General features: G+C 65.9%; 57 protein-coding genes, 1 tRNA gene, 1 other RNA gene and 3 pseudogenes (1 of these 62 only partly in view). 41 read left to right on the top strand and 21 right to left on the bottom strand.

The genetic code is table 11. The features are described from left to right. Nucleotides 1-64, bottom strand: partial view of an acyl-CoA dehydrogenase family protein gene (locus tag L1892_RS15805; protein WP_235724564.1) — the 5' end (the start) only. 1322 nt of this gene lie to the left of the window's left edge; the window shows 64 of its 1386 coding nt (coding positions 1-64); its start codon is at nt 62-64; its stop codon lies off the left edge, out of view. A 272-nt stretch (nt 65-336) separates the two neighbouring features. On the opposite strand from L1892_RS15805, the gene L1892_RS15800 reads away from it, so the two are divergent. Together L1892_RS15800 and L1892_RS15795 are read left to right on the top strand one after the other, a co-directional pair. Then, a complete protein-coding gene (locus L1892_RS15800; RefSeq protein WP_235724563.1) occupies nt 337-705 on the top strand; it encodes a DUF2752 domain-containing protein in 369 nt (122 codons plus the stop codon). A 73-nt stretch (nt 706-778) separates the two neighbouring features. Beyond that, nucleotides 779-1438 (top strand): MBL fold metallo-hydrolase, encoded by a 660-nt coding sequence (locus L1892_RS15795; protein WP_235724562.1) that lies wholly within the window; start codon nt 779-781, stop codon nt 1436-1438. Nucleotides 1439-1463: 25 nt separating this feature from the next. On the opposite strand, the gene L1892_RS15790 is transcribed toward L1892_RS15795, so the two are convergent. After that, nucleotides 1464-1859, bottom strand: a complete 396-nt coding sequence (locus tag L1892_RS15790) for a VOC family protein (protein WP_235724561.1) — start codon at nt 1857-1859, stop codon at nt 1464-1466. 103 nt (nt 1860-1962) lie between these two features. Beyond that, nucleotides 1963-2784 (bottom strand): histidinol-phosphatase, encoded by an 822-nt coding sequence (gene hisN / locus L1892_RS15785; protein WP_235724560.1) that lies wholly within the window; start codon nt 2782-2784, stop codon nt 1963-1965. A gap of 107 nt (nt 2785-2891) precedes the next feature. Here hisN and L1892_RS15780 point away from each other — a divergent pair, with 107 nt between their 5' ends. The 10 genes from L1892_RS15780 to ssrA all read left to right on the top strand — a co-directional run bounded on the left by L1892_RS15780 (nt 2892) and on the right by ssrA (nt 11507). Beyond that, nucleotides 2892-3290 carry a hypothetical protein gene (locus L1892_RS15780; RefSeq protein WP_235724559.1) on the top strand — a complete coding sequence of 133 codons (399 nt, stop codon included), beginning with the start codon at nt 2892-2894 and terminating at the stop codon, nt 3288-3290. A 67-nt stretch (nt 3291-3357) separates the two neighbouring features. Further along, nucleotides 3358-4473, top strand: coding sequence for a peptide chain release factor 2 (gene prfB / locus L1892_RS15775; RefSeq protein WP_235724623.1), 1116 nt, complete (start codon nt 3358-3360; stop codon nt 4471-4473). 1 nt (nt 4474) lies between these two features. After that, the gene (locus L1892_RS15770; protein ID WP_235724558.1) at nt 4475-5431 is read left to right on the top strand and encodes a mechanosensitive ion channel family protein; all 957 of its coding nucleotides are present in this window, start codon (nt 4475-4477) and stop codon (nt 5429-5431) included. Beyond that, entirely contained in the window at nt 5424-5936 is a 513-nt protein-coding gene (locus L1892_RS15765; protein ID WP_235724557.1) for an Rv3103c transmembrane domain-containing protein, read from the top strand. Before L1892_RS15770 ends, L1892_RS15765 begins: the two co-directional genes overlap by 8 nt. A gap of 67 nt (nt 5937-6003) precedes the next feature. Beyond that, on the top strand, nt 6004-6690 hold the full coding sequence (gene ftsE / locus L1892_RS15760) for a cell division ATP-binding protein FtsE (protein ID WP_235724556.1): 687 nt from the start codon (nt 6004-6006) through the stop codon (nt 6688-6690). Nucleotides 6691-6779: 89 nt separating this feature from the next. Further along, nucleotides 6780-7688: a permease-like cell division protein FtsX gene (gene ftsX, locus L1892_RS15755; RefSeq protein ID WP_235724555.1), complete on the top strand. Its 909-nt coding sequence runs from the start codon at nt 6780-6782 to the stop codon at nt 7686-7688. Between the two features lie 52 nt (nt 7689-7740). After that, nucleotides 7741-8214 (top strand): SsrA-binding protein SmpB, encoded by a 474-nt coding sequence (gene smpB, locus L1892_RS15750; protein WP_235724554.1) that lies wholly within the window; start codon nt 7741-7743, stop codon nt 8212-8214. Between the two features lie 78 nt (nt 8215-8292). After that, the gene (locus L1892_RS15745) at nt 8293-9513 is read left to right on the top strand and encodes a glycoside hydrolase family 27 protein (protein ID WP_235724622.1); all 1221 of its coding nucleotides are present in this window, start codon (nt 8293-8295) and stop codon (nt 9511-9513) included. A gap of 136 nt (nt 9514-9649) precedes the next feature. After that, entirely contained in the window at nt 9650-11059 is a 1410-nt protein-coding gene (gad, locus tag L1892_RS15740; RefSeq protein ID WP_235724553.1) for a glutamate decarboxylase, read from the top strand. Between the two features lie 75 nt (nt 11060-11134). Then, nucleotides 11135-11507: a transfer-messenger RNA gene (gene ssrA, locus L1892_RS15735) on the top strand. 110 nt (nt 11508-11617) lie between these two features. Here the strand turns inward: ssrA and L1892_RS15730 are convergent. Then, nucleotides 11618-12241, bottom strand: a complete 624-nt coding sequence (locus tag L1892_RS15730) for an alpha/beta hydrolase (RefSeq protein ID WP_235724552.1) — start codon at nt 12239-12241, stop codon at nt 11618-11620. A 193-nt stretch (nt 12242-12434) separates the two neighbouring features. On the opposite strand from L1892_RS15730, the gene pgm reads away from it, so the two are divergent. From pgm to L1892_RS15715, 3 genes are all read left to right on the top strand, one after another. Then, nucleotides 12435-14075 carry a phosphoglucomutase (alpha-D-glucose-1,6-bisphosphate-dependent) gene (gene pgm / locus L1892_RS15725; protein ID WP_235724551.1) on the top strand — a complete coding sequence of 547 codons (1641 nt, stop codon included), beginning with the start codon at nt 12435-12437 and terminating at the stop codon, nt 14073-14075. A 78-nt stretch (nt 14076-14153) separates the two neighbouring features. After that, nucleotides 14154-14903 carry a DsbA family protein gene (locus L1892_RS15720; protein ID WP_235724621.1) on the top strand — a complete coding sequence of 250 codons (750 nt, stop codon included), beginning with the start codon at nt 14154-14156 and terminating at the stop codon, nt 14901-14903. Between the two features lie 105 nt (nt 14904-15008). Next, a tRNA-Ala gene (locus L1892_RS15715) sits at nt 15009-15081 on the top strand. A gap of 113 nt (nt 15082-15194) precedes the next feature. Here the strand turns inward: L1892_RS15715 and L1892_RS15710 are convergent. Next, complete coding sequence (locus L1892_RS15710; protein ID WP_235724550.1) at nt 15195-15416, bottom strand: amphi-Trp domain-containing protein; 222 nt, start codon at nt 15414-15416, stop codon at nt 15195-15197. A 117-nt stretch (nt 15417-15533) separates the two neighbouring features. Here L1892_RS15710 and L1892_RS15705 point away from each other — a divergent pair, with 117 nt between their 5' ends. Beyond that, entirely contained in the window at nt 15534-17201 is a 1668-nt protein-coding gene (locus tag L1892_RS15705; protein ID WP_235724549.1) for an ABC-F family ATP-binding cassette domain-containing protein, read from the top strand. A 72-nt stretch (nt 17202-17273) separates the two neighbouring features. Here the strand turns inward: L1892_RS15705 and L1892_RS15700 are convergent, their stop codons facing one another. Beyond that, on the bottom strand, nt 17274-17882 hold the full coding sequence (locus tag L1892_RS15700) for a TetR/AcrR family transcriptional regulator (protein WP_235724548.1): 609 nt from the start codon (nt 17880-17882) through the stop codon (nt 17274-17276). Nucleotides 17883-18023: 141 nt separating this feature from the next. On the opposite strand from L1892_RS15700, the gene L1892_RS15695 reads away from it, so the two are divergent. Next, nucleotides 18024-19886 carry a multicopper oxidase family protein gene (locus L1892_RS15695; RefSeq protein WP_235724547.1) on the top strand — a complete coding sequence of 621 codons (1863 nt, stop codon included), beginning with the start codon at nt 18024-18026 and terminating at the stop codon, nt 19884-19886. A 9-nt stretch (nt 19887-19895) separates the two neighbouring features. Here L1892_RS15695 and L1892_RS15690 read toward each other — a convergent pair whose 3' ends face one another. After that, nucleotides 19896-20273 carry a VOC family protein gene (locus L1892_RS15690; protein WP_235724546.1) on the bottom strand — a complete coding sequence of 126 codons (378 nt, stop codon included), beginning with the start codon at nt 20271-20273 and terminating at the stop codon, nt 19896-19898. A 177-nt stretch (nt 20274-20450) separates the two neighbouring features. Here L1892_RS15690 and L1892_RS15685 point away from each other — a divergent pair, with 177 nt between their 5' ends. Next, nucleotides 20451-21407, top strand: coding sequence for a glycine betaine ABC transporter substrate-binding protein (locus tag L1892_RS15685; protein WP_235724545.1), 957 nt, complete (start codon nt 20451-20453; stop codon nt 21405-21407). Between the two features lie 12 nt (nt 21408-21419). Here L1892_RS15685 and ykgO read toward each other — a convergent pair whose 3' ends face one another. Both ykgO and L1892_RS15675 read right to left on the bottom strand, forming a co-directional pair. Continuing rightward, complete coding sequence (ykgO, locus tag L1892_RS15680; RefSeq protein ID WP_235724544.1) at nt 21420-21542, bottom strand: type B 50S ribosomal protein L36; 123 nt, start codon at nt 21540-21542, stop codon at nt 21420-21422. A 130-nt stretch (nt 21543-21672) separates the two neighbouring features. Beyond that, complete coding sequence (locus tag L1892_RS15675; protein ID WP_235724543.1) at nt 21673-22011, bottom strand: histone-like nucleoid-structuring protein Lsr2; 339 nt, start codon at nt 22009-22011, stop codon at nt 21673-21675. Nucleotides 22012-23029: 1018 nt separating this feature from the next. On the opposite strand from L1892_RS15675, the gene trhO reads away from it, so the two are divergent. The 6 genes from trhO to L1892_RS15645 all read left to right on the top strand — a co-directional run bounded on the left by trhO (nt 23030) and on the right by L1892_RS15645 (nt 28615). Then, nucleotides 23030-23914: an oxygen-dependent tRNA uridine(34) hydroxylase TrhO gene (gene trhO / locus L1892_RS15670; protein ID WP_235724542.1), complete on the top strand. Its 885-nt coding sequence runs from the start codon at nt 23030-23032 to the stop codon at nt 23912-23914. Beyond that, nucleotides 23911-24969 (top strand): CobW family GTP-binding protein, encoded by a 1059-nt coding sequence (locus tag L1892_RS15665; RefSeq protein WP_235724541.1) that lies wholly within the window; start codon nt 23911-23913, stop codon nt 24967-24969. Before trhO ends, L1892_RS15665 begins: the two co-directional genes overlap by 4 nt. 164 nt (nt 24970-25133) lie before the next feature. Further along, nucleotides 25134-26249 (top strand): N-acetylmuramoyl-L-alanine amidase family protein, encoded by a 1116-nt coding sequence (locus L1892_RS15660; protein WP_372475115.1) that lies wholly within the window; start codon nt 25134-25136, stop codon nt 26247-26249. 63 nt (nt 26250-26312) lie between these two features. Further along, on the top strand, nt 26313-27245 hold the full coding sequence (locus L1892_RS15655) for an SDR family oxidoreductase (protein WP_235724540.1): 933 nt from the start codon (nt 26313-26315) through the stop codon (nt 27243-27245). Then, nucleotides 27246-28034: a fructosamine kinase family protein gene (locus L1892_RS15650; protein WP_235724539.1), complete on the top strand. Its 789-nt coding sequence runs from the start codon at nt 27246-27248 to the stop codon at nt 28032-28034. After that, nucleotides 28031-28615, top strand: coding sequence for a nucleosidase (locus L1892_RS15645; RefSeq protein WP_235724538.1), 585 nt, complete (start codon nt 28031-28033; stop codon nt 28613-28615). Before L1892_RS15650 ends, L1892_RS15645 begins: the two co-directional genes overlap by 4 nt. A gap of 15 nt (nt 28616-28630) precedes the next feature. Here L1892_RS15645 and L1892_RS15640 read toward each other — a convergent pair whose 3' ends face one another. From L1892_RS15640 to L1892_RS15625, 4 genes are read right to left on the bottom strand one after another with little or no spacing between them, the layout of a single operon-like run. Beyond that, nucleotides 28631-29776 (bottom strand): DUF6542 domain-containing protein, encoded by a 1146-nt coding sequence (locus tag L1892_RS15640; protein WP_235724537.1) that lies wholly within the window; start codon nt 29774-29776, stop codon nt 28631-28633. Between the two features lie 34 nt (nt 29777-29810). Beyond that, a complete protein-coding gene (locus tag L1892_RS15635; protein ID WP_235724536.1) occupies nt 29811-31016 on the bottom strand; it encodes a DNA recombination protein RmuC in 1206 nt (401 codons plus the stop codon). A gap of 26 nt (nt 31017-31042) precedes the next feature. Beyond that, nucleotides 31043-31585, bottom strand: coding sequence for a methylated-DNA--[protein]-cysteine S-methyltransferase (locus tag L1892_RS15630; RefSeq protein ID WP_235724535.1), 543 nt, complete (start codon nt 31583-31585; stop codon nt 31043-31045). Then, a complete protein-coding gene (locus L1892_RS15625; RefSeq protein ID WP_235724534.1) occupies nt 31582-33339 on the bottom strand; it encodes an Ada metal-binding domain-containing protein in 1758 nt (585 codons plus the stop codon). Before L1892_RS15625 ends, L1892_RS15630 begins: the two co-directional genes overlap by 4 nt. Nucleotides 33340-33458: 119 nt before the next feature. On the opposite strand from L1892_RS15625, the gene L1892_RS15620 reads away from it, so the two are divergent. The 3 genes from L1892_RS15620 to ychF all read left to right on the top strand — a co-directional run bounded on the left by L1892_RS15620 (nt 33459) and on the right by ychF (nt 36392). Further along, complete coding sequence (locus L1892_RS15620) at nt 33459-33839, top strand: hypothetical protein (protein ID WP_235724533.1); 381 nt, start codon at nt 33459-33461, stop codon at nt 33837-33839. 48 nt (nt 33840-33887) lie between these two features. Continuing rightward, nucleotides 33888-35168 (top strand): AI-2E family transporter, encoded by a 1281-nt coding sequence (locus L1892_RS15615; RefSeq protein ID WP_268900363.1) that lies wholly within the window; start codon nt 33888-33890, stop codon nt 35166-35168. A gap of 144 nt (nt 35169-35312) precedes the next feature. Then, nucleotides 35313-36392, top strand: coding sequence for a redox-regulated ATPase YchF (ychF, locus tag L1892_RS15610; protein WP_235724531.1), 1080 nt, complete (start codon nt 35313-35315; stop codon nt 36390-36392). A gap of 53 nt (nt 36393-36445) precedes the next feature. Here the strand turns inward: ychF and L1892_RS15605 are convergent, their stop codons facing one another. After that, entirely contained in the window at nt 36446-38053 is a 1608-nt protein-coding gene (locus tag L1892_RS15605) for an LA2681 family HEPN domain-containing protein (protein WP_235724530.1), read from the bottom strand. A gap of 289 nt (nt 38054-38342) precedes the next feature. Here L1892_RS15605 and L1892_RS15600 point away from each other — a divergent pair, with 289 nt between their 5' ends. Then, entirely contained in the window at nt 38343-39503 is a 1161-nt protein-coding gene (locus tag L1892_RS15600) for a hypothetical protein (RefSeq protein ID WP_235724529.1), read from the top strand. Nucleotides 39504-39584: 81 nt separating this feature from the next. Here the strand turns inward: L1892_RS15600 and L1892_RS15595 are convergent, their stop codons facing one another. Continuing rightward, on the bottom strand, nt 39585-39758 hold the full coding sequence (locus tag L1892_RS15595; RefSeq protein ID WP_235724528.1) for a hypothetical protein: 174 nt from the start codon (nt 39756-39758) through the stop codon (nt 39585-39587). A 303-nt stretch (nt 39759-40061) separates the two neighbouring features. Between L1892_RS15595 and L1892_RS15590 the strand changes: the two genes are divergently transcribed. The 5 genes and pseudogenes from L1892_RS15590 to L1892_RS15570 all read left to right on the top strand — a co-directional run bounded on the left by L1892_RS15590 (nt 40062) and on the right by L1892_RS15570 (nt 41400). Further along, entirely contained in the window at nt 40062-40259 is a 198-nt protein-coding gene (locus tag L1892_RS15590) for a type II toxin-antitoxin system VapB family antitoxin (RefSeq protein ID WP_235724527.1), read from the top strand. Next, the gene (locus L1892_RS15585; RefSeq protein ID WP_235724526.1) at nt 40256-40624 is read left to right on the top strand and encodes a type II toxin-antitoxin system VapC family toxin; all 369 of its coding nucleotides are present in this window, start codon (nt 40256-40258) and stop codon (nt 40622-40624) included. Before L1892_RS15590 ends, L1892_RS15585 begins: the two co-directional genes overlap by 4 nt. A gap of 41 nt (nt 40625-40665) precedes the next feature. Next, a pseudogene (locus L1892_RS15580) lies at nt 40666-40824 on the top strand (type II toxin-antitoxin system RelE/ParE family toxin); the annotation flags it as partial. Next, the gene (locus L1892_RS15575; protein ID WP_235724524.1) at nt 40811-41113 is read left to right on the top strand and encodes a HigA family addiction module antitoxin; all 303 of its coding nucleotides are present in this window, start codon (nt 40811-40813) and stop codon (nt 41111-41113) included. The pseudogene L1892_RS15580 and the gene L1892_RS15575, both read left to right, overlap by 14 nt. Beyond that, nucleotides 41110-41400, top strand: a complete 291-nt coding sequence (locus L1892_RS15570; protein WP_235724523.1) for a putative quinol monooxygenase — start codon at nt 41110-41112, stop codon at nt 41398-41400. The genes L1892_RS15575 and L1892_RS15570 overlap by 4 nt, the downstream gene beginning before the upstream one ends. Before the next feature lie 324 nt (nt 41401-41724). On the opposite strand, the gene L1892_RS15565 is transcribed toward L1892_RS15570, so the two are convergent. Next, nucleotides 41725-42327, bottom strand: a complete 603-nt coding sequence (locus tag L1892_RS15565) for a class I SAM-dependent methyltransferase (protein ID WP_235724522.1) — start codon at nt 42325-42327, stop codon at nt 41725-41727. Between the two features lie 136 nt (nt 42328-42463). Here L1892_RS15565 and L1892_RS15560 point away from each other — a divergent pair, with 136 nt between their 5' ends. The 7 genes and pseudogenes from L1892_RS15560 (at nt 42464) to L1892_RS15530 (ending at nt 49546) form a co-directional block, all read left to right on the top strand. Next, on the top strand, nt 42464-43405 hold the full coding sequence (locus L1892_RS15560; RefSeq protein WP_235724521.1) for a glycoside hydrolase family protein: 942 nt from the start codon (nt 42464-42466) through the stop codon (nt 43403-43405). Between the two features lie 94 nt (nt 43406-43499). Then, nucleotides 43500-44246: a class I SAM-dependent methyltransferase gene (locus tag L1892_RS15555; protein WP_235724520.1), complete on the top strand. Its 747-nt coding sequence runs from the start codon at nt 43500-43502 to the stop codon at nt 44244-44246. 236 nt (nt 44247-44482) lie between these two features. Beyond that, nucleotides 44483-45031 (top strand): annotated as a pseudogene (locus L1892_RS15550) (alpha/beta hydrolase-fold protein); the annotation flags it as partial. Between the two features lie 57 nt (nt 45032-45088). Beyond that, nucleotides 45089-46354, top strand: coding sequence for an ATP-grasp domain-containing protein (locus L1892_RS15545; RefSeq protein WP_235724518.1), 1266 nt, complete (start codon nt 45089-45091; stop codon nt 46352-46354). A gap of 147 nt (nt 46355-46501) precedes the next feature. Beyond that, on the top strand, nt 46502-48445 hold the full coding sequence (locus tag L1892_RS15540; protein WP_235724619.1) for a hypothetical protein: 1944 nt from the start codon (nt 46502-46504) through the stop codon (nt 48443-48445). 199 nt (nt 48446-48644) lie between these two features. Beyond that, nucleotides 48645-49358 carry a methyltransferase gene (locus L1892_RS15535; RefSeq protein ID WP_235724517.1) on the top strand — a complete coding sequence of 238 codons (714 nt, stop codon included), beginning with the start codon at nt 48645-48647 and terminating at the stop codon, nt 49356-49358. Further along, nucleotides 49355-49546: a CDGSH iron-sulfur domain-containing protein gene (locus L1892_RS15530; RefSeq protein ID WP_235724516.1), complete on the top strand. Its 192-nt coding sequence runs from the start codon at nt 49355-49357 to the stop codon at nt 49544-49546. The genes L1892_RS15535 and L1892_RS15530 overlap by 4 nt, the downstream gene beginning before the upstream one ends. Before the next feature lie 14 nt (nt 49547-49560). On the opposite strand, the gene L1892_RS15525 is transcribed toward L1892_RS15530, so the two are convergent. Further along, on the bottom strand, nt 49561-50613 hold the full coding sequence (locus tag L1892_RS15525) for an iron-containing redox enzyme family protein (protein WP_372475110.1): 1053 nt from the start codon (nt 50611-50613) through the stop codon (nt 49561-49563). Nucleotides 50614-50787: 174 nt separating this feature from the next. Here L1892_RS15525 and L1892_RS15520 point away from each other — a divergent pair, with 174 nt between their 5' ends. Then, on the top strand, nt 50788-51780 hold the full coding sequence (locus L1892_RS15520) for a YihY/virulence factor BrkB family protein (RefSeq protein ID WP_235724514.1): 993 nt from the start codon (nt 50788-50790) through the stop codon (nt 51778-51780). Nucleotides 51781-51890: 110 nt separating this feature from the next. Here the strand turns inward: L1892_RS15520 and L1892_RS15515 are convergent, their stop codons facing one another. The 4 genes and pseudogenes from L1892_RS15515 to L1892_RS15500 all read right to left on the bottom strand — a co-directional run bounded on the left by L1892_RS15515 (nt 51891) and on the right by L1892_RS15500 (nt 55682). Further along, entirely contained in the window at nt 51891-52787 is an 897-nt protein-coding gene (locus L1892_RS15515; protein ID WP_235724513.1) for a formate/nitrite transporter family protein, read from the bottom strand. A gap of 171 nt (nt 52788-52958) precedes the next feature. Next, complete coding sequence (locus L1892_RS24895; protein WP_235724512.1) at nt 52959-54107, bottom strand: response regulator transcription factor; 1149 nt, start codon at nt 54105-54107, stop codon at nt 52959-52961. Continuing rightward, a complete protein-coding gene (locus L1892_RS15505) occupies nt 54032-54526 on the bottom strand; it encodes a hypothetical protein (protein ID WP_235724511.1) in 495 nt (164 codons plus the stop codon). Before L1892_RS15505 ends, L1892_RS24895 begins: the two co-directional genes overlap by 76 nt. A gap of 55 nt (nt 54527-54581) precedes the next feature. Next, nucleotides 54582-55682 (bottom strand): annotated as a pseudogene (locus tag L1892_RS15500) (flavin-containing monooxygenase). Between the last annotated feature and the right edge of the window lie 226 nt (nt 55683-55908).

Genomic DNA, 55908 nt, shown 5'->3' with positions numbered 1-55908 from the left:
GGTTCTTTCCGACGGCGGACGTATCGCGGGGTTCGGTATGCCGCGCTTCGGTTTGTGAGGTCATGGTTCACCAGCCTGTTCTCGGGCGGTCGGGGTCGTGCCGGGTGTGGCGTCGGCCCCTATCTTACTCGATAGTAAGTACAGACCTTACTCCTCGGTAAGTAACTTGTCACGCACTACTCTGGTCGGGTGACTGTTCGCCCCGGCTGTTCATCCCCCGGGTATCGTTTCGCGCCCCCACTGCCGCAGGGGGACGAAGCGATACCCGGGGGACGAACTGAGGCCGGCGGGGGTCGGGGGACCGCCGTCGCGGTTGCGGCGGTCGGGGTCGCGGCGATGGGGGCAGCCGTCGCGGTGTCGCCGACGACTCTGTCGAGCGGTCCGGGAGTGTGTCCCTTCGCGCATCTGACCGGTCTGCCGTGTCCGGGCTGCGGGCTGACCCGCAGCTGGGTGGCCCTCGGACACGGAGACGTCGTCGGAGCGATCGGGTTCAACTGGTTCGGGCCGCTGTCCATGGCAGTGGCGGTGATCGTCACCGCCATCGCGCTGTGGACGGCACTCACCGGCGGTGGTGCTCTGCGGCGGGTGCAGCACGTACTGACCGGCCGGATTGCGATGTCGGTGCTCGTGGTGTGGCTGGGCTATGGACTTGTGCGAATACTCGATGCCGGATTCGGTTGGGGTCTCTTCCCTCTCGTGGTGTGACTCTGCTCGTGGTGTGACACCGACCCGCCGCGGTGACGTGACGTCGGCTGCGCAGGAGAGCAGAGTGGGATGCATGCAGATCACACACTTCGGTCATTCGTGCGTCCTGGTGGAGATCGACGACACCAAGATCCTCTTCGACCCGGGCAACTTCTCCCACGGCTTCGAGGGACTCACCGACCTCGACGCCGTCTTCATCACCCACCAACACCCCGATCATTGCGACGTCAACCGGCTGCCCGACCTGATCGCGGCCAACCCGCAGGCGGTGCGCTTCGCCGATCCGCAGACGGCCACCCAGCTCAACGAGGACAACGTCGCCGGTCCGTGGACCATCGCCAACGCCGGTTCGCACACTCAGGTCGGCCCGGTAACAGCGCGGTTCACCGGCGGTCGGCACGCAGTGATCCATCCGGAGATCCCGGTGGTCGACAACGTCGCCTACGTACTCGACACCAAGTCGATGACCGGCCGCTTCATGCATCCCGGCGACTCGTTCTACATCCCGTTCGAGAAGATCGACGTCCTCGCCCTGCCGTCCGCGGCGCCGTGGATGAAACTCAGCGAATCAGTCGACTACCTGCGTGCCATGGCCCCGCGGGTCGCGGTTCCTATCCACCAGGCCATCCTGTCCGACGCCGGTTCGGGCGTGCACTACGGCCGGCTCGCGGACATGAAGGCGGCTTCCACCGACTTCGTCGTCCTCGACGAGGAGTCGGCAACCGAACTCTGATTCGGTTGCTCCGCCCCCCCGGATCTCAGCTCGGCGGTGCGAAGAACTCGAGGGCGATGTTGTCGGGGTCGCGGAACGAGATCCCCGATCCGTAGTGCGCGTGCTTGATGCCGCTGTGGGCGATCCCGAGCTCGTCGAGCCGCCGTGTCCAGGTCTCGAGATCGTCTGCCGTCACGGTGAACGCGACATGGTCGAGGCCGGGGCGGCGTTCGTCGAATGCACCATCCGGATCCGCCGATGTGTGCGTGTGCAGCCCGAAGAGCATGCCGCCGTCGAGGGCGAACACCGTGTGGTGGAAGTCGCCAGACTCCTCGTCTTCGTCGAGTACGGGGTCTGCGCCGAACAGCGCCGCGTACCACCGGGTGCTGTTCGCGAGGTCGGTCACTGTGACCGCCACATGCGCGAGTGCGGGAAAAGCCATGGCGCCACTCCTTTGTGTTGCGCTGCTCTGTGCATCTCTCCCGACGTTAGGCCGCGAGTGCGGCGCGCAGAACTCCCCGAACGGACAGGATCACCCATATGCGCTATCGGGTCGTCGGCCGCAGCGCTTCCACTACGGCGCCGTGCAACGGGCCGTTGGTGGCCACGGCGCTGCCCCCGGACGGGCCGTCGGCGCCCTCGAGTGAGGTAAAGCGTCCACCCGCCTCCCGCACGATGATGTCGAGTGCGGCGAGGTCCCACAGCGAGACCTCGGGTTCGGCCGCGACGTCGACGGCGCCCTCGGCGACCAGGCAGTAGTTGTAGAAGTCGCCGTACCCGCGAACCCGCCAGACGCGGTCGGTGAGTGCGATGAACTCACCGCGTATCCCTCGCTCGGCCCACCCGGACAGGCTCGAGAACGCCAGGCTCGCCGACGACAGTTCCGAGACCGCCGACACCGACAGCCGACGCGGGAACTCTTGCCCGTCGAACACCGTGAACGCGCCCAGCCCTTCCGCAGCCCACCAACGTCGTCGCAGCGCGGGAGCCGAGACCACCCCGACCCGGGGTCGGCCGTCGATGAGCAGCGCGATGAGGGTGGCCCACACCGGCACGCCGCGGACGAAGTTCTTGGTGCCGTCGATGGGGTCCACCACCCACTGCCGACCGCGCAGTACCGCGTCGCCGCCGAACTCCTCGCCGAGGACCGCGTCGTCGGCGCGACGCGCAGCGAGGCGTTGCCGCACCATCGTCTCGCAGGCCAGATCGGCGTCGGAAACCGGCGTCAGATCGGGTTTGTCGTCCACCCGCAAGTCAATCGCCCCGAAGCGTTGCATTGTCAACGCATCCGCCGAATCGGCCAACGACAACGCGAGCTCGAGATCGTCGGGGAGCCCGTGGCCGGTGGCAGCGCTGTCGTGTGGCATGCCGGTAGGGTAGCGCCACCCGGCTGCCGACCACCCAGCCGTGGACCACTCACTGCGGACCCGGCGAACGTCCGATTTGCCCGACGCCGCCCGGTAGGCTGACGCACATGTTGCTTGCGGTCGGTTTCACGGTGGTCATCGCGGCGGTTCTGGTGGCGCTCGTCGTGCAGTGGCAGCGTGGCCGCAGCCCGCAAGGGCTGTCGGGTGCGCGCGCGGCGCAGTTCGTGCAGGGCACCTTCACGGTCACCGGCGTGAGTGAGCGTCCGGACCAAGGGGACGCCAAAGGAGAGCGGTTCTGCACCGTGTCCGGCACGATCGTAGGTCCGCAGACCGAGCCCGCCGAGGTCTACGGGACGCTGGTGCTCGGTGACGCGGATCCGTGGCCGCAGATCGGTGCGGACCTACCAGTGGTGTACAAGCCCGGCAAGGCGACCTCGTCGTGGCGGTTCGGCGAACTGCCCCCCGCCGATCCGGCGCAGGACCCGGGTCCGATGCCGAACGCCTGAGCGGTTCGGGACAGATCGAGGGCGGGGGGCAGCCCGGCCGGGTTTCGCGACGGTAGTCTTGATGACCGTGCATCCCGACGTAACCGCAGACCTCGAATCCATCGGCACCATCTTGACCACGGTCGAGAAGGTGCTCGACCTCGACGAGCTGCGCCGTCGGATCGACGAGCTGGAGATGCAGGCCTCCGATCCAGACCTGTGGAACGACCAGGACCACGCGCAGCGGGTGACCAGCGAGCTCTCGCACGCCCAGACGGAGTATCGACGGGTCACCGAGTTGCGTCAGCGGCTCGACGACCTGCCGGTGCACTACGAGCTGGCGGAGGCCGAGGAGGGTGACGACCAGACCGCCGCGCTGGCCGATGCGGACGCCGAGCGGGCGTCACTGAAGGCCGACGTCGAGGCCATGGAGGTCAAGACAATGCTGGCCGGCGAGTACGACCAACGTGACGCGTTGGTCAACATCCGATCCGGTGCCGGTGGCGTCGACGCGGCGGACTGGGCGCAGATGCTGATGCGGATGTACATCCGCTGGGCCGAGAAGCACAACTACGGAGTGGAGGTCTACGACACCTCCTACGCCGAAGAAGCCGGCATCAAGAGCGCCACCTTCACGGTGAAGGCGCCGTACATGTATGGCACGCTCTCGGTGGAGCAGGGCACCCACCGGCTGGTGCGCATCAGCCCGTTCGACAACCAGGGCCGCCGGCAGACGTCATTCGCCGAGGTCGAGGTGCTCCCCGTGGTCGAGACGACCGACCACATCGACGTCGACGAGAACGACGTGAAGGTCGACGTGTATCGCTCCTCGGGCCCCGGTGGTCAGTCTGTCAACACCACCGACTCCGCGGTCCGGCTGACCCACATACCCACCGGCATCGTCGTAACCTGTCAGAACGAGAAGAGTCAGCTGCAGAACAAGGCGTCGGCCATGCGCGTGCTGCAGGCCAAACTTCTCGAACGTAAGCGCCAGGAGGAGCGCGCAGAACTCGATGCGCTCAAGGGCGACGGTGGCTCGAGCTGGGGGAATCAGATGCGTTCGTACGTGTTGCATCCGTATCAGATGGTGAAGGACCTGCGCACCAACGTGGAGGACAACAACCCCACCGCCATCCTCGACGGGGAGATCGACAAGTTCATCGAAGCCGGTATCCGCTGGCGTATGGCTGCTGCCGACGCCTGACATGGCGGCCGTTGTGACGCCGTTGGCATTCGCTCCCGGCGCAACCGAAGCGGTGCTCGGGCGCTTCTATGTCTGGGCAGCCACCGACGGTCTGGAGATCCTCATCTGGATTCTCGGTGGACTGCTCGTCATCCGGTGCATCCGGTGGGGTGCCGACGGCTATGCCGCCCGGCTCAAGACCCAATTTGACTCCAGTGACCTCATCGTCCAGACCGAGGACGCCAAACATCGGCGCGCACTGGTGGATGTGGTGGCGTGGACGCTCATCGTGATCGTCGCGATCATCGTGATCGTGCGCATCATGGTGATCTTCGGGGTACCCATCACCGGCCTGGCGGGACCGGGTGCCGTGCTCGGTGCGGCGCTGGGCTTCGGTGCGCAGCGCATCGTGCAGGACATCCTCGCCGGATTCTTCGTCGTCGCCGAGAAGCAGTACGGGTACGGCGACGTGGTGGTTCTCACCGTGTCGGCCAACGGTCAGGCCGAGGGCACGGTCGAGGATGTCACGCTGCGCGTCACCAAACTACGTACCTCCGAGGGTGAGGTCATCACGGTGCCCAACGGGCAGATCGTCAAGGCCACCAACCTGTCCAAGGATTGGGCGCGCGCCGTGGTCGACGTGCCCGTGCCGGCCGACGCGGACATCGCGATGGTCAACGAGGTCCTCGACCGCGTCGGAGATGCATTCTACGAGCAACCACGCTGGCACGATCTCCTGCTCGACTCGCCGTCACCGCTCGGCGTCATCGACCTCGAACTCGACTCGATCACGGTCCGGATGGTCGCCCGCACGCTACCCGGCAAACAGTTCGACGTCAGCCGGGCGTTGCGCATTGACATCGTGCGCGCGCTGGCAAGCGAGGGCATCACCGTCGCACCCGTGGGTGTCCAGGCCGGCGGCGGACCGCCCGCGACGATGGCCGACGAGGCCGGCAAGGGGCGTGATCGCAATGGCTGATCGGCCCGACGACGAATCCGAGAAAGAGCCCGCGACGCGCGACGGTGCGGGGACCGATCCGGGAGGCAAGCGAGATGGCGCCGACGAGCCCCGCCCCATCATCCCGGAACGCTTCCGGGACTGGGGACACGTCTACAAGACCCGCCTGCGAACGAGCACCGCGGTTCTGCTGATCGCGTTCCTCGGCTCGAGCATCCTGTACGGCTACACCTCGCAGCGCTACGGGGTGGTCCAGCCGCCCGCTGCACCGGCCCGCACGTCGGTGTCCACCACCGTCACCCCTGAGCCGAGCTGGTCCTCGACCCCGTCGAGTACCTCGCTCACCACCACCACCACCACGACAACCGACTCGGTGGACGGCCCCGATGGTGACACAGAGCCCGAACCGGGCTCGGGCACCGGCGATACGGGGACCCAGACGCGCAGCACCGTGCCGGGACTACCCGGTGTGGTGATCCCGAATTTCGGCCGCACGCCGGAGACCACTACAGTTCCGCAGCGCTGACCAGCCGCGACCTGGCCGCGCCGAACCTGAGCGGAGAACTCAGCGGCCGTGGCTACACTGGCTTCTCGTGATCAAGCTGGAGAACGTCACGATGAAGTACAAGGCGTCCAGTCGGCCCGCCTTGACCGACCTCACCCTCGAGGTCGACAAGGGGGAGTTCGCCTTTTTGATCGGTCCGTCGGGTTCGGGAAAGTCGACCTTCTTCCGGTTGCTCCTGAAAGAGGACAAGCCCACCTCGGGCGAGGTGTACGTGGGAGATTTCCACGTCAACACGCTCAAGGGGCGGATGGTGCCCAAGCTGCGACAATCAATCGGCTGCGTCTTCCAGGACTTCCGACTGCTGCAACAGAAGTCGGTGGCCGACAATGTCGCGTTCGCGTTGGAGGTGATCGGCAAGTCACCGTCGACGACTCGGCGCATCGTCCCAGAGGTCCTCGACTACGTCGGACTGTCCGGCAAAGCCGACCGCATGCCCAACGAGCTGTCCGGCGGTGAGATGCAGCGTGTCGCGATCGCGCGGGCCATCGTCAATCGGCCGTTGCTGCTGCTCGCCGACGAACCGACCGGAAACCTCGATCCGGAGACCAGTGAGGAGATCGTCGACGTCCTCGACCGGGTGAACCGGCGTGGCACGACGGTGATCATGGCGACCCACGACCGGCACATCGTCGACGCCATGCGCCGACGGGTGCTCGAGTTCGACAACGGCCACCTGGTCCGCAACGATCCGCAAGGGGTGTACGGCATCGGCTGACCGCCGCTGCCGCGCCCGGCCCCGTGCGCGGCAATGCCCGCACCTCGACTCTCGCACCATCGACTTCGGTAAGGACTGCGCACAGACCCATGCGAGCGAACTTCATCATCAGCGAGGTCCTGAACGGTTTCCGACGCAACGTCACCATGACCATCGCCATGATCCTCACCACGGCGATCACCCTGGGCATGTTCGGCGGTGGCCTGCTGGTCATCCAGATGGCCGACAAAAGTCAGCAGATCTTCCTGGACCGAGTCGAGATGCAGTTCTTCGTCAACGACGCCGTCTCCGACGCCGACCCGAACTGCCAGGAGTCGCCGTGTGCGGAGCTACGTACCGACATCGAGAACGAGCCGGGCGTCGGGTCGGTCACCTTCATCGACCGTGAGGAGGCGTTCGAGGCCGCCAAACAGACCTTCAAGGACAATCCCGACATCGCCAACAACATCCGCGAGGGCACCATCCCTGCGTCGCTCAAGGTACGGATGTCCGACCCGGCCCAGTTCGGCGCGGTGCTCGACAAGTACAAGGACCGCAAGGATCTCGGTGTCGACGGCGCACTCGACCAACGCGAGCTGGTGCAGCGCATCTTCAGCGTGCTCGACGGAACCCGGAACGCCGCGTTCGCGGTCGCCCTGGTCTTGGCGGTGGCGGCGATCCTGTTGATCGTGAACACCGTGCAGATCGCGGCGTTCACCCGCCGCACCGAGGTGTCGATCATGCGCCTGGTCGGTGCCACCCGCTGGTACACGCAGTTGCCGTTCCTGCTCGAGGCGGTGGTCGCCGCGCTGGTGGGTGCGTTCCTCGCGATCGGTGGGTTGTTCGCGGCCAAGGTTTTCTTCTTCGACAACGCCCTACGCGATCTGTACGGTGTGAACATCCTGGCCCGCATCGGGATCTCCGACGTGCTGTTCGTGTCGCCGTGGCTGATCCTGGCCGGAATCCTGCTGTCGGGTGTCACCTCGTATGTGACACTGCGGGTTTATGTGCGCGAATGATCGGGGCCGGCGAGATCGGCAGGAGAGATAGGGACGAGGAGGAGGTGCAGGAATGGCGAAGGAGAAGGGTCGCAACGTGATCGCGACCAACCGCAAGGCGCGTCACAACTACACCATCCTTGACACCTACGAGGCGGGTATCGCGTTGTTGGGGACCGAGGTCAAGAGTCTGCGCGGTGGCAAGGCATCGCTTGCCGATGCCTTCGCGACCGTCGACGACGGCGAGATCTGGCTGCGCGCCGTGCACATCCCCGAATACGGCAGCGGGTCGTGGACCAACCACGCTCCGCGTCGCAACCGGAAACTGCTGTTGCACCGCCGTGAGATCGACAACCTGATCGGCAAGATCCGCGACGGCAATCTCACGTTGGTGCCGCTGTCGATGTACTTCAACGACGGCAAGGTCAAGGTGGAACTGGCACTCGCCCGCGGCAAGCAGGCCCACGACAAGCGCCACGACATCGCGCGCCGGACGGCGCAGCGTGAGGTGGAGCGCGAGATCGGTCGGCGCGTCAAAGGGATGTGAAAGGTGCCCCGAGATCCGGAGCCCGAGGCCCTGTCGCCACGTCGTCGCCACATCGTCGTACTCGCGCTTGTGGTAGTGATGGCGATGCTCGGTCTCCTCGCCTGCACCCCCGATCCGGAGGGCCGCATCGGCGGTGACGGAGTCGCCATCGACGGTGTGCCGGTGACCCCGCCGATGGGGTGGAACAGTTGGAACACCTTCGGCTGCAATATCACCGAACAGATCGTCCGCGAGCAGGCCGACGCGCTGGTGGTGACCGGGCTACGTGACGCCGGGTATCGCTACGTCGTCGTCGACGACTGCTGGGCCGCGCCTGAGCGCGCCGACGACGGGTCGCTGCAGGCCGATCCGCGTCGATTTCCCTCCGGGATGGCGGCACTCGGACAGTATCTGCACGACCGCGGGCTGAAGTTCGGATTGTATGCCGGCGCCGACGACAAGACCTGCACCCAATTCCTGGGTACCTACCCGGGTGCCACCGGTAGTCGCGGCCACGAGGGCCGCGACGCCCAGACCTTCGCCGACTGGCAGGTCGACTATCTGAAATACGACTGGTGCTCGAGCAATGCCGACCATGACGACCAGGTGTCGGCGTTCACCGCGATGCGCGACGCGATCCGCGACACCGGGCGACCCATGGTGTACAGCATCAACCCCAACAGTGGCGTCGCGGAATCGGTTCCGGGAGCCGAATTCGATTGGGGTGGCGTCGCGACCATGACCCGGGTCACCAACGACATCACCCCTGTGTGGTCGACCAACGCCGACGATTCCGGCGCGCAGGGCGTGATCGACATCGTCGACGCCGTGGCGCCGCTCGCGTCCCGGGTCGGGCCGTCGGCGTTCAACGATCCCGACATGCTCGTCGTGGGCGTGGACGGCAACCCCGGCCTCACCCTGGCCCAGCAGCGTACGCAGATGTCGATGTGGGCGATGATGGCGGCGCCGCTCATCGCCGGTAACGATCTCACGCGGATGTCGACGCAGACGCTCGACCTGCTGGGCAACCGCGCGGTCATCGTGATCGATCAAGACGATCGGGTCAGCGCCGGCGCGCCGGTCGACGACGACGCGGAGATCTGGGCCCGCGCCATCGGTGACAAGGGGCTCGTCGTGTCGTTGACCAACCGGGCCGATCATCCGCGCGCCATGTCGGTCTCACTGGGAAGTCTCGGTCTGGTCGGCGACGCCACCGTCAGCGCCGTCGATGCCTGGACCGGCCGGCAATACCAGGCCGCCAACGGGGAACTCACCGTCGACGTCGCGGTCAACGACACCGTGCTGCTGCAGATCGCCTGACGCCTCGCCGGTTGTCCGAAACAGCCGGTGGGCGCGGCGTTCTCGATATGATCCGATGTGGCCGCGAGGTCAGGGCACTGTGGACCCGCGTCGACACACGCAGACTCATCGATTTCGCCACCCTCAGGAGCTGACGATGACCGACCGCAAACACACCAATGCCCGGCACACGACCAATATCGGCGCGAACCTCACCCTCAACCCGGTGTTCGTCCGCCCCGGTGAATCCACCGAGCTGCCGAAGTTCACGATTCCCGACCAGATGAGTCTGCCCGAGACGGCATACCAGATCGTGCACGACGAGGCCATGCTCGACGGCAACGCGCGGCTGAACCTCGCGACCTTCGTATCGACCTGGATGGACGACGAGGCGCGTCGACTCTACGCCGAGACCTACGACAAGAACATGATCGACAAGGACGAATATCCGCAGACCGCCGCGATCGAGGATCGGTGTTGGCGGATCATCGCCGATCTGTGGAATGTGCCAGACGTGGAGAACTCGATCGGGACGTCGACGATCGGGTCGTCGGAGGCGGCGATGCTGGGTGGCCTGGCGCTCAAGCGGCATTGGCAGACGCGCCGCAAAGCCGAGGGCAAGTCGATCGAGAAACCGAATCTGGTGCTGTCGACCGCCGTTCAGGTGTGCTGGGAGAAGTTCCTCAACTACTTCGAGGTGGAGCCGCGGTGGGTGCCGGTGAGCGAGGAGCATTTCGTCTTCGACGGCCACGAACTCGAGAAGTACGTGGATGAGTACACAATCGGCGTGGTAGCAATCGTCGGGGTGACCTACAACGGGTTGTATGAGCCGGTGAAAGAGATCTCGGCGAAACTCGACGAGATCCAGGCGTCGACGGGCCTGGACATCAAGATCCACGTCGACGGTGCATCCGGCGCCATGATCGCGCCGTTCTGCCAGCCCGATCTGGAGTGGGACTTCCGCGTGCCGCGGGTGGTGTCGATCAACACCTCCGGCCACAAATACGGTCTCGTGTATCCGGGGCTGGGCTGGATCGTGTGGCGCGATGCCGCGGCGTTGCCGGAGAGCATGGTGTTCCACTGCAGCTATCTCGGCGGCGACATGCCAACGCTCGCGCTGAACTTCTCGCGGCCCGGTGCGCAGGTGTTGTTGCAGTACTACAACTTTCTGCGGTTGGGTCGTGAGGGATATCGGCAGGTGCAGCAGGAGTCGCTCGACGTCGCGCAGTATCTGTCCGCGGCAATCGGCGACATGGGGCCGTTCGACCTCGTCAGCAAGGGTGACACCATCCCGGTGTTCGCGTGGAAGCTCAAGCCCGGTTATACCGACAAGTGGACGCTCTACGATCTGTCGGACCGATTGCGGATGAAGGGGTGGCTGGTGCCGGCCTACCCGATGGCCGATGACCTCGCCGACATGACGTTGCAGCGCATCGTGGTGCGGGCGGGTTTGAGTCGTGATCTCGGTGCCGCGCTGTTGCGGGACATCGAGAGCGAGATCGCCTTCCTCGACAACCTGGAGTCGCCGATGCCGCGGGAGGGCACGGGGTCGCACTTCCACCACTGAGGCGATACCGGGATGAAACCGTCGGCAGCCGTTGTTAGACTGAAGTGCTCGTCGAAATTCGGCGGGTGCTACCTCGGGGCTGATCGGTTTCGACTGCGTGCGTCGAGGTAGGGGAAGCGTGTCGGTGCAGGCTAGAGACCACCGTTAAGCGTCGTAGCAACCAATTAAGCGCCGATAAGAATCAGCGCGACTACGCACTCGCTGCCTGATCAGCGAGGCTAGTCTGTCGGCCCGGGTCTGCTCCCGCACCCGGATGCCGGCATCATCTCAGGGAGCTCACCGCTGTCGTCGGTCGCGGACGGCAGCGGGACATCAAACAGCGACTGGGATCGTCATCTCGGCTTGTTCGCGTGACCGGGAGATTCAAGTAGAGGCATAGCGAACTGCACACGGAGAAGCCCTACCGAAGCGACGGAGGACCCGGGTTCAATTCCCGGCAGCTCCACCGACGAGACCCCCGACCGCCTGGTCGGGGGTTTCGTGCTTTTCTTGGTTTTGTTTGTAGGCGCGTCTAGGGCCTTTCGTGACCGCCGTGCTGGTGGCGTTTGGGAGCGCGGGCTACGGGTGATGTGCGCGCAGGACGGTGCCGACGAAATCGAGGGCGGCGTTCTGCCAGAGTCCGATGTGATCGAGCATCGCGTGCTTGCCGTCGGGCACGGGGACGAAGGTGGCGTCCACCCCGCGTTCGTCGAGTTCGTGCACACCTCGCTCGGTCCGGCGCGCGAAGGTCCGAGTGTCATCGGTGCCGTGTACCGCGACCACCCGGACGCCGTCGCGGATGTGACGCCAATCGGCATGCTGCCACCACGGTGCCAGTGCGAGCAGTCCGACGACTCGGCTGTCGGCCGCGAGGTGCGCACCCACCCGTCCGCCCATCGAGTGGCCGACGAGGACCACCGGTACGCCCGGATGCTCGCGCGTCAGATCGTCGAGTGCCTTGCGGGCGTCGTGGACCGGACAGTTCTGTGCGCCGTTCCATCCGTAGAAGCGGTAGCGCACCTGGTGCACACGTACCCGGTTGCGAAAGCGCGCCCGGATCGACCACGTGAACGGGTACATCCGCAGCGCTGACGGCTGGCGTGGGCTGAACGGCCGGTAGCTGCGGTCCGTTCCGCCCGGCAACACCAGGACCACCAGCTCGGTGCGGTCCGAACCTGACGTCGCCGGATCACGTTTCAGCACGACGAGCTGCCGGCTCTGGCGGACGACCGGGTGGCCGGTGGGCGCACCTGTGCGACGGTGCGTGCCTCGACGACGTGCATGCCAGACGATCCTCCTGTGTCCGGGCTCGGGGGCGGGCCTGCTGAGTCGGTGCCCACAGTAATCATTCGTACGATGCCGACGTTCGGATCGGTTCCGATGGCAGAATTGCGGCATGGCACATCCGAGAGCAGGAACACCGGCGCTCCCCGAGGACCTGATCGACGTCGCCGCGGTCGAGCGGGCCTACTACGACCGGGTGCCCGACCCCGACGATCCGATGCAGCAGGTGGTGTTCGGCACCTCGGGTCATCGTGGGTCCAGCCTCGACGGGGCGTTCAACGAAGCCCACATCCTGGCCACCACGCAGGCGATCGTGGAGTACCGTCGGTCGGCGGGGATCACCGGGCCGTTGTTCATCGGCTTCGACACCCATGCGCTTTCGATTCCGGCGTGGCGCAGCGCACTCGAGGTACTCACCGCCAACGAGGTCACCGTTTACATCGCCGAGAACGAGAAGTTCACGCCCACCCCGGCAGTGAGTTTCGCCATCCTCCGGTTCAACCAGGCCAACCCCGGTGTGCTTGCCGATGGCATCGTCGTCACCCCGTCGCACAACCCGCCGCGCGACGGTGGGTTCAAATACAACCCACCCAGCGGTGGGCCGGCCGACACGAGTATCACCTCGGTGGTGGCGCGCCGGGCCAACGAACTGCTCGCCGACAACCTCTCCGGCGTCAACCGGATTCCGTTCGAACGCGCCCGCAGCAGTGAATTCATCCACGAATATCCTTACACCGCAACCTATGTCGATCATCTTCAGGAGGTGGTCGACATGTCGGCCATCCGCGATGCCGGTATCCACATCGGGGCCGATCCATTGGGTGGTGCGTCGGTCGGCTACTGGGCCGAGATCGGGTTCCGGTACAACCTGACGAACCTGACCGTGGTGAACCCGACGGTCGATCCGACGTTCCGGTTCATGACGCTGGACACCGACGGCAAGATCAGAATGGACTGCTCCTCGCCGAACGCGATGGCGTCGCTGATCTCGGCGCGCGAGCGCTACGACATCGCCACCGGTAACGACGCCGACTCCGACCGTCACGGCATCGTGACCCCCGATGGCGGCTTGATGAATCCGAATCATTACCTGGCGGTGGCGATCGACTACCTGTTCACGCACCGCCCGGGTTGGGGTGCACAGGCGGCGGTGGGCAAGACCCTGGTCAGCTCATCGTTGATCGATCGGGTCGTCGCCGGGATCGACCGCAAACTGCTCGAGGTCCCGGTCGGCTTCAAGTGGTTCGTCGACGGGCTGCTCGACGGCAGCATCGCGTTCGGTGGAGAGGAGAGCGCGGGCGCGTCGTTTCTCACCTTCGACGGCAAGCCGTGGTCGACCGACAAAGACGGGATCATCCTGGCGCTGTTGGCATCGGAGATGCTCGCGACGACCGGCAAGACACCGTCGCAGCGCTATCGGGAACTGGCCGACCGCTACGGCGAAAGCGCCTACGCCCGCGTCGACGCGCCGGCCTCACGGGCACAGAAGGCACTTCTCGGGAAGCTGTCGGCCGATCAGGTCAGCGCGACCGAACTTGCCGGCGAACCGATCACGGCCGTCCTCACCGAGGCGCCGGGGAACGGGGCGCCGATCGGGGGACTCAAGGTGACCACGGAGAACGCGTGGTTCGCCGCTCGCCCGTCGGGGACCGAGGACGTCTACAAGATCTACGCAGAGTCGTTCAAGGGCGCCGATCACCTCGCGACGGTGCAGGCGCAAGCCCAGGAACTGGTCGACTCGGTACTGGTTTGAGGGTCACCGCCGCGTGCTCAACGCAGTCCTCGAACCAACTCAGACAGCTCTTATCGCTGCCGCATTAGAGTCGGCATGGTGAGCGACAAGCGCAAACCGAAATCCTCGACGGCGAACTCGAAGTACCAGCCGAGCGCGACGTCGAGCCGCACCACGTACATCCTCGGTGGGGTGGCGGTGGCGATCATCGTGGCCCTCATCGTCGGCGGTTTGGTGTGGAACAACAGTCAAGACGACGGCGGCGGCGTCGACGAGGCGGTGCTCAGCGAGAACGCCGCACTGATCATCGGCGAGCCCTCGGCTCCGCAGACGATCGACGTGTTCGAGGACTTCATGTGCCCGGTCTGTCAGGAGTTCGAGGAGCAGTCGGGCACCGCCATCACCGAGGCGATCAACAACGGGTCGCTGCGGGTTCGGTACCACATGCTCACCTTCCTCGACGACAGGTCGGCATCCGGCGACTACTCGACGCGGGCCGCCGGGGCCGCCCAATGCGTCGGCACCGGAGAGGACAAAGAAGTCTTCGAGAAGTTCCACACTGCGCTGTTCACCAATCAGCCGGAAGAAGGCGGGGACAGCGACCTCAGCAACGCGGACATGGCTCGGCTGGCGGGCGCGCAGGGTGCCTCACCACAGACCCAGCAGTGTGTCGCGGACGGCGCCAGGGTGACCGAGGCGACGGAGGCCTCCGAACAGTCGCGGAACCAGCTGGCGAAGGCCACCGGCGGGCAGGTGGCCACGCCGACGGTGCTGTCCGGCGGCGAGCCGGTGAACGGCATCATGGACGGCACGGGCTGGCTGGACCAGCTGCTGAACGAGCAGGGCTGAGGTCGGTGACTCCGGTCCCAGGTAGCCGTCCAGGCGATTTGGTCGGAGTCGGAGCGATGGTGTAATTTCGCCTTTGCCCTCGAAACGGGGTGAACAACAGAAGACGGGGCTATGGCGCAGCTGGTAGCGCACCACACTGGCAGTGTGGGGGTCAGGGGTTCGAGTCCCCTTAGCTCCACAAACAGGGAGAAGCCCGCTTCATCGTCGAAGCGGGCTTCTCCCTGTCTTGGCCTATGTGCCCGACCCGCGCCGCCGACGGTGGCCAGATCGGAGTTGGTCAGCCAGTCACACCTACCAAGAGATCTCGATTTCGATCTCGGACTCGTCGCCACGCTCGATCTCGACCGTCAACCGCACCATCGGCGGGATGTCGACCCGCACGGTCTTGTTGTTCTCGACGTAGGACACCTCGTTGTGGCGCGAAATCGCATCGGCGAGGTCGCGCAGACGTTGTGCGGCTTCTTCGCGCGTCATCTCGGTCGTGGTCTCGTGTTCGAACAACTCGTCGCTCATGCATCCATCCGAATCGAGCGGGACGGCAAGGGCAAGGGGGTTCACCGACTGTTCAGTCGTTCGCAGCCGATCCCGTCGGGGTCTCGATGTTCGACGACGAGTGCGACGATGGTGCCCATGACCGCCACTCTCGTCGCCAAGGATCTCTCCGGCGGCTACGCCCACCGCGTACTGTTCGACCACCTCGATCTCACGGTCGCGCCGGGTGACGTGGTGGGGGTCGTCGGCGCCAACGGCGCCGGCAAGTCGACGCTGCTACGGGTGCTGGCCGGCGACCTGGCGCCCCTCGCGGGCTCGGTGACGAGATCACCGGCCGACGCCTTCGTCGGCTGGTTGCCGCAAGAGCATGAGCGCGTCCCGGGGGAGACCGTCGCGCAGTACGTCGCGCGCCGAACCGGGTGCGCCGCGGCCACCGCGGCGATGGACGTCGCGGCGGCTGCGCTCGCCGACGATCCGGCAGCATCATCCGGACCCGACGATCCAGCCGACGTCTACGCCGCCGCACTCGATCACTGGCTCGCGACCGGCGCCGCCGATCTCGACGACCGGTTGCCCGGCGTACTGGCCGATCTGGGCCTCGACGTCGACGCCGTCGAACCAGGCGCAGTCCTGATGGACGTCCTGTCGGGTGGCCAGGCCGCCCGGGTCGGCTTGGCCGCGCTGCTGTGCTCACGGTTCGACATCGTCCTGCTCGACGAACCGACCAACGATCTCGATCTCGACGGGCTCGCGAGGCTGGAGGACCTGGTCGGCGGCATGCGGGGTGGGGTGGTGCTGGTCAGTCACGATCGGGAATTCTTGGCGCGCAGCGTGACCCGGGTCGTCGAACTCGATCTGGCACAGCACACCAACACCGTCTACGGCGGCGGATACGAGAGCTACCTGGAAGAGCGTGAGGTCGCACGGCGGCATCGGCGCGAGGAGTACGAGGAGTACGCCGAGAAGAAGGCGGACCTGGTGGCGCGCGCGAGGACCCAACGTGAGTGGTCCTCCCAGGGCACCCGGAACGCGATACGCAAGGCGCCCGACAACGACAAGATCCGACGCCGCGCGGCGACCGAGTCGAGTGAGAAGCAGGCACAGAAGGTCCGGCAGATGGAGAGTCGGATCGCACGTCTCGAGGAGGTCGTCGAGCCGCGTAAGGAATGGGTTCTCGAATTCACGATCGGGGCCGCACCCCGATCGAGTTCAGTGGTGGCGACGCTGAACAATGCGGTCGTCAGACACGGCGATTTCACGCTCGGGCCAGTGTCGTTGCAAGTCGATGCCGGCGACCGCATCGGAATCACGGGACCCAACGGCGCGGGCAAATCGACCCTGCTGAGACTGCTGCTCGGCGTGATCGGCCCCGACGTGGGCACCGCGCAGCTCGGCACCAATGTCGCGATCGGCGAGATCGACCAGGCGCGGGGCCGATTCGCCGGCGCCGCACCGCTCGTCGATCGATTCGGCGAGCTCGTGCCGGAGTACACCTCGGCCGAGGTCCGCACGCTGCTGGCGAAGTTCGGACTGCGAGCCGACCATGTCGGGCGGAGCGTGGACGATGTGTCGCCGGGGGAGCGCACCCGGGCGGCGCTGGCGTTGCTTCAGGCCCGCGGCACCAATGTCCTGGTGCTCGACGAGCCCACCAACCACCTCGACCTCCCGGCAATCGAACAGTTGGAGTCCGCGCTCGAGTCGTACGACGGGGCGCTGCTGTTGGTCACCCACGATCGGCGCATGCTCTCCACAGTGCGTACGAATCGCGTGTGGCATGTCGCTGGAGGCGTTGTCACCGAGCGCTGAGCCGGCTGCGTCCGCCGACGGATGCGCGCTGTGCGGGACCACGAGTTGTGCGGGGAACTCGGCATTGTTGCCTCAGTGATCCGGCGAGCCGTCCGGGTCTGTCTCGGTCGGTGGCTGCCCGGCGGTGAACGACAACAGCCCGGGAAGTGTGTGCTGCACGTCCTGCGCAGAAATGCGCGGGAGCCCCTCGTGGCCGTGGATGTAACCGATTCCGGCGTACACCAGCAGCCCGGCCAACACGCGGGCTCGGCGCGGGCTCAGCTGGAGTTCGCGCAGGGTGGCATCGACCGCGGCGAAGATTTCCTCGTCGATGCTGCGAACCGTGTGCGCGACCTCGTCGTTGCTGCGCGCCCAACTCCGGATGGCGCGCTCCACCGTCAGATGGTCGTCGCCGACCAGCATCGTCGACAGCGCGGCGAGACGCTCGTCGGGCGGCAGCTCGGACAAGGCTTCGAGGTCGGCGACGCGTTGACGGTTCATTGTCTGCCAGCGCACCGCCATGGCCTCTCGCAGTGCGTCGAGGTCGTCGAAGTGCCAGTAGAAGCTGCCCTTCGTGACCTTCAGCGTCGTGCACAGACGGGCGATGGTGACCGCATGCGCACCGTCGGAGGTGACCAGTGCCAACGCAGCGTCCACCCAGTCGGTGGCGCTGAGACGTCTGGTGCGGCGGGAGCTGGTCATCGGTCGGTCGATTCTCTCAGACCGACGCGGGTGATGGTCGCGACCGAGGCAACGCCCGGGCGGACCGGACACGGGATGGCGCCAAACCATACCGATGGTATGGTTCATCGGTCTCGACGTGGCCGAGCAGGGGGGAACCGAATGGGCCAGAGGATGAATCGTCGTCGATTCCTGTGGGGGGCAGCGTCGGCCGCTGCCTCGGGGGTGTTGGTGGGGCGCGTCGGTGCCGGGCCGGCAGGTGCCGATCCGGCGCCACCGATCAAGCTGCCCACCATCTTCCATTCGCCGGAGATGGTCAAGTACGTCGACGAAATGTCGGTGCCGAGCACCATCACCTCATCGCCGACGCAGCCGATCGAGATCGTCGCGCGCACCACGAGCACCAGATTCCACCGGGATCAGCCGAGGGTGCCGACGATGGCCTACAACGACGAGCCATACCTGGGCCCCACCGTCGAGGCGCATGTCGGTGAGCAGACCACTGTGCACTATCGCAGCGAACTCGCCGAACACATCTTCGCGGCGGATCTGGACACCTCGCTGCACGGAGTGACCGAACGCTATCGAGGCCAACCCGTCACCTCGATGCACCTGCACGGCGGGGTCACTCCGCCGGAGTTCGACGGTAACCCGGAGCGCCTGATGCTGCCCCACCACGGCACCGCAGTGTTCGAGTTCCCCAACCGCCAGGAAGCCGGGCACCTCTGGTATCACGACCACGCGATGGCGATCACGCGTGCCAACGTCTACGCCGGCCTGGCCGGGATGTATTTACTGCGCGACGGCCACGACACGGGGACATCGGGCAATCCGCTGGGCCTGCCGGCCGGCGAACACGAGATCCCGTTGATTCTGCAGGAGAAGATCTTCCGCGTGGACGGGCATCAGTCATTGCGCTCGACACCGGTTGTGCCGCAGGGTATGTGGGAGGGTGGCGCGGTCGGTGACCGCGGTCTGGTGAACGGCAAGGTGTGGCCGACGATGACGGTCGATCGCGGGCTGTACCGGTTCCGACTGATCAACGCGGCGTCGTTCTCGGTCTGGAATCTGTTCTTCTCCAACCGCATGCCGTTCTGGGTGATCGGCAACGAGGGCGGTCTGCTCAATGCGCCGGTTCGGACTCGCTCATTCGCCGCGGCGCCGGCGGAGCGTTTTGATCTGCTCGTCGATTTCAGCTCGCTGGCGCCAGGGGAGACGGTGGAACTGTGCAACGACCTGGCACCACCGTTTCAGGCGGCCATGCTCGGTGAGGTCGTGATGTCCCGGTTCTGCCGGTTCGTAGCAGGCGCCGACCGCGGTGACCGACGGCCGGTACCGACGACGCTGCGCGGCGGTCGGGGACAACCGGCCCGCATCCCGCCGATCGCGACACCACAGCGGGTCCGGCACGTCAGCGTCTCGCAGCCCTACGAGCTGCGCGTCCCGCCGGCCATCATGTCGTTGAACAATCTGCGCTACGCCGATCCGCAGATCGAGAAGCCGCGCGCGGGCACAACGGAGCGCTGGGACATCATCAACATCACCCCGGACCCTCATCCGATTCATCTGCACCTGGTCATGTTCCGCATCCTGGGGCGTCGGCCGTTGCGCACTGTCGCGTATCAAGCCGCGAATCCGCAACCTCCGATCGGTACTCGCTGGGCTCCGGATCCGAGCGCGTTCTACGCCGGACCGATGCGCGGTCCGGCCGCGTGGGAGGCCGGCTGGAAGGACACGGTGCACGCCGTCGGTGGCCACGTCACCTCGATTGTCGTGCGGTTCCCGACGGCCGACGAGCTCGGGTTCGATCCGGACGCGATCTTCTCCTCCGATCCGACACAATCGTGGACCCGGCCGTCGGGTGGACATGCGGTGGCGCCATCCGCATCGGGACAGCACCGCCACGCCGCAGCTACGCCGGTGCACGGCATGGTGACCAAGGACCTACAGGGATATGTCTGGCACTGCCACATCCTCGATCACGAAGACCACGACATGATGCTGCGCTACCGAGTGGTGTCGTGAGGTTCGCGCTCACGCGAGGGCGGGTGGATCGTACTTCGGTTCGTAGATCGTGATCTGCCCTGCGCCGGGCACCGTGACGCCGATGGTCACACCCCACGGTTCGTCGACGGGTTCGCCGACGAACTGTGCGCCTTTCGCCGTCAGATCGGCCATGGTCGTGACGAGGTCGTCGCACATGAAGGAGACGTCGAAACGTTGATCGGTGCCGCCGGTCGTGCCCTGGTACTCCCACGAGCTCGGATGTGCGCCCAACTCGCTGGGGCCGGTCCGGAAGATCAACCAGCCCCCGCCGGTGTCGGCGTAGGGGAATCCGAGCACATCGCGGAAGAAGGCGCGTGCGGCCTCGGGGTCATCGCAGTAGATCAACGTGTGCATGGCGGTGATCATGGGTTCAGGTTAGGCCGTACGCGCGGTGCGGGCAGCTGATTGCCTGCGGCGAGACGGGAGCGGCGGGTCTCGCTGCGGGGGTACCATGTGACCGTTGGCATTCGAGGCCAACTCAGCATCGGGAGTGCCCCATGGATACCGACGGCTCCGGCCACTGGTGACCCGAGTTGGGACGCGATGGTGCGACGAAGGTGGTGGCGAGCCGTCGCGGGTGTGGTGGTCGCGACGTTGACCTTGGCCGCATGCGGTGGCGGTCCGGAAGACGATGTGGCAAGCAGGTTCTCGTCGTGCTCGGTGTCCGACCGCATCGCCGATGCGACTGCGGAGCCGGTGGGGGATCGCGACATCATCATCGGCGCGTTCGTCGGTTGGGACGAATCTGCCGCTGCCGCTTACCTGATGAAAAATGTCCTCGCGACGAACGGCTACGGCGTACAGGTGAAGACAGTGGACGTGCAGGCCGGGTTCTCGGCGACGGCACACGGGGACATCGACGTCATCCCCGACGTCTGGTTGCCCACGACGCATAGTTCCTATGTCAATCGACACGGAGCCCAGCTGGAATCGCTGGGCTGCTGGTACGACGACGCGACCTTGACCATCGCGGTGAACAGTTCGTCTCCGGCCCGGTCGATTGCCGATCTGAAGGACCTGAGCGATGCCTACGACGACACGTTGGTCGGCATCGAGCCAGGCGCCGGTGAGACATTGCTGGTCACCGACCGGGTCATCCCGGAATACGGTCTGGGCGATCTGACCTTTCGCAGTTCCTCGACGGCGGACATGCTCGGGTCCCTGCAGCAGGCGATCGTCGATGAACGCAACATAGCGGTGACGCTCTGGCGGCCGCACTGGGCCTACGCGGAGTTCGACATCCGCGACCTCGATGATCCACTGGGCGCGTTGGGCGGCACCGAGGGAATCTGGAGCTTCGCCACGGAGGGATTCGCAGGCGCCGCACCGAAGGCCGCGCAGATGTTCGCCAATCTCATCCTGTCGGATGCCGAACTCGCCGATCTCGAGTACCTGATGGTCGCACGTCACGATCGGTCCGACCCCGACGGCGCCGTCGTCGAATGGCTCGGCGCGCACCCCGACTTCGCCGATCGACTCGTCCGCGGGACCTTGGGGTGAGGACCGTCGGACTCAGCCCTGGCGAGCCTTGAACCGGGGTTCCTTCTTGTTGATGACGAACACTCGTCCCCGTCGGCGGACCACCTGGGCCCCGGGGCGCTTCTTGAGGGATCGGACTGAGTTGCGTACCTTCATAGCTCTATCGTAAACGATAATCGTTGTCATTTAGAATCCGAGGGTGGTGCTGCTCGCGGCGAGTCGGACCCCAACGCACTACCGCCGACGCCCCATCGGTGGCGCCGGCGGTAGTGCGGGTCGGGATAAGTCAGTGCGCGGCTTCGAAAGCCTCGATGACATTGAGCGGGATGCGGCCGCGATCGCTGACCTCGTATCCATTCTGGGTTGCCCAATCACGGATTGCCTTCGTCTGCTCTTTGCTGCGTCCGGCCGACACCGGAGCTGCACGTTTTACGCCGCGTGCTGCCGAGGTGACCCGGGAAACCGAGATGTATTTGGCCAGCGAATCACGGAACTGTGCCGCGTGCTTTGCCGATGTGTCGAATTCGTAGGTCTTTCCATCGAGTGACCACCGCACGGTCTCGTACTCCTCGAGAACCTTACCGTCGATGTCGTCGATGACCTGGACGATTTCTTTCTTCGCCATAGTGAACTCCGTCTTTCCTCGTCGTGACAATGTGTTCTCGGGTGGATTGGATGACCAACGTGCCGATGGCTGTCCCGCGCAGCATTGTTGCGAATTCTTCGATGGTCACATACTAGCGGTCAGAAAATAAGCGGTCCCTGAGAAACGCCCACATTCTCAGATGTATGTGAATAATCGCTGCGGACATTACCACCGGCGCGGTCAGGGGGTCGGGACCACGCGGGGCGACGTCGTCGAGTCCATCGGTGTATCACCGTCCGTGTCAGGTGTGGCCGACGCGGACCCGGCGCGTGATTCGGGTATACCGAGAAGTTCTGCAGGCGCTCGATCTGACGCCTCGATTTCCGTCAAACCCGTTGGAGTGACTGCGAATCCATTGTCCGAGCGGGACTCGACGCAGAACATGCCCGCGGTCTCGACGAGACAGGAAAATCTCGAAATCGAAATCGTGTGACCGTAGTCGACAATTGTGCTCCGGTAGAGAACCGGATTGCGGTCGGAACAGGCTGCCAGGTCTGTTCCTTGTGAAGTCAGAGCGATCAGGTTGTTCTCGCCGTCGCACCCGTCAGGAGTGACCGCTGCGGCCGAGTTCGGGATTTCTGTGTTCAGTCGGCACGCCAACGTCGCGGTGTCCGCGGCTATCGTCGAGCAGTTCACACTGCGGTCCGGGGGTGAGAAGTGAAAGCCGGAAGTGTCCTCGAGTGCGGAATCCGGTGTTTGGGACCCTTGGTGATACTTGGCATTGTCCACGCGGGGCGCAAGGGCTATCAGTCGACCGATCGTCCAATCGGGCAGCGGCGGGCCGGCGGTGTCCTCGACAAGAGGCGTGGCACTTGTGGTCGCGATGCTGGTTTCCGATTGGGTCGACAACACGTCGGTCGGTGGCAAGACGATCTCCGACGGACCGGTGTCGGCAGAGATTTCGCATCCGGTGGCCGATGCAAGCATGAATGCGCCGAGAACGAGGGTGCCGGGCAGCTGTAGCGAGCTGCGGCGCAGGTGTCCGTACCCTTGCATTGTGTCGACCCCCAAGATCGTGTTGTTCTACCAATTCACCCCGCTGGCCGACCCGGAGGCGATTCGTCTCTGGCAGCAGGCGCTGTGTGAGCAACACGGCCTGCGCGGCAGGATCATCGTGTCACCTCACGGCATCAACGGCACCGTCGGTGGCGACATCAGGCAGGCCAAACGCTACGTGAGGGCCACCCGCTCCTATCCGGCCTTCGCTGCCGCGGACATGAAATGGTCCGACGGCACCGGCGAGGACTTTCCCCGTCTGAGCGTCCGGGTTCGGCCGGAGATCGTCACCTTCGGTGTGCCCGAGGAGGTCAGGGTGACCGCCGAGGACGGGGTGGTCGACGGTGGGGCGCGCTTGTCCCCGCGCGACGTCCACGACCTGGTGGCCGCACGTGGCGAGGACGTCGTGTTCTTCGACGGTCGAAATCGCATCGAGGCCGAGATCGGACGCTTTTCCGGTGCGGTGGTCACTGACGCCCAGACGACCCGCGACTTCGTCCCCTTGCTCGACAGCGGGCGGTTCGATCACCTCAAGGACCGTCCCGTCGTCACCTACTGCACCGGTGGCGTGCGCTGTGAGGTGCTCAGCGGATTGATGCGGGCGCGTGGGTTTCGCGAGGTCTATCAGCTCGACGGCGGCATCGTGCGCTACGGCGAGGAGTTCGGTGACGACGGCCTCTGGGAGGGTTCCCTCTACGTCTTCGACAGCCGGATGACCGTCGAGTTCTCCGAGCACGCCGCCATCGTCGGTACCTGCGCGCGATGTGCGTCGCCGACCAACGAGGTGGCGAACTATCCCGACATCCTGGGGCGAGAGCTCGCGGTCCTGTGTGCCGATTGCCGACAGGAGATGGGCACCGTCGCGGTGGAGCGATCGGCCCCGTGACCCGCTCGACGGTGCCTGTGATCGTGGTCGCGGGCTTTCTCGGTTCGGGTAAGACCACGCTGCTCAATCACCTGCTGCGCAGCTCCGGCGGCGCTCGCATCGGGGTACTGGTCAACGATTTCGGGTCGATCAACGTCGACGCGATGTTGATCGCGGGTCAGGCCGACAGCACTGTGAGTCTGTCGAACGGGTGTATGTGCTGTGCCGTCGATGCCGACGGTGTGCAGGATGCGTTGGCGCGGCTGCTACGGCCGCGGGCAGCCATCGATGCGATCGTGATCGAGGCCAGTGGCATTGCAGAACCCCGCACGCTGGTTCGGATGGTGACCGAACTCGACGACCCGCGACTGCGTTATGGCGGACTGGTGTATCTCGTCGATGCCGCCTCCGGGAGTTCGCTCCGCACCCGGCATCCGGAGATCGACCGGCACGTGGAGATCGCCGACCTGGTGGTGGTCAACAAGTCCGACCTGGTCGGTGACGACGAACTCACCCGGATCCGGGCCGACATACGGGCTGTCAACGACACCGCACCGCTGGTGGTGACCACCGACGGCGGGATCGACCCGACCGCGTTGTTCGACGTGCTCCCGCGAGACGTCGAGGACGACCGGGTGCGCAGTCGGCAACTGACCCTCGACGAATTGCTCGACGAGTGTGCACACGAGCCACGTGCCCATGACGACGCTGGCCGGCACGGACACCTTCACGACGCGTTCACCTCGGTGGAGTTCACTTCCGAGGCGCCGTTGCAGCCGCGTCGGCTCGCCGAATTCCTGGAACGACCACCGGCCGGCTGCTACCGGATCAAAGGGGTGGTGTCGTTCGACGTTCCCGGTCACCGACAGCGGTTCGTCGTGCACGCGGTGGGCGGATTCGTCCGCGTGCAGCGCGAGACCTGGGGTGGTCGGCCGAGGGTGTCGACCCTGGTCGCCATCGGTACCGACATGGACGCCGACCTGGTCGATCGTCGTCTGCAAGCACTCGTCGACGACGGGCAACCCGACCCCAACGGCATCCTCAGTGTCACCCGGCACCTGGTCACAGCTCACTAACGGTTTGCGGTCAGCCCAGGTCGCGGATTTCCCATCTGGACGACAGACTGTTTCACTTGTTACAACTGTGACTGATGTGGCCAGTGTTGCGTCTTGGAAGGAGTGTGGCGGCGGTTCCCGGTCTCGGCTGGCCGACGCCCGATGTAGCGATGACCCAGCAACGCATGACATACCCCGAGATCACGTCCCGCCCGACCGCCGTCCGGCGGGCCACACCGCGTCGTCGGCGTCGACTCGTCGTCGCCGCGATGTCGGCGCTGGCACTGACCGCCGGCGCCGTGTCGGCGACGACCCCAGTGGCTTCGGCAGCGCCTGCTCCCGCGCCGACCGGCAACGCGCTGGCCGGCAAAACGGTCTTCCTCGATCCGGGGCACCAGGGCAGCGCTGCCGGACACGACCTGAACGCGCAGGTGCCCGACGGCAGGGGCGGTAAGAAGGACTGCCAGACCAGCGGCGCCACCGGGGTGAACGGCGCCCGAGAGCACACCGTCAACTGGGATATCGGGCAGCTCGTCAAGGCTGGTCTGGAGAGCCAGGGGGCGCGGGTCGTGCTGAGCCGGCCCGACGACACCGGGTGGGGCGGCTGTATCGACGAGCGTGCTGATGCCGCGAGTCGGTCGGGTGCGGCCGTCGCGGTCAGTCTCCACGCCGACTCGACCACCGCCGGCGCGGACGCCTCGAAAAAAGGCTTCCACATGATCGTGCCGTCACTGCCGGTGCCGGACGCCACCGTCAACCGGGTTCAGGGCGGTGAAGGGCGCAAGGCGTCGGAAACCATGCGTGACGCCTTCGTCAAGGCAGGTTTCCCGGCCGCGAACTACGCCGGGGTCGACAACGGCCTGCAGACGCGGTCGGACATTGCGGCGGTCAACCTGACCAAGGTGCCCGCGGTCTTCGTCGAGATGGGCAATCTGTCCAATCCCCAAGAGGCTGCGGCGCTGTCGGGCAAGGACGGCCAGCTCAAGTACGCGATGGCCATCACCGACGGCATCCTCAACTATGTGCGCGGCGCCGCCACCACACCGGCCGATCCGCCGGCGGCGACCGGTGCTGCGCCCGGGGCCACGGCCTCGCCGACCAGCACCACCCCGGAGCCGACCGACGGCGAGCAGGGACTGGAGATCGTCATCCCGTTCGTGCAGCAGTTGCTCGCCACCGAGGACCCCGCCGAGGTGGTGCAGTTGCTGCTCGGCGAGGGACAGGACGTCTCCGCGCAGGTCCTCAAGGCGATGCTGACGATCGTCTACGGCCTCTTCGACGGCGATCTGCCGGTCGGCTGACGCCCCGCACCCAGATCCTCGCAGGTCCCACCCGCGACGGCGCACCGCAACTATGGTGGGGCCATGGGGATCAAGGACCTGCTCGTGATGAAGACGCCGGTACCCACGCTCGGCGGCCGGACGGTCCTGATCACCGGTGCCGCCAGCGGGATCGGGCGCGCCACCGCCGAAGCGGCCGCCCGCGACGGTGCACAGCTGGTGCTGACCGACCTGCACGCCGATGCGCTCGACGACGTGGTCAAGCGCATCAACACCTCCGGTGGCGAGGTCGTCTATCACCAGGCCGGTGACATCTCCGATCATCAGTGGGTGTCGACATTCGCTCGTCAGGTCGACGCGGAGGTCGGCGTGATGGACGTCGTGATGAACATCGCCGGCGTCTCCGCGTGGGGCACGGTCGACAACCTCGAACACCGACACTGGCGCACGATGGTCGACGTCAACCTGATGGGTCCCATTCACGTCATCGAGAGCTTTGTGCCACAGATGATCCGGCGAGGTGCAGGTGGGCACCTGGTCAACGTGTCGTCGGCGGCGGGGCTGTTGGCCTTCCCGTGGCATGCGGCGTACAGCGCCAGCAAGTTTGGGGTGCGGGGCATGTCGGAGGTCCTGCGTTTCGACCTGCGACGCCACGGCATCGGCGTGTCACTGGTCTGCCCGGGCGGTGTCGACACACCGTTGGTGGACACCGTGGACATCGTGGGCGTCGACCGCACCGATCCTCGTGTCAAAGCTGCGGTGGCGAATTTCCACAAGGTCGCGGTGAGTCCGGAAAAGGCCGCCCAGGCGATCCTGGCCGGTGTGCGGCGCAACCGTTTCCTCGTCTACACCTCGTTCGATGTCCGCTTCGGCTACTGGTGGGCACGCAAGTTCGCGTTGCCCTACGAGATCGTCATGCGTGTGGCCAACGACCGCTTCGACCGTCTGGCCCGGATCAGCTCGCCCGAGTCGAGCTCCCGTACCAGCGCCCCCGACGGCTCCGACGCGACACCGTAGATGCCGACGACACACCGCAAGCAACGTACCGACGTCGATCGCGACTTCTTCCGCGCGGAGGCGGCCGGTCTGCGATGGTTACGCGAGGGCGGCGGTCCGGTCGTCGACGTCCTCGATGTGGGCGACGACTTCATCGCGTTGGCCCACCTCGACTCCTCCCCACCGACCGTGCACGCCGCCCGAGAGTTCGGCGCCGCGCTGGCCGGCATGCATGACGCGGGGGCACCCCGGTTCGGCACGCCGCCCGCCGGGCATACCGGCAAGCAGTACATCGGTGAGCGCCGACTGAGTTCGCACACCCATGATCGGTGGGGGGAGTTCTACGCCGCGGAACGAGTGCTGCCGTACCTGGCGCCGGCCATCGATGCCGGCAATCTGCGATCCGACGATGCCGCAGCCACGCGGCACGCCTGCGAGTTGATCGCCGCCGGTGCCTTCGACGACACGGATCCGCCGGCCCGTATCCATGGCGATCTGTGGAACGGGAATGTCATCTGGACTCCGTCGGGTGTGGTGCTGATCGATCCGGCTGCGCACGGCGGCCACCGCGAAACCGATCTGGCGATGCTGGCGCTCTTCGGTTGTCCGCATCTCGACGTCGTCATCACCGGCTATCAGGACACACATGCATTGCGGCCGGGATGGGAGCAGCGCGTGCCACTTCATCAACTGCACCCGCTGGCCGTGCACGCGGCCGGTCACGGTCCCTCCTACGGCAGCGCGTTGGGCCGCGCCGCCCGCCACGTGTGTCGCGCTTGCCCAGCGGGCCCGCTAAGTTCTGCTGCGTGACGACAGACCCCTTCGATCGTTCGACCCTGCTGGTGGCCGCCACGCGCGCCGAGGCGCACCACCTACCGGCCGACGCCCGCGTGCTCGTAACCGGAATCGGCAAGGTGCGCGCGGCGACCACGCTGACCCGGGCGCTGGTGGAGGCCGAGCGCGACGGCCGACAACCGATTCGGCAACTGATCAGCATCGGCACGGCAGGTGCGCTGCGCGCCCAACACACCGGCATCTTCTTCCCATCGGTCGTGATCGAACACGACATATCCGCAACGGAGTTGCGCGCGATGGGCTACCCGCTGGTCGACCGGTGGGAGCTGCCCGACGGGGACGGCACGGTGCTGGCCTCGGGCGACACATTCGTGGCCGATCCGGTGCGCCGCGACGTCCTCGCCCGCCACGCCGACCTCGTGGACATGGAGGGTGCTGCGGTGGCACATGTCGCCGCCGATTTCGGCATCCCATGCCGCATGGTCAAGATCGTCAGCGATGCCGCCGACGAGTCGGCGATGGACTGGCCATCGGTGGTCGACGCGGCGGCGCGCCGGCTCGGCGAGTGGTGTGCGGGGGCTGCTGCGATCGGCTGAACGCCGACCCGGCGATCAGCCGCGGTTGCGGGCGCGCGTGGACCGATATTGCGCGGTCGGGGCTCGTCCGGTGGCCGATTCGTACCGTGGATACCCGTCCGCGGCCGGGCGGACGCGTCCGCGCGCGGCGACCTCGCCTGCCGTCGCGGTGGTTGCGGGCGCGGGTGCGGCCACCGGCGCGATCACCTCGTCGACCGCGTCGATCTGCTCGCCCGCGCCGGCCCTGAAGACCGCGCCGGCGGTCGAACGCCGTCCGTTCGGGACGGCGCCGTTGCGTGTGTGGCCGTTGCGTGTGGGGCCGGTAGCGCTGACCCGGCTCTGTTCGGTGCGCGCGGTGGCGTCGGGTCGGCTGACGCTGTCACGGGTGGGGTCGTCCGGACGCAAGCTGGGCTTTGCCGATCGCGACGCCTTGGCAGCCGCTGAACGTTGCGACCGGTCGGCGCCTTCCGGCGGAGTGCCTGGTCGAGACGCACGAGATTGCGCCGCACGCGATTGCGTGGTGTTCGACGTGCCGGGGGCCGGTCGGCTCGACTCGGGTGCCCCCGACTCGCGTGCCCCCGACTTCGATGCTGCCGACTTCGATGTTCCGGACTGCGACGGGGCTGTGTCCTTCGCTGCCCTCGCGCTGCTCCGCCTCTGACCGGCGGTCCGGGTGGATGACCTCTTCGCGCCGTTGGCAGCAGCGGGCCGCGCCGGGCCGCTGGGTCGTTTCTTGTCGCCTGCGGCTCGATCTCGGGTGAGGTACCAGCGGGCCACCACCAGACCCAACGTGACGAGGAAGGTCAGCGCCATCCACGGGAAGTCGTTCGCGATCGGCAGCAGCACCTGGAAGATCAGGCTCTTGAGGCCCGACGACGCCTGTTCGGCGTTCAACCCGTAGAGGGTGATGACCCCGACGAGGAATGCGATCAACGGAGGCTGCGCCGCGGCGGTGAACAGGGCCCGGCGCCGGACGGCCAGTGCGGCACTCACACATCCGACCAGGTAGCAGAACTTGAACACGGCACCGAGCCCGTCGGTATTGCTCGCGTCGATCGCTGCTCCGATGCCGGCAATGACCGTGGCCACCAACACGGCGCCCCACCAGGGAACTCCGCGGACCGTGGGCAGCACGGACTGCTGATCCAGCGGCACCGCTGAACGCTGTTGGGCAGAAGACACATCTAGACGGTACCGGGTCGACCGCAGAAATCCGTTAACCGCCGGGTGATGTTGCCCATTGGTCGTCGTTGGGGGAGTCTGCGCTGGTCCGCACGCCTCCAGCGCTGCGAATCGTGATGTCGATGGGCGTCGGGCCGGTGTGTTCGGCCTCACCCTGCAGAGCGTCGAGTTCGGCCAATTTGCGGGCTGTGACCCCTACTCGTGCGTCCACCGCGCCGACGGTGGAGTTGAACGATTCCACCGCACGACGCAGCGAGCCGCCCAGCCGGTCGAGGTGGCCGAGCACCCCGCCGAGTCGATGGTGCAGTTCGGTCCCCAGTTGGTGGATGGTCGCCGCGTCGCGGGCCATCGCGTCGTGGCGCCAACCGAGGGCGACGGTGCGCAGAAGCGCGACGAGGGTGGCAGGCGTGGTCAGCACCACGTTCTTGGTGAAGCCGAACTCGATCAGGTCCCCCTCGGCCCGGACCGCGGCCTCCAGGACCGGGTCGCTCGGCACGAACAGCACCACCATCTCCGGCGTGTTGTCGAAGGCCGACCAGTAGGCCTTGGACGCCAGCTGGGTGATGTGGTTGCGCAACGCGCGGCCGTGTTCGGTGTGCAGCCGCGCGATCTCGTCCGGATCGTCGGTGTCGACAGCGCGGAGATATGCGTGCAGCGGAACTTTCGCGTCCACCACGATGGTGCGCCCTCCGGCGAGGTGGACCACCATATCCGGCCGGACCGAGCCTGCGGTGCCGTCGGCACCCACCTGCGTGGCGAAGTCGCAATGTCGGGACATGCCTGCGAGCTCCACCACACGTTCGAGCTGGACCTCACCCCACCGCCCTCGGATCTGCGGCGTGTGCAGGGCATTCGTCAACGCCCGGGTCTGGTCGGTGAGTTGTGCCGACGCTGCATGCATACCGCGCACCTGTTCGCTGAGACCTGCGTAGGCGTTGATCCGGTGATGCTCGGTTCGGCGCAGTTCCTCGGACATTTGTGCCAGCAGACCGCGCAGTGGGTCGATGATGTGAGCCACCTGCCCGCCGATGGCCGAGGACTGACGTCGGGCGGCGTCCTCGGAGGCCGAAGACAGCGCGCGCGCCGTCAGATCCTGCGCGGACCGCACGGAATCGAGTTCGGCGCGGGCGGCGGCGAGTGCGGCGGTGGAACGTGACGCACTCGCCAACCATCCGATCACCAGCCCGACCATCAGTCCGGCGATGACGCCGGCGACCACAGAGATGTTCATGGCCGCCATCGTGGCCGAGGGGTACGACAAACCGCTCAGGCCGTCGCGTATCCCTCGCGCGTGAGTAACGACCGCTTGACGGGGAGCCCGTACCGGAACCCGCCGAGCGAGCCGTCGCTGCGCAGCACCCGGTGACACGGGACGAACAATGCCGCGGCGTTGCGCGAACAGGCGGCCGCCGCGCCGCGTATCGCGGTGGGTGTGCCGGCGAGTTCGGCCAGTTGTGCATAACTGACCGGTTTGCCGGGGGCGACCGTCCGCAGCACGGGCCAGGTCCGACCCAGAAACGGCCCCGATCGCTGGTGGACCTCGATGGCATCGAGTCGCGTCGGCTCACCGGCGTAATAGGCGTCGACGGCGTCGGTGACGGTTCCGAGGGACTCGGTGTGCAGTACAGCGACGGGGCGGATCGATCGATGGACGAGGTCGATCAGGTAATCCGCATCCTCGGTCCAGCCCGATGCCAGGACACGGTCGGCGTCGTCGGCGATCACCGTGAAGGTGCCATCGGGGGTCGAGACCGAGGCCCGGCGTGCGGTCGTCGTCGCGGAGTGGGTGGGGGAGATGGTTGCGGTCATGGTGCTCCTTCGAGAGTGCCGACCGGTTGGCCCGGCCGAGCGGGTATCGATCGCGTCATCCGCGATCTCGGTGAGGGGGCCCGCATGGAATCCTTCGGCAACATCGACGTGTCCGCTGTCTGGTCACCCAGTATCGGCTCAGACACCGACAGTCGGGATCGCCACAGATGCATCGACGCATACGAACGCCACGGCGACCATGCGGTGTGGCCGTGCTGGAGGTCCAGGTCGAGGTCGGCGGCGGCGCGTCGCACCACGAGATCGTGGTCGAGCATGATGTCGGGGTTCCCGGTCACGCGCATCGTCACGTAGTCGGCGGTCCACGGGCCGATTCCGGGCAGCGTCAACAGCTCCGCGCGGAGGTCGGCGGCACCGCGGCCCGGGTGCAGATCGATCCGGTTGTCGGCGAGCACGGCTGCAGTCGACACAATCGCGTCGATGCGGCGACGTGGGCCGGCCAGGACTGTGTGACCGTGCTCGGCGATCGCCGCCGGCGTGGGGAACAACCTGCGGGCGTCACCTGGTCCCGGAGGAGCGGGCGTGCGAGCGTCATCTGGTCGCTGAGGAGTGAGCGTGCGGGCGTCGTCTGGTCCTGGAGGAGCGAGCTTGCGAGCGTCACGAAGGTCCACCCCCGTAAGCGAGTCGTCTCGCAATGTCCACGGCGCGGGGCGGCCGAGCTCGTCGACCAACCGATCCACATGACGGCGCGCCGCCGCCACACTGATCTGTTGCCCGATCATCGTGCGTATCAGAGTTTCGGCGGAGTCCATGGTTCCCGGGACGCGCAGCCCCGGAGCAGTACGTACCAGGCGGGCCAGGTCGGGATCGGCGCCGAGTGCCTCGTCGGTACTGAGCGGGTCGGCATCGAGGTCGAGCAGTCGTCGAACCCGGTTGACCGCGACGCCCAGGTCCCGCATGTCGAGATGCTCGATGCGCACGTTGACATGTGCGGGGGCGGGTTCGATGGTGGCCAGAGCGGGGCCGTGTGGAAGGTCGACTGCGCGACTGTGCCGCCACTCGTACGGGTCACTGCCGGTCCACATGGTCTCGAGACCGGCGACCAGGTGGGCACCGAGAAACCAACGTAACCACGGCAGGTGCAGTGGGGGTCGATATGCAAGCCGGAGCGACACCTCGCCGATGGCGCACGGGCGGCCGGCGGCCGCGGGCGCGCCCAGTGACCGCATGCGCGACGGAGTGAGACCGAAAACGTCGCGGATGGTGTCGTTGAACTGCCGCACACTGCGAAAGCCGGACGCAAACGCGATGTCGGCCATCGGCATGGCAGTGCGCTGAATCAGCACGCGCGCGGTGCCCGCCCGATGGGCGCGGGCCAGCGCGAGCGGGCCGGCGCCGAGTTCGGTCGTGAGCACTCGGGTGAGGTGACGGGATGTGTAGCCCAGGCGGGCGGCCAGTTCCTCGACGCCGCCGCGTTCGAGGGCGCCGTCGGCGATGAGACGCATGGCCCGCGCGGAGAGGTCGGCGTGGGTGTTCCATCTCGGTGAGCCGGGCACGGCATCGGGTGCGCAGCGGCGACACGCGCGATATCCCTGCTGCTGAGCGGCTGCTGCGGTCAGCACGAAGTGCACGTTTTGTCGGTGGGGGGTCCGGGCGGGACACGACGGTCGGCAGTAGATCCCGGTTGTGTGCACGGCGATGAAGAACTGGCCGTCGAACCGGCTGTCGCGTGCGGAGACCGCGCGATAGCAGCTGTCGAAATCGAGAACGCCGGCACAGTCGATCGTGGTGGTCACCCATCCACTCTGACACGGTCGGCGGTGCGATCCTGGCGGGAATCAGACATGGCGATCTGGTGCATCGTAATAACCAGAAAATAGTGACGCAGATAACAAATGCTGGCACGATATGGCTCATGACCGCTCTGTTCGGTGGCCGTCAACGACGACGTGACCACGAACCCGCCTTGGCTGAACTACCTGCGTGGGGGCTCGAGATCATGATGGCTCTTTACGGGCCCGAGACCATCCAACGCGAATGCGCGCGGGAGGAGGTATCACACGAGCGGGTGCGCCCTCAACGGGCACGACGTGATCAGTCCCGGGTACACATGCCGGAGCGGCGTGAACCGGCGATCGATGGACAGTGTGTTGACGACGCTGCCCGTTGCGACACGGCCCGTTCCGATTCTGCCCGCCGCGACGATGCACTCCCACCGCCGTCGCCGCTCATCGTGGAACTCGAGGCGATGAACGAACTCGTCAAGTACCTCGAGCGCAAACTGAAGCGACACTGATCCACCCGCCCGGGTACGCGGCGCGGTGCGACTCGTCGTCATCGGTTCATGTCGTGCGTCCGGCAAGTATGTGACCATTTGGGCGTGACAGATGAATCGGGTGCGCCCGATCCCGACGCAACGCGCTCCGCCGGCTCGACGCCACCGGCGCAGTCGCATCCCACTCGCGTCCAGGTCGTGTTGGCTGGACTGCGCTCCACGTCGATCGTGAGCCTGCAGTTCGTGTTGGTCGTCGCGGCGTTCTGGGTACTGCTCTGGGTGATCGGCAAGCTCTGGGTGATCCTGCTGCCGGTGCTCTTCGCGATCATCGTCTCCACGGTGCTGTGGCCGCCGGCGCGGTGGATGCGCAATCGCGGTGTTCCGGGAGTGGTTGCCGCGCTGGTGATGATGTTGCTGGGATTCGGGGTGCTGGCCGGCGTGGTCAGTCTGATCGTGCCGTCGATCGTGGATCAGGCGCCCGAGTTCGCATCTCGCGCCACCGACGGTGTGCGGCAGCTGCAGGACTGGGTTCAGGGTCCGCCGTTCAACGTCCAGGACGAGCAACTCAACAACATCGTCGACACGGTGGTCCAGCGGTTGCAGTCCAGCGCGTCGACGATCGCTGCCGGTGTGTTCAGCGGCGTCGGGACCGCGACGTCGATTCTCGTCACCCTGTTCACCACGTTGATCCTGGTGTTCTTCTTCCTCAAAGACGGCCCGAAGTTCCTCCCGTGGCTCGACCGGACCGTCGGCAGGCCCTCGGGCGCGCACATCGGCGAGGTGCTGCTGCGGATGTGGACCACCCTCGGCGGTTTCATCCGTACGCAGGCGATCGTCAGTTTCGTCGACGCGGCCCTGATCGGTGCCGGGTTGTTCATCCTCGGCGTGCCACTGGCCGCGGTGCTGATGGTGATCACGTTCCTCGGCGGTTTCATCCCGATCGTCGGTGCGTTCGTCGCGGGGGCCCTGGCGGTGTTGATCGCGCTGGTGTCCAACGGCTTGACCACTGCGCTCATCGTGCTCGGCATCATCCTGGCGGTGCAGCAGCTCGAGGGGAATGTGCTGCAGCCGTGGCTGCAGTCGAAGTCGATGGATCTGCATGCGGTGATCGTGCTGCTGTCGGTGACCCTGGGCGGCACCCTCTTCGGTATCACGGGCGCGTTTCTCGCGGTGCCCGCCGCCGCAGCACTGGCTGTGGTGTTGCGCTATCTCAACGAGCAGATCGCCGAACGTGCCGGCGAGGCCCTGGCGCCGCACAGCACGCCGGTCACCGCGCACATCGGCGTCCCCGACGACGAACCCGCCGATGACGCGCCGGTCGACGATCCGGGCACCTCCACCGAGAAGTAGCGCCGACAGAACCCGCAATCCCGCCGACGGAACCCCGAATGTCGCCGACAGAACCCCGAATGTCGCCGACAGATCGCGGTGCGAGCGCGGACCCGTCCATGCCCTCGCCGACGCTCGATCCCGATGCCGATAGACTGGACGCCCGTGAGTCTCACCCTCGGAATCGTCGGGCTTCCCAACGTCGGCAAGTCGACCCTGTTCAATGCACTGACCCGTAACGACGTGCTGGCGGCCAACTATCCGTTCGCCACCATCGAACCCAACGTCGGCGTGGTCGAACTGCCCGATCCGCGCCTCAATCGGCTGGCCGAGATCCATTCCAGCGAGCGCATCCTGCCCGCCACGGTGTCGTTCGTCGACATCGCCGGCATCGTCAAGGGGGCGTCTGAGGGGGAGGGGATGGGCAACCAGTTCCTCGCCAACATCCGCGAGGCCGACGCCATCTGCCAAGTGGTGCGCGTCTTCGCCGACGATGACGTCGTGCACGTGGACGGCCGCGTCGATCCGCTCGCCGACATCGGCATCATCGAGACCGAACTGATCCTCGCCGACCTGCAGACGATCGAGAAGGCGCTGCCGCGGATGGAGAAGGATGCCCGCAAGAACAAGGACCTCGCCGAGACGGTCGCGGCTGCGCAGAAGGCCCAGGAGATCCTGAACGAGGGCAAGACGCTGTTCTCCCAGAAGGATTCGTTCGACCTGGCCGCGGTCCGGGAACTGCATCTGATGACCGCCAAGCCGTTCCTCTACGTATTCAACGCCGACGAGTCCGTCCTCACCGACGACGCGCGCAAACAGGAACTCCGTGATTCGGTGGCCCCGGCGGACGCGGTGTTCCTCGACGCCAAGGTGGAGAGCGAACTCCTCGAACTCGACGAGGAAGACGCGCAGGAACTGCTCGACTCCATCGGGCAGGACGAACCCGGCCTGCGTTCGCTGGCCCGCGCCGGTTTCCACACCCTCGGGCTGCAGACCTACCTGACGGCGGGGCCCAAGGAGTCGCGTGCCTGGACCATCCACCGTGGCGACACCGCACCGAAGGCGGCCGGCGTGATCCACACAGACTTCGAGAAGGGCTTCATCAAGGCCGAGATCGTGTCCTTCGACGACCTCGATGCCGCCGGCACGATGGCTGCCGCCAAGGCCGCCGGCAAGGTGCGTATGGAGGGCAAGGACTACGTGATGGCCGACGGAGACGTGGTGGAATTTAGATTTTCGTTATGACATCTGAGCGCTCTTGAGCGGGCCGCGTGGAACGGGTGGCTCGAGTGTGAGCATTAGATGGCATCGGGGAGGACAATCGGGACAATCGCCTCGCCCGGCTGGCCTCTTCGAGACTCGTGAACCGCGAGCAGTGCGACAAGATAGATGAAGGCGGCCCGAGCAACGGCTAGGGATTGGTGGCATGCTTCCCGCATCCCCGGCAGCGTTATTGCCTGCATCGTGAGATTCGACTCGATATCGGACATCCCCTGATGGACGGTGATGAATCTGTGCGTACCCGCGTTGCGCACGTCTTGTGCATGCTCGTACATCCCGCCGCGTGCCATATCGAGGGCGAGTTCTGCTAGAGAAAGGACGGCAGTGCTCAACCCGTCGTGAGCGACCAGTGCCTCCCTTAGGCGGGTGCATTGTCTGTCCTCGAACCAGAACTTGCGGAACCACACCTTCGTCGGGTCGTCTCCAACCTCAAGGTGGTCGTTGACGGCGACGGCGGTCTTGTCGAGGACATCAAGCGCAGCGCGGTGTGCAAGAACGAGTTTTGACACGGCTTCGCCGTGAACCTCGTACTGGAGTGTGTCGGTATAGGTGCCGGTATCGGAGTCGTGTAGATGCCACCCGCCGGTCTCATCCAGCACCTTCTCCGCTTCGAATGCCAAACGTCGTGCTACCAGAAAGTCGCCCTTCAGCACGTTAAGGATGGAGAAGATTCGCGGCGCCATGGAGGAACTGCGGACGTCGGTAACGGACGTAAGCCCAATGGCGTCCCAACGACCGTCCCCCGACTGACGCCCAGTTCCCTCAAGTGCAGCAATCAATGCGAGTCGGTGACGAGTTACCCAGTCCCGATACTCGTCCTCGTGAGGTGGCTCAAAAACTGGCTCGTCACTCCCCAACATCTCCATTGCGTCGTACTTGGCGGCAGCGCGCTCACCTGCAACCGCTACCGTCACAGCCCGGTTGGCCTTCGCCAGCCTGAGATAGTGGTCGTAAAGCGAGCAGAGATGACCGTCGAAGTCCCAACCGTTCGCGATGGCCCTCTCAATCAGCACAGCCGCGTTGCCTGCAGCAGCGCCGTTCTCCCGGTCAGCATCCAGTGCGCGCACGTAGGCGTCGTACGCTTCCACCCATCTCCCAGAGTGGTCCAGAGCATTCGCCAGATTGCAAAGCCGCATGCCCTTCTGCCTTGGGTGTGCGGTCAGCGCGGCCGCTCGCGTCAACTCAACCCGGGCACGGCGGAGTCGGTCCTTGTCAGATATGCGGTGCTTTGCAACTGCTCGAATTCGTTCCTCGTAGTCTTTGCCAGCCAGCGCTTCCGAGTAAGCGATGTCCGTGAGTGCAAGGCGGCTATTCGCCAGGTTGTACAGTGCCGCAGATTCCCTTTCCTCGTCGTTCAGAAACCCTGAGTCAACAACCGCTTGCATCCACATCTCGCCAGTCGCGAGGTCCTTCCCGTTGCCGGTTCGAGCGCCCGAGTTGATGAGGACGCTGCCTGCGTTCGTGAGAACAGCCGCTTCTGTGAACGACGTCAGCACCGGCGGTTCGCCGAATGCTTGGCCGACAATCGCAGTGATGATCCCTGCAGCCTTCTCCGGGTCCTCGTCGACCTTGTCGGACAGGAACATCGTGAGGCTTTCGATCTGGCTCAGGTCGTGCTCGTCCATGAGGGAAGTCTGCATCATTGAGCGAGCCGGACGTGCCATCGACGACGGCTCGGTCCGTAGATCGACGCGCAAGGCGTCGAAATGATCCGGCCATCGGCCACCAGTGGATTTCCAGTTGACGCTTGCACGATGTTCCAGACCAAAGCGACGTGCTTCGCGACCCTGAGTAAGCGCTCAGGGGTTCACTGCTTGAACTCCGTCAGATCCTCTATCGCCCAGGCTACGCGAATCCCGGGAGGACGCAGTATTTGCGCAGCTTTCGATCGAGTCGTCTGGCATCGTTCTTTGCGTGTCGACACCGGCTGAAGCTGCAGGAGAGTATCTGTCCACCACCGCACTGAGGGATTTCAGTGCTCCCGTTCTCGCCGAAGATCAGGACAGCGCACTTCCCACCTTCACCTTGAACGTGTCGCCACAGGATGCGCCGGTACCTGTGTTGCTCCGGCATGCGCTGGCTCTCATCGGGATACCTCACTCAGGGCCGTGGGAGAAGGTCGCGTGGTGGGTGTTGTTCCAATACAAGGGGCACCCCTGCAGCCTTGCGCACCAGAAGTTCGGCCTGAGGCTTCGCATCAGCGGCGACCTCACCGAAGATCAAGCGGATGCCGTCCTGAGGCAGATCCTGAAGAAGCTGACCTCAGCGGTCCGAACTGTTGAAGCGATGCTGACCGAGACGGCCGGCGATACGCTCAACTCCGGAAACGTCACGGTGGTCAACCAACACCTGCAACTACGTCGTGCCTACGACTACTTCCGCCAGCGGGCGATCAAACCCGACTTTGTAGAGGACGTCAACGAGAGCGGTGAGAGTCCGGACGGCGGAAAGTGGTGGAGTCACGTTTCGGGCAAGAATGTCATGGCGCTGAACGCCTCTCACGACCTCGTGGCGGCGATCTCTGCCTATCTGAGCGTGCTGGAACACGATTTTGTCCTGGCGCTCCCGTTCCGCGACTTTGATCCGAGTTCGGACAATCTGACCAAGATCATCGGCGCTCGCTGGGGCGACAAGTGGCAGAGAGTCATCGACAGTTCCGACCAGGAGGCGACCAGGCTCCGGGAGCGACTGGTGGAAGTCGTCGAACGATGGAGAAACCCGTACTCGCATGGCGGTTTCGAGAAGGGGCATGGCGCTACTGTGTACCTGCACACGCCGGGCCTTGGGGCTCTTCCGGTTGGCATGTCCAGCATTCGCGACAGCCCACTGTTCTCGTTCCACCCGGTCTCGGAGAATGGTATCGCGGGGGTATTCGACCTATTCGATGACATCGACGCCTACTTGGTCAGGACCCTTCCTCACGCCATGGCGTGGATCGACTCGGGGCTGAACATCCGGTTCGACGCGGATTTCATAGCCCAGGTGTGTAACAGTCTCGATACCCACGGGGACCTGGAGAAGCTGATAGACGCTCATGCCTATCGTCAGGAGATGATCGACAACATGGACTATTAGACGGACCGACGCTTCCGCTCACATGGCACCAACTCACGGAACGTTGTCGAGTTCCGGTTCAACTTGTAGTCGAGTGCCGATTCAACGTCTCACGGTGTGCTCGGCGAGTTGGCTGTAGACGAACATGTCGCGGCGTTCGGCCCCCACACGCTGCCAATACCCACGGATGCGACGTGTTTCGGCGAACCAGTAGCCCGTCGACCCGCGACCCTCGGAAATGTCGCGCGTCCACAGTCCGATCTGCCCGACGGCCACGTCGGCCTCGGTCGTCGCAATCGCGAACGGGTAGCCGATGCCGGTTGGGAGACGGTCATGTTGACGGTGGATGAAGCAAGGGGGTCTCGGTGGAACTGGAGCTGCGGACCGATGAAATCATCGGGATCATCGGGTCGTGCGATGCCGTGATGATCAGCGAAGCGTCGCCGTCCTTGAATGGTCGCAACGAATATCGGTTCCAGTGAGCACCGGAATCTCGGCTGGCAGGGTCACGTGGCGAGACGAGAATACCGAGCCCATGGCATCATCAACGACATAGTTTGATGCGATTGGAGATGCGGCATGCGCACGACGGTGACCCTTGACGACGAGCTTCTGGCGAAGGCGGCCGAGCTGACCGGGGTTCATGAGAGAGCGGCGCTCATTCGCGAAGGGTTGCAGGCGTTGATCCGCATGGAGAGTGCGCGTCGCCTCGCTGCGCTCGGCGGCACAGATCCTACGGCCGCGGCTGCTCCGCGTCGCCGTTCGTCGGTCGGATGATCCTCGTTGATACGTCGGTCTGGATCGACCATCTGCATACCAAGAACGAACGGTTGACCGCTCTGCTCGGGGACGGTGAGATCAGTTGTCACCCAACGGTCGCCGAGGAACTCGCGATGGGATCGATCGCGAACCGGGAGGCAGTGATCGACCTTCTCGGCAATCTCGTCCAGTTTCCCGTTCTCACTCATGCGGAGTCGCTTCATCTCATCGAGACCCGGCGACTCTGGGGTCGCGGATTGAGTCCAGTCGATGCAGGGCTGCTGGGCTCCGTGCTTCTCGTTGATGGCGGGCGGCTGTGGACACGGGATAAGCGGTTGAGTGCGGTGTCCGTGGAGGCCGGGGTGGATGCCGCGGTCGAGTGATGTTCATTGGTCGCGTGATCCGGTCGAGTTCAGGTTTAAAGTCGCTCGACGACCTCAGGGTCCCACCCGGGAACCGGCTCGAAGCGCTGAAAGGTGATCGGGCGGGACAACACAGCATCAGAATCAATGACCAGTGGCGAATCTGCTTCGTCTGGGCGGACACTGGGCCGGAGGAGGTGGAGATCGTTGACTACCACTGACAAGATCGCGCCGATCCATCCAGGGGAAGTCCTCATGGAGGACTTCATCGAGGGTTTCGGCATCACGCAGAACAGGTTGGCAGTGTCAATCGGTGTGCCTCCGCGCCGCATCAACGAGATCGTGCACGGCAAGCGTGCGATCACCGCTGACACGGCCTTGCGACTCGGGAAGTACTTTGGCACGTCGGCTCAATTCTGGCTCAATTTGCAGTCGCATTACGACCTTGACCTCGCCGAGGACCGTGCCGCCGAGCAGATTGATGCGATCATTCCGCTGCAGTCGGCATGACGGGCGAGGTCGTCCTTACGGGTCATCTCGTCTGTGCGAACTCCAACGAGGCTGACGTTGTCGAACGGCACTTGCGCCGTCACCTCGAACTGACCCGATGCGAGCCGGGTTGCTTGTCCTTCGATGTCGATCGGACCAACGATCCATTGGTCTGGCGGGTTGCCGAGAGATTTGCCGACGAGTCCGCGTTTGCCTTCCACCAGGGTCGAGTTGCGGAGAGCGAGTGGGGCCGCGCCACGGTCGGCATAGAACGCCGGTACTCGGTCACGATCGGGGAAGGCGGCTGACGCACGTTATCGGTCGCGCAAACCGGTCGAATTTCGGTTCAATGTCTAAGATCGCTCGCCACCTGCGGTTATGAATCGCCCCTAGATGTCTTGGCGGGTGGATCGAGTTTCGTTCCCGCAGTAGGCGCAGCGCACTCGTGGAATCCGGCCCGATCGAGCGTCTCGCACCTTCCGCTTCGGAGGGACCGGGCGATGTGCGAGTGACGCCGTCGGACGCCGTGCTTCTGATCGACGACAATTTTGGCGAGGCGCTGCAACTCCCGGCCGACATGGTGGTCTGAAGCGTCATTGAAGGTCCCCGGCACAGCATCGACTCTGCGGCCGCTACCGAGCGCGGACGGCGAGTGCCGCATGTGCACGCGCCGTATCGGTGCCGGCCCGGCGCGTGCGCTCGATCTCGACGAACCCGGCCGCAGCCAGCACCGCTGACATGTCGTCGACCGGTCGGCGGTAGGCGGTCGTGACCTTGTGGTCGAACGGTTCCACCACGGCTCCTTCGAAGAATCCGACGACGAGTACGCCGCCACCGACCATGGCTCTGCGGAACTCGGTGGCGATCTCGCCGACCTCGTGCGGATCGTGGTGGATCAGCGAGTACCAGGCCAGGATTCCGCCCAGCGATCCGTCCGGCACATCGAGCGCGCGCATCGATCCGACGGTGAAATCGAGGTCGGGTCGGGTGGACCGGGCATTGTGTACGAAGCCCGGCACCAGATCGATCCCGCGTGCCGCGACACCGAGATCGGCGAGGTAGGCCGTGAGATGTCCCGGTCCGCACCCGACGTCGAGGACCGGACCGGTGACGTCACCGAGATGGCGGGCGATGAAGGCACGGTCGGCGGCGTCCACGCGGTCCGGGCTGCCGAACATGTCGATGTAGAGGTCGGCGACCTGGGCATAGCGTGAGCCGATCTTGTCATCTTGCATGCGGTGGCTCCGGCCATCGATGAACCGTTCTCGTCAGGACGATCTTCGCGCACCTATCCCGAAAGTTGTGCATGGTGCAGGTGTCGTCGTCGATACTGCACCAGTGACGCGTACCAGGCGAACAGTGTTCTCCCTCATGACGATCGTGCTGACTGCCGCGGGACTGCTGGTCTCGGCGCAGGGCACCGGCAACGCCGCGCCGTCCGGCTGGCGCTACACCATGGTCGGCTTCAGCAACGCCACCGACCGCGACATGGACGTTTACACGTCGACCGACGCCACGAACTTCCGGCTGCTGCGGAAGTCGGCCTACCGGCCGCCGGCCGGTCGTGTGCGCGACGCCAGCATCTTCCGCAACACCGACGGCTGGTACTACATCACCTACACGACGGTCGACGGCGCGAACATCGGTTTCGCGCGCAGCCGGGACCGGGTGTCGTGGACGCCCATCGGCAACTGGCCGGTCCCGCTGTGTTGCGCACTGTTGCCCGGCACCGGCGACGGCAAGGGCCTGTTCGGTTCGAGCGGATCCGACTCGTCGGGGTCGGCCGGCTCCAGTGAACTCCCGTCGTTGTCGCCGTTCACCACCAAGGCGTGGGCGCCGGAGTTCTTCGTCGACGGCGGCCGGGTCAACGTGATCCTGTCGATGTCGACCGGCGGCGGCTTCGTGCCCTACGTGATGACCGCGCTCGATCCGTCGCTGCGGGTGTGGAGTCCACCGGTACCGATCGTCGGGATCGGCGCCGACCACATCGACACCACCGTGGTGAAGATCGGCGCCACCTATCACGCGTTCACCAAGAACGAGACGACGAAGGTCATCGAGCATGCGGTGGCGCCGTCGCTGGCCGGACCGTATCGATTTGTGCCCACCCGGAACTGGGGTCGGTTCGTGGAGGGGCCGGTGCTCACCCAGCTGCCCAACGGAACCTGGCGGATCTACCTGGACGCCTACCGCAGCGGACGGTACCTGTACTCCGACAGCACAGACGGGCTGCGGTCGTGGTCGCCGCCGAGAACGCTGCCGCGACTGTCCGGGACGGTGCGCCACATCGGCATCCTGCGCGAACCCGCCTGATCTCCAGACCAGGGCCGCGAGTGGGGCGTCGTTCTCCTCGATGTCATTCGACGGACCGGTTCCTCGTCCTGACCTGCGGACCTAAAATGACCAGGTGAGCTTTGCCGTCCCGTCGGAGGCATACGCCCGATTCATGGGGCGTTATGCGGAGCCGTTGGCGGGCGTCTTCGCGGCGTTCGCCGGCGTCCGCGCCGGCCAACGGGTACTTGACGTCGGCTGTGGCCCAGGAGCTTTGGCAGCGCACCTGGGTTCAAATGGGGCCGAGGTGTCGGCGATAGACCCGTCGCCGCCGTTCGTCGCGGCGGTCCGGCAGCGGCTCCCCGACGTCGATGTCCGGACCGGTACGGCAGAGGAACTGCCCTACGGCGACGCCGAATTCGATGCCGCGATGGCACAGTTAGTGGTTCATTTCATGACCGATCCGGTACGCGGCATCCGGCAGATGGCCCGCGTCACGCGGCCGGGCGGGGTGGTCGCGGCGTGTGTCTGGGACGGGCCGACCGGTGCGCTGGCGCCGTTCTGGGATGCGGTACACGTGCTCGATCCCGACGCCGAAGATGAGGCGCTGTTGTCCGGAGCGCACCGGGGCCATCTGACCGAGCTGTTCGTGGACGTCGGCCTACGCGCGGTGGTCGAGGAGTCCATCGCGGTCGACATCGAACACCCCGCCTTCGAGGAATGGTGGGAGCCCCACACGTTCGGCGTGGGTCCGGCCGGTGAATACGTCCAGCGACTGGATGCCGACGCACGCGCACGCCTCGAGGGTGTCGCGCGGGATCGTCTGGGGTCGGGACCGTTCCGGGTGGTTGCCACCGCCTGGGCGGCGCGCGGGACCGTGTGAGGCGGACTCTGTCCGACGGCGGAGGTGTCCGTCTCGCCTTGTCCGGTGGGTCACACCGCGGTGCGGTAACTCCTCTCGGATAGATCACGGGCACGTGGGGCGGGGGAGAACGTGAAGGAATTTCTGTGTTCGGACTGCTTGGCGTGCCGTCGGCGCCGCGCTGATCGTACTGAGTGTGGCAGCGGCGGGAACAGCTCAGGCTGCGCCGCCGCGGGCGCACATCTGACTGGCTCCGGGCCGGTGGTGCAGAGGAGTTCTTTGCCGACAAAGACGTAACGGTGGTGCTCCCGACCGGCGCGTACGGCACCTTCTACACCGACTGGGAACGTCGCGACCCATCAGTCGGCAAACCCACGTGGGAGATATTCCTGACCCAGGAACTGCCGCCACTGATCGATGCGGGTTTCGACTGCCGACGGCAGACGGGCGATCGCGGCGCGACGCCCTCGCTCACCGGTGCGAACGCCGACAACATGTGGGGTCCCGTCGGGTCCGGCGGTTGGCGCGATCACGCCCCGGCTCGTCGTCTGGACCAGCTCCGCGGAAAGACGTTGTTCCTCTATGCCGGTGCCGGTCAGCTCGGGCCCGCGGACATCAAGCGTGACGTGACCCCGGACGAGGGGCTCTATCAGGTCGTGCTCGCTGGCCAAGGAATCGCCGCACTTATGGCAGGCCCTGTCACCCGCGCTCTGACCTGCAGTTGCAGACGTCCGCCTGCCGTTTTCGACACGGTCATCGGCCCGATCGGCGCGTACCCGGTGGAGGCCGCTGGGCGTCCTCTGTAGGTTGGGTTCAGGAAGAAGCAGCATGAACCGCGCACGAATTGCAGCGAAAGGACATGCATGACCGCGCCTGCCACAGCAACACATGACGCACCCGCGAAGGCACCCAAGAACCCCGACAAAGGCTATGTGGCCTTGCTGGGCTGGAGTCTTGGCGCCATCGAGGCGGTCGACTCATTCGACCGCCGCTACGTGGTGGTGGCCCCCGACTGGGCCGAAGAATATTGCGCCGAACACAACATCCCGTATCTCTCCTGGAACTTCGAGCGCCTCAACGACCGCTCGATGGAGATCGCCGAGACGTTGCAGGATATGGGTGTCGACGTCGCGATCCCGCTCTTCGAGGAAACCGTCGAGTGGGCGGGCGCCATCAATTCGGTGTTGATGAACAAGCCGCGGCTGTTCGGCCAGGCGATGCTGTTGCGTGACAAAGCGCTGATGAAGCGCCGCGCCCAGCTCGGTGGTATCCGGGTCGGCATCTTCGAAGAAGCGCACGACCGTGATGACGTAGTGCGCTTTCTGCGCCGGGTGAATCAGACCCTGCTCAAACTCGACGGTGATCCCAACGACCCGATCCATCTCAAGGCCTTCGACAAGGCCGGCTGCCTCGGACACCGGGTGATCCGTACCCCCGACGAGGTCGACACCATTCCGGAAGAAGAGTTCCCGGTCCTGATGGAGTCGCACCTCGATGGCTGGGAGTTCGCAGTAGAGGCGTGGATTCACAACGGCAAGATCAAGTTTCTCAACATCTCCGAATACGTGACGTTGGGTTATTCGGTCTTCGTGCCCGCCACCCCGGAACTGGAGAAGTACCGTCCGGCGATCACCGCACAGATCGAAAAGCTGATCAAGACCTTCGACATCGATTTCGGATTCGTGCACCCCGAATACTTCGTGACCAACGACGGTGAAATGTACTTTGGCGAAGTCGCTTACCGGCCACCGGGTTTCAAGGTGTTCGAGCTGCTGGAACGTGCGTACGGATTCAATGCCTACCAAGCGCTGGTGCTGTCCTTCGACCCGAAGACCACCGAGGAGGAGATCGATGCCTTCTTCCCGCGTGAGGTGGTCGACGCCGCCGGCGTCGCGGGATGCTTCGGTGTGTATCCACGCCGCCGGGTGGTCTCCAATCTCGAGATCCCCGAGGAGACCGCCGACGACGACTACTACGAGACCAACGACCTCTCCGAGCCACTCGAGGAGACCGTCACCAAACGCACCGCCTTCGGCACCCATTGGGGTCTGCTGTACTTCTTCGGTGAGGATCCCTATCGGATGCGTGACCTGCTCAAGCGTCAGGAAGAACTCGACTTCTACGTGTGAGAAGTCGCCGCGGCCCACCAGGGTGCGTGTTACACGACCCCGCGAGAACCACAAAGGGTGCCCTTGCCAGTGACATCTATCGACCATCCCGAGTCCGACCGGGCGTTGGTGTCTCGGCTCGAGCAACTCGACCACGCCACAACTGCCATGGACGAGGCGCCCGAGTTCGCGAAACCGGGCAAACTGCGCCGGGTGCTTGATGCGCTGCGCCGGGTGCTGACCCAACCGGGCGGATGCGCTGCGGTCCGCGCGCGAGCCGCGGCCCTGGAGCGTGCAGGCGTGTTCGCCGGCTCCGACTGGGATCAACCCGACATCCTGGTACCGGCGCTCGCGGGTCCGAGTCTGCGCGGTGCCAACACCGACACCGTGATACTCGAGGCCACGAGTGAGTTGCGACTGGTGGCGATCGCTGCCGGTGAGCACACCCGTCCGGACATGACCGCCGACGATGCCCGACGATTCCTGTCGCAGGTCCTGGCACTGAACCTGGATCTACTGCTCGCGCCGATGTCGGAAGCCGACCGCGCACGACAAAACGGCGGCGCGCGGGTGGCCCGCGCCGTGTTCGACTATGTGGTCGACGAGATCGGCTACGACAGCGTTCTCGAGGAATTGGTGGAGGAGATCTGGCGAATCCTGCGCCAGCGACCGATCCAGGTAGATCATGTGAAGGCGATGGTCACCCGGATCGCCGTCCATCGCAACAACCCCGACGTCGACCTGGGCGCCGCGGGGCAGGGACTCGACCGCTTGACGACCGCGCTGTTCGGTCCCACCGAGGCCTGCCGCGAGGACCCCGGCATCGACGTGTATTTGTCGCGGTTGTCGGCGATGGACGCCGAGGGGCTGGAGTTCGAGGCGCGCGGATTCGCCCGCGCCATGCACGACACCGGTCTGGTGTCCGGATACCACGCCGCCCTGGTGCGGTTCCTGGTGGACGACAACATCTTTCTCCTCCCCGAGGCGCTCGGCCTGTCGGAGGTGGGACGCAATTGTCTGCTCCGCTACACCGATCTTGTGCAGCAGTTGATCCTGCATACCGTCGCGCCCGAGCATGCGCAGTGCCTCTATGGACTGGCGCTGCTACTCGACCGCGGCATTCTGCACCAGCCGCCGGTGGTGCCGTCGCTGTGGCGTCAGGTGTCGCTGAAACTCGCACCAGCAGTTCGGGAGCGTCTGCACTCGGCCTTCGGGCCGGCGGTGGAACCCGAGGGACTGTTGCTGGGCGGTCTCCTGTCGATGCTGGGCCAGCCACTCGGGGTGGGCCAGGGTGACAACCCGACGTGCCAGTCGGCGCGTGCGTTGTCGATGTGGGCGTACAACGATCCCGACTACCTGCTGCAGGTGGTGGCGTGGGCGGCCCGCGACGACGAGGTGATCGCCCACTTCGAGGGCCAGCGCATCTCCTCGGCCGAGAGTGTCGGCGGCGTCGCGACAGCTGACCCGATCGATCTCGATCCGGTGTCGCTGCTGGTGGTTCCGCACCTCGATCGCATCTACGCCGAGATGGTGCGCCGTTGTGCCGACCGTCCCGGCGACCCGCACCGTTGGGTGAACCCGGAATTCCACGGCTGGTGGTCGGCTCGGGGATTTCGGATCAACGTGGATGTGGCGACCGGCGACATCGTGGACCTCGACGACTTCATCCGCCAGTTCTATGCCGCATATCACCCGCGCTACAACGGCAATCAACCGCTGATCCACCCTCAACCGGCCGGGATCGCGTTCACCGACAGTGCAGCGCGCTACGTCGGCTGGCACGCCATCACAATCCTGCGGGTCGCCGCGGACCCCAACGGTGACATCCGCGTCTACTTCTTCAACCCCAACAATGACAGTGGCCAGGACTGGGGCGACTCCGTGGTGGTGGGCACCGCCGGCAACGGTGAACGACCGGGGGAAGGCTCACTGCCGTTCGCCCAGTTCGCCTCCCGGCTCTACATCTTCCACGCCGATCCGCTCGAGGACGGCACCCTCACCGATGTCCCGGCCGTCGACGTCGCCGAAGTGGTCGGCTACGTCGAACGCAGCTGGGGGGCCGATCGCACGCTGCGACCTCGCGACGGCCAGGTCCATCACGGCTCGCTGTGACGGGCTGAACCGAACATCTACGCATCCGCGTTTCGGGGTCCGTGCCGCGGGGAATCATTCCCGTGCGGGGTGGTCATCTCCCGCATGGCATGGCCGGAAGGTGAGGCGTGAGGTTGATCGCAGAAGACACCGTAGTCCAATTCGCGAGAGCGATCCGTCCCCGGCCGTGGTCGCATCACCGCGGACCGTAGGTCAGGTCATGACGATGGTGTCGCCGGCCTCGGCCGGCGAGCCGGCGATCGGCACCGACGTGTATTTGCCCCAGGAGGACACTGCGCTGCTGATCGATGCGATGGATGCACGTGGAGTGCGCGGAGCACGTGTGCTCGATCTGTGCACGGGCACCGGTGCCGTCGCAATCGCTGCAGCCGCGGGCGGAGCCCGCGAGGCGGTGGCGGTGGATTCCTCGCACAGCGCCGTGGAGCACGCACGGGCAGCGGCCTGCGCCGCAGGCCGACCGGTCACGGTGAGACACGCTGACCTCGCCGCCGAGCACGGCCGGTTCGAGGTTGTGACCTGCAATCCACCGTATGTACCGACGCCGACACTTTCGCATCCTGCATTCCATCCGGCCGGACCGGCGCATGCCTGGGATGCCGGGGTCGACGGGCGTGCGGTGCTCGACCCCCTGTGTCGCCACGCGCCGACGTTGTTGACGCCCGGCGGCACGCTACTGGTGGTGCAGTCGGAGTTCGCCGGCGTCGACGCCTCCATCGTCGCCCTGGAGGGTGCGGGCCTCGCCGCGCAGGTGATCGCTGAACGCTGGATCCCGTTCGGCCCGGTGCTGACTGCCCGGGCTCGATGGCTCGAGCACCGCGGATTACTGGAACACGGTCGTCGGATCGAACGGCTGGTGGTGATCGCGGCGAGGGCCCCGGACACAACGGCGCAGGCGAGAGGGCGACACAGATGACCGCCCAGCGGCGGACAGTTCGGGTGGTTCGCGGCGGCCCGGTGCTGGTCGAGGGCCCGATCGACATCGAACTTCCCGACGGCACCCGTGTCGAGTCGGATCGGTTCATGGTCGCGATCTGCGCGTGCGGCCGCAGCAAGAACTACCCGCTGTGCGACACCAGCCATCGCAAGCGCCGGCGGCGCTGATCGGATTCGGACAGCTACAGCTCCCCGACGAGGGCACTGCGGCCCGCCCGCCAGGCGGTCATCACGTGCGCATCCAGCGCGTCTTCGACGAACAGAAACGCGCGGATGCCGAAGACGATGTCGGTCTCGCACTCGGGCTCGGTGCGGATCAGGTCGCCGACCACGTCGGTGCGCAGGATCTGTTCGTGCACCGCGTCGGCCTCGACGTGCTCGCGATAGAAATGCCGGCAGGGCTCTGGTGCCTGCAGCCGGTCGAGCCCCGACAGCAGACGCGCCGAACCCGGCGGTGAGGTGATCTCGGTGGCCGCCAGGTGACCGACGGCGGCGCCGCGGTAGCGCCGGTGCAGACCGAACAGCGACATCAGATTGACCGGTGTCAGAGCCGCGGCGGGGACGATGTCGAGGTAGCCGAGGTAGTCCTCGCGCAGATGCGCCGCCCGCAGCAGCTCGGCGAACAGCTCCTGGTGGACAGCATCACCGTGTCCGCCGCCGAACTCATCGAACTCGACCGCGACAAATGCGGCTTTGGCGTGGCCGCGCAGCCGCGGAATCGCCCAGGCGTGCGGATCGGCTTCCTTCAGGTGATAGACGGAGCGCAGCGCGAACATCTGGCGGTACTGGTCCCACGTGCCCGCGTCACGCAGGTGATAGGAGGCGCCGTCACCGTCGGGTGACTCGACGCTCAACTCGTCCATGGCGTGCCCGGCGGTCTCGCCACCGGTGACCGGAACGTCACGATGCAGCGCGGCGCGGAAGTGTCGTTCGAGCTCGCCGCGCAGGGCTAGCAGGCCGGGCTGCCATTCCCACTCGGTGTCGACATCGGCGAAGCCGCGGTAGTGCAACTCGTAACAGAGGTAGAGGGCCAGCTGCAGATCATCGCCGTACGGATCGACCTCCGTCAGCGCGGCCGGGAACACCGCCTCCGGTGCCGCGATGCCGTGCGGGGCCGTCGGATCGGCCCGAAGGTGATCGATCACCAGCGCCGAGAGCGGCCCGCGCGCAGAGGGCAGCGTCGGCGCGGGTGCGTCGGTCACTGCGGGTCTGTTCAGCTGGCTGGTCATTGACATCGCGCCTCTCATCGATATGTCCTAATCCGGACGTCGTCCCCAGGGTAGAACCTGGAGTATCCGGTGTGCGCCGTGCCGAAACGATGCCGTGGGCGCCGGCAGGCGAGCCGCAGCGGTGCCGACACTGGGCCATGTCCTCGCTGGGCAGGGTGCTCTTGGGTACCGTTGCCCCCGATGCGCGCGGTGTGGAGACGGTTCAGGGCGCGGCTGCCGCCGCGTGTGCGCTCGGTCGTCGACCTCGCCGTCGCCACGGTCAAGGACTCGGGTGATGACCGCATCACCGGACTCGCCAGCGAGATCGCGTTCTGGGTGCTGCTGAGCCTGCCGGCCGTGTCCATCGCCATGGTCTCGTTGGCCGGACTGCTCGACCCGGTATTGGGTTCGGATGCCCGGGCTCAACTCATCGAACGCATCGAAGAGATCGCCGCGCAAGTCTTCCGGCAGCAGACCGTCGACGATGTCATCGCGGCGATGCTCGACCGGCTGTTGGTCGAGGGGTCCCCGTCGGTGTTCTCGATCTCGTTTCTGGTCGCGGTCTTCACCGCCAGCCGTATCCTGCGCGTGGTGGTTCTGGCGGTCACGATCGCCTACGACCTGGACGAGGAACGTCCCACCTGGATGGCGCGCGTGTTGGGACTGGTGTTCTCCGTGATCGGCCTGATCCTCGGAGTGGTGCTGGTGCCGCTGGTGGTGGCCGGCCCGCAGCTGGGCTACATCGTCGAACGGCGGTGGGGTCTGGCGGCGCTGCCTCTCGGCGAGATCTGGACAATCGCTTACTGGCCGGTGGCGGTGGTGGTGTTGACTCTGGTCGTGGCGGCGCTGTTCCACTGGGCCACACCACGGCGGACCCCGTTTTTTCGGGATCTGCCCGGCGCCGTACTGGCCACCGGCGGGGGTCTCGCGGTCAGCGCGCTCCTGCGGCTCTACACCGACACCGCGTTCGGCGGCGATGCGGTGTACGCCCCGCTCGCCGCGCCCCTGGCGATCCTGGTGTGGGTGTGGTCGGTGGCCATCGTGCTGCTCTTCGGGGCCGAACTCAACGCCGAGATCGAGAAGGCCCACCCCAGTAACGGCTGGCCACCGCCGCGTCGGCGTTCCCCGGCGGAGCTCGGCGCGCGCGGCCTCGCCCGGGTCCGCCGGTTCACCGGTCCCGCCCGCCGCGAGTAAGCCGGCACAACAGTTCGTCCCCCGGTTATCGCCACACCTACCGCGAGTTCGGCGGGGAGTTGCGAGTGTCGGGGGACGAACGTTGTGCAGGATCTGGCCTGAGGCGACGATCAGGAATCGGCGACGACCGCGCGCTCCTTGGCGTCGGACTTCTTCGCCTGCACCTCCTGGGCGACGTCGATCTCGGTGGTGCCCTCCGGAACGCGTCGCGACGGTCCCGTGCGGCCGTGAGTGGCGTAGAGCATCAATCCGACGAAGGTGAGGCCACCGACGAGATTGCCGAGCACCGTCGGGATCTCGTTCCAGACCAGGTAGTCGCCGATCGAGAAGTCACCGCCCAGCATTAGTCCCGACGGGAAGAGGAACATGTTGACGATGGAATGCTCGAAACCCATGTAGAAGAACAGCATGATCGGCATCCACATCGCGATCACCTTGCCCGGCACCGACGTCGACATCATCGCCGCGACCACACCGGTGGACACCATCCAGTTGCACAGCACGCCGCGGATGAACAGGGTCAGCATGCCCGCGGCGCCGTGCTCGGCGTAGCCGACGGTCCGGGAATGACCTATCTCGCCGAGCTGCTGCCCGACGGCATCGGGATCGGTACTGAACCCGTAGGTGACGATGATCGCCATGAACACCGCGACGGTGAACGCACCCAGGAAGTTGCCGACGAACACCAGGCCGAAGTTGCGCAACATGCTCTTGAACGTCACGCCTCGCCGTTTGTCGATCAACGCCAGCGGTACCAGCGTGAACACCCCGGTCAGCAGGTCGAATCCCATCAGGTAGAGCAAACAGAATCCGACGGGGAACAACACCGCACCGAGCAGCGGTTCACCCGTTCGGACGGTGATGGTGACGGCGAACGCCGCGGCGAGCGCGAGAATCGCGCCCGCCATGTACGCGCGTATCAGCGTATCCCGGGTGGACAGGAACGTTTTCGCCTCGCCGGCATCGACCATCTGTTTCACGAACTCGGCAGGCTTCACGTACGACATGAGACTCCTCAGGTTGACGGTGAATGTGCGTCAGTCAATCGAGTCGGAATGTCGGTTTTGTGTCATGAAGACGAATCGGTGTTACGTCCTCCTCACGGCAACCCGCGGCGAGTGTGAGTTCTCGATGGGCAAGTGACATGAGACACCGGCCTGGTGTCACGGATCACCGAATCACATCAGGCCGTGCTCGTAGGCGTAAGCCGTTGCCGCGGTCCTGGTGTTGACGTCGAGCTTGGCGAAGATGTTGGAGAGATGCCGCGACACCGTCTTCTCACTCAGGGTCAGCGTTTCGGCGACCTGACCGTTGCTCCGTCCGGTGGCGACCAGGCGTAACACCTCGACCTCGCGATCGGACAGGCCCGCCGGGTGAGCGTCGGGACCGAGTAGGTCGGCGACGGCCTCGGCGTCCGGTCGGGCGCCCAGAGCGTCGAAGATGCGACCGGCGGCGGCCAATTCGGCTCGGGCCGAATCGGAGTCCGACAGGGCGAGCAGACCGCGGCCGATCGCTGCCTGGCAGCGCGCTGCCTCGTACGGACAGTGCAACTCCATCCATTGCTGACGTGCCTTGCGCAGGTAGGGTAGGGCACCGGCCGGATCGTCGTCGGCGAGTTCGACCGTGCCCGACGCGAACGCCGCCTTGGCCTGCAACGCAACGCACCCGAACCGATCGCCGATCTCGGCGAGTTCGGCTGCCAGCGGCCGCGATTGCGCCACCGCCCCGGTCGCCAGCAGGATCTCCACTGCGCCGGGCAGGATGCGGGCCCGCAACACCGGTTCGGTGGACTCCAGCAACAGACGTTGGGCCGCGCCCGCCGCGGCCTGCGCTCGCCCGCGGGCCAGCCACAGCCGGGCCAGGGCCGGCTGCGGATCATAGCCATGTGCTCCTGCCTGCGAGAACGACAGTTCCGCATTGTCCAGATCGCCGAGAATGCGGTACACCTCACCGCGCTCGGCGAAGGCCAGACCTGCTGCGGACGCTGACGTGTCGAGGTATCGCGCCAGCGCCGCATCGAATTCGGCGATCGCATCGCGAAACGCACCCGACAACGTGCACATCTGCCCGCGGTGCACGGCGCACTGTCCGGTGAACGGCACCAGTCCCGGTTGGCGGTCACACCATCGGGTCAGCGCCGCGGTCCAGGTGGCGGCCCGGCCGACATCCAACACTCGTTGGCAGCCCTCGATCATGGTGCAGTACACCTGGCCGGCGAACACCGCGGACACCTCGCCGGCGGCCACCCTCGTCATCGCCTCGTCGAACAGCGCCAGGCCCTCGGGTACCCGGCCTCCTTCCAGGATGAGCCGTCCCTGCGACGGCACGTGCGCAGTCGAACGCCTGTGGCCATCGGGCGGCATCGATGTGTGCGTACATGCGCACGATTTCGATGTAGCCGCGCTCCACCACGTCGGCGTCGTGATCGGCGAGCAGCCGGTTGGCGCGCGGTCCAGCCCTGGCCGACGACGGGGTCGCCGGCCATCGTGGCGATCATCGCCATCCAGAACGCGCACCGGACGGCGGCGGGGACGTTCGCGTTGTCGAGTTCGGCTGCGAAGGCGTGGTGCAGCGCGTCGAGAGCGGTCTGATCGTGACCACCGAGATACGCGGCGACACCGAGCCTGCCGAGATCGTCCGGACGGAGTTCGGCCGGATCGATGTCCATCCAGCGCCGCAGAGCCGTCGACCAGTCGCCGGCCTCGAACTCTCCTCGGGCCCGCTCGAGTTCGCCGGCGATCGTCATCGATTCGCCACCTCCTGCTTCGAGCGTAGAACCCGCCGGGGCCGATGTGCACGGCTCAGGTCACTTGATGCTCCGGCAGGGCGGCCCGCTGTGCGATCCGGTCGGCGATGTAGGCCGCGTCGCGTCCGACGCCGGGCAGCACCATGGAGCTGAAGGCGTATTGGAACGACAGGCCGCAGAAGTACAGGCCAGGGGCGGTTTCCACCACACCGCGCATCTCGTCGGGCCAGCCGTCGGGGCCGAACACCGGCAGATGAATCCAGTCGAAGACCTGGCGGAATCCGGTGCACCAGATGACGTTGGCGACGTCGAGCACCTCACCGTCGGCGGTCTGCGGGAGACCGTCACGGGCGCCCACCACTCGCTGCTCGATCCGCGTCACATCGCGTTCGCGCAGGTCGGCGGCCTTCACGCGCAACGCGGGTGCCCCATGGAACCGCACCTTCGGAAGCTCTCTGCGGCCCATCGGGGTGCGTCGGGTCAGGATGTGACGCCACGCGAAGATCATCATCGGGAACAGCACGCGTGCCTGCCAGGACTCCGGATAGAACGGGATCGATCCGCAGTCGCGTCCACACAGCGTCGTCGCACGGGTCGCCGCAACCTCGTAGGCGATGTCGGCGCCGGAGTGCGATGCGCCGACCACCAGTGTCGGGCCGTCGCGCAATTGCTCGGGCCGCCGATACTCACTGGAGTGCAATTGCAGGATCGCGGGATCGAGTTCGGCCGCGCAGTCCGGAATCGCGGGAGTGCGCCCGAAGGTTCCGGTGGCGACCACCACGGTGCGCGATGCGAGTGTGCCGGCGTCGGTGTCGACCACGAAGCCGCCTCGCGGATCGGGGTCCAGTGAGCGTACCCGGGTCGACAACCGAACCGGCAACCCGAAGCGTTGGGCGTAGGTCTCCAGATAATCGGCGACGTCGTCCTAGCCGGGAAACGACCAGCCGTCGGCGGGAAACGGCATGCCGGGCAGGCCGTCGTATCGGGCGGGGGAGTACAGGCGAAGGCTGTCCCATTGGCGGCGCCAGTTGTCGCCGATTCGGTGGTTGGCGTCGATCACCACGCAGGGTTGTTCGTGTTTGCGGAGATGATACGCCGTGGCCAGGCCGGCCTGGCCCGCGCCGACGATGACGGTGTCGATCTGTTCGATGTTCATGGCGTCCTCCTGCGTCGGCCGACATCGGTGTCGGCTTGGCCGACCGGCTCGGACCGGTCGACTCTGACGCTAGGCAGCCACAGTCGCCGCCACATCGGACATCAACCGTTGCCTTCTGGTGAGCAAACGTGAGCATTGCTGCTGTGTCTGCGGTGTCATCAGGCAGCCTCGCCTTGCGGTGAGGCGGTCCCCGTCTGACCAACACTGGTGGTGTTGTGCGGGGTTG

The organism is Gordonia tangerina (genome assembly GCF_021556435.1).
Taxonomy (GTDB): domain Bacteria; phylum Actinomycetota; class Actinomycetes; order Mycobacteriales; family Mycobacteriaceae; genus Gordonia; species Gordonia tangerina.
The sequence above is the reverse complement of the archived record's forward strand: the minus strand, read 5'-3'. Positions and strand labels throughout refer to the sequence as shown.

Bases quoted from the DNA above. Each gene is read 5' to 3' on its own strand.
- L1892_RS15800 (WP_235724563.1), top strand. From the start codon at position 337: ATGGGGGCAGCCGTCGCGGTGTCGCCGACGACTCTGTCGAGCGGTCCG.
- L1892_RS15795 (WP_235724562.1), top strand. From the start codon at position 779: ATGCAGATCACACACTTCGGTCATTCGTGCGTCCTGGTGGAGATCGAC.
- L1892_RS15790 (WP_235724561.1), bottom strand. From the start codon at position 1,859: ATGGCTTTTCCCGCACTCGCGCATGTGGCGGTCACAGTGACCGACCTC.
- hisN (WP_235724560.1), bottom strand. From the start codon at position 2,784: ATGCCACACGACAGCGCTGCCACCGGCCACGGGCTCCCCGACGATCTC.
- L1892_RS15780 (WP_235724559.1), top strand. From the start codon at position 2,892: ATGTTGCTTGCGGTCGGTTTCACGGTGGTCATCGCGGCGGTTCTGGTG.
- L1892_RS15770 (WP_235724558.1), top strand. From the start codon at position 4,475: ATGGCGGCCGTTGTGACGCCGTTGGCATTCGCTCCCGGCGCAACCGAA.
- L1892_RS15765 (WP_235724557.1), top strand. From the start codon at position 5,424: ATGGCTGATCGGCCCGACGACGAATCCGAGAAAGAGCCCGCGACGCGC.
- ftsX (WP_235724555.1), top strand. From the start codon at position 6,780: ATGCGAGCGAACTTCATCATCAGCGAGGTCCTGAACGGTTTCCGACGC.
- smpB (WP_235724554.1), top strand. From the start codon at position 7,741: ATGGCGAAGGAGAAGGGTCGCAACGTGATCGCGACCAACCGCAAGGCG.
- L1892_RS15745 (WP_235724622.1), top strand. From the start codon at position 8,293: ATGGCGATGCTCGGTCTCCTCGCCTGCACCCCCGATCCGGAGGGCCGC.
- gad (WP_235724553.1), top strand. From the start codon at position 9,650: ATGACCGACCGCAAACACACCAATGCCCGGCACACGACCAATATCGGC.
- pgm (WP_235724551.1), top strand. From the start codon at position 12,435: ATGGCACATCCGAGAGCAGGAACACCGGCGCTCCCCGAGGACCTGATC.
- L1892_RS15710 (WP_235724550.1), bottom strand. From the start codon at position 15,416: ATGAGCGACGAGTTGTTCGAACACGAGACCACGACCGAGATGACGCGC.
- L1892_RS15705 (WP_235724549.1), top strand. From the start codon at position 15,534: ATGACCGCCACTCTCGTCGCCAAGGATCTCTCCGGCGGCTACGCCCAC.
- L1892_RS15700 (WP_235724548.1), bottom strand. From the start codon at position 17,882: ATGACCAGCTCCCGCCGCACCAGACGTCTCAGCGCCACCGACTGGGTG.
- L1892_RS15695 (WP_235724547.1), top strand. From the start codon at position 18,024: ATGGGCCAGAGGATGAATCGTCGTCGATTCCTGTGGGGGGCAGCGTCG.
- L1892_RS15690 (WP_235724546.1), bottom strand. From the start codon at position 20,273: ATGATCACCGCCATGCACACGTTGATCTACTGCGATGACCCCGAGGCC.
- L1892_RS15685 (WP_235724545.1), top strand. From the start codon at position 20,451: ATGGTGCGACGAAGGTGGTGGCGAGCCGTCGCGGGTGTGGTGGTCGCG.
- ykgO (WP_235724544.1), bottom strand. From the start codon at position 21,542: ATGAAGGTACGCAACTCAGTCCGATCCCTCAAGAAGCGCCCCGGGGCC.
- L1892_RS15675 (WP_235724543.1), bottom strand. From the start codon at position 22,011: ATGGCGAAGAAAGAAATCGTCCAGGTCATCGACGACATCGACGGTAAG.
- L1892_RS15660 (WP_372475115.1), top strand. From the start codon at position 25,134: ATGACATACCCCGAGATCACGTCCCGCCCGACCGCCGTCCGGCGGGCC.
- L1892_RS15655 (WP_235724540.1), top strand. From the start codon at position 26,313: ATGGGGATCAAGGACCTGCTCGTGATGAAGACGCCGGTACCCACGCTC.
- L1892_RS15650 (WP_235724539.1), top strand. From the start codon at position 27,246: ATGCCGACGACACACCGCAAGCAACGTACCGACGTCGATCGCGACTTC.
- L1892_RS15635 (WP_235724536.1), bottom strand. From the start codon at position 31,016: ATGGCGGCCATGAACATCTCTGTGGTCGCCGGCGTCATCGCCGGACTG.
- L1892_RS15630 (WP_235724535.1), bottom strand. From the start codon at position 31,585: ATGACCGCAACCATCTCCCCCACCCACTCCGCGACGACGACCGCACGC.
- L1892_RS15620 (WP_235724533.1), top strand. From the start codon at position 33,459: ATGACCGCTCTGTTCGGTGGCCGTCAACGACGACGTGACCACGAACCC.
- L1892_RS15615 (WP_268900363.1), top strand. From the start codon at position 33,888: ATGTCGTGCGTCCGGCAAGTATGTGACCATTTGGGCGTGACAGATGAA.
- L1892_RS15605 (WP_235724530.1), bottom strand. From the start codon at position 38,053: ATGGACGAGCACGACCTGAGCCAGATCGAAAGCCTCACGATGTTCCTG.
- L1892_RS15590 (WP_235724527.1), top strand. From the start codon at position 40,062: ATGCGCACGACGGTGACCCTTGACGACGAGCTTCTGGCGAAGGCGGCC.
- L1892_RS15585 (WP_235724526.1), top strand. From the start codon at position 40,256: ATGATCCTCGTTGATACGTCGGTCTGGATCGACCATCTGCATACCAAG.
- L1892_RS15570 (WP_235724523.1), top strand. From the start codon at position 41,110: ATGACGGGCGAGGTCGTCCTTACGGGTCATCTCGTCTGTGCGAACTCC.
- L1892_RS15565 (WP_235724522.1), bottom strand. From the start codon at position 42,327: ATGCAAGATGACAAGATCGGCTCACGCTATGCCCAGGTCGCCGACCTC.
- L1892_RS15560 (WP_235724521.1), top strand. From the start codon at position 42,464: ATGACGATCGTGCTGACTGCCGCGGGACTGCTGGTCTCGGCGCAGGGC.
- L1892_RS15545 (WP_235724518.1), top strand. From the start codon at position 45,089: ATGACCGCGCCTGCCACAGCAACACATGACGCACCCGCGAAGGCACCC.
- L1892_RS15540 (WP_235724619.1), top strand. From the start codon at position 46,502: ATGGACGAGGCGCCCGAGTTCGCGAAACCGGGCAAACTGCGCCGGGTG.
- L1892_RS15535 (WP_235724517.1), top strand. From the start codon at position 48,645: ATGACGATGGTGTCGCCGGCCTCGGCCGGCGAGCCGGCGATCGGCACC.
- L1892_RS15530 (WP_235724516.1), top strand. From the start codon at position 49,355: ATGACCGCCCAGCGGCGGACAGTTCGGGTGGTTCGCGGCGGCCCGGTG.
- L1892_RS15525 (WP_372475110.1), bottom strand. From the start codon at position 50,613: ATGTCAATGACCAGCCAGCTGAACAGACCCGCAGTGACCGACGCACCC.
- L1892_RS15520 (WP_235724514.1), top strand. From the start codon at position 50,788: ATGCGCGCGGTGTGGAGACGGTTCAGGGCGCGGCTGCCGCCGCGTGTG.
- L1892_RS15515 (WP_235724513.1), bottom strand. From the start codon at position 52,787: ATGTCGTACGTGAAGCCTGCCGAGTTCGTGAAACAGATGGTCGATGCC.
- L1892_RS15505 (WP_235724511.1), bottom strand. From the start codon at position 54,526: ATGACGATCGCCGGCGAACTCGAGCGGGCCCGAGGAGAGTTCGAGGCC.